Genomic DNA, 57671 nt, shown 5'->3' with positions numbered 1-57671 from the left:
CAGGTCCCAGTTGCGCCATGTGACCTCGTACTACCACTCCATATTTTGCACGCAGCCATTTTTTTGCTATGGCCGCGGCCGCCACTCGTACAGCAGTTTCGCGTGCGGATGAACGCCCCCCACCCCGGTAATCGCGTATGCCGTATTTTTGCCAATAGACATAGTCCGCGTGCCCGGGGCGGAAGGTGTCCATGATTTTGCTGTAGTCCTTGCTGCGCTGGTCTTCATTGCGAATCAACAGCGCAATGGGAGTACCCGTAGTTTTCCCCTCGAACACACCTGAGAGAATTTCTACAGTGTCCGACTCGCGCCGCTGGGTCACGTAACGGGAGGTACCGGGCTTGCGCCGGTCCAGATCCTGCTGAATATCCTCAGCGGACAGCTCCATTCCGGGGGGACAACCATCCACTACGCACCCTATGGCAGGGCCATGGGATTCCCCGAAAGACGTCACGCAAAACAGTTTGCCAAAAGTATTCCCGGACATTTCACTTTTCTAGCTAAATCAAGGCTCGAAGTTTAACATATCCCCATAGCTTACCGTCCTCCGGTACGCCTTTCATTCCTGTTCCACCAGTAGCCGGAGGATCGGCCGCGTATTATCGATCAGCAATCCAGAAAGAAGAATAAAGGGAAATCATGAAAGCCATCCTGATGAATGCTCCGGGCGCACCAGAGGTATTGACACCTGCCGATGTTCCCATGCCCGATCTTGCTGGTCCGCTCGATGTGCGGGTGAAGTTGCACGCGGCAGGCGTAAACCCGATCGATACCAAGGTGCGCAAGGCCAATATGTATTACCCGGACAGGCTTCCGTCTATCCTCGGATGTGATGGGGCAGGCGTGGTTGAAGCCGTTGGCAGTTCAGTGACTCGTGTGCGCACAGGCGATGAAGTCTTCTTTTTCAATAACGGCCTGGGCGGCGCACCTGGAAACTATGCGGAATACGCGGTCGTGCATGAAGATTATCTGGCATTGAAACCCAGGAATCTGTCAATGGTGGAAGCAGCCGCCGTTCCGTTGGCTCTGATTACCGTATGGGAAGCACTGATAAAGCGCGGCAATCTCAAGGAGGGCCAGACTGCGCTGATTCATGCGGGTGCGGGCGGCGTAGGCCATATTGCCATCCAGCTTGCCCGATACCTGAAAGCGCGGGTTGCCACGACAATTTCGAGCGAGGGAAAGGCCGCCTTCGTGCAATCCCTGGGGGCCGAGCTTGCAATCGATTATCGCCGAAATGACTTTGTGGACACTGCGCTCGAATGGACGAAAGGGCTGGGCGTGAACCTCGCTCTGGATACTGTCGGTGGAGAGACGTTCTGCAAATCCTTCTCCGCCATCCGGCTGTATGGCAGGATAGTGTCGCTGCTTTCAACGGCCTGTGATGCAAAGCAACTCAATACTGCCCGGCTGCGCAACCTGAGCATCGGCTACGTGCAAATGACCGCTCCCCTTTATTTCGGTTTACATCCCGCGCGTGTAGTCCAAACCAGCATACTTGAACAAGGTGCGAGGCTGCTCGAACAAGGCATCCTCAAGATTCACGTCAGCCGCACGCTGCCTCTGACAGAAGCCGCCGAAGCGCATCGTTTGATCGAAGCGGGACATACTCTGGGCAAGATAGTGCTGAAGATTGCCTAGCGGTTTCATTCTTCCAGGCATTCCTGCCGAGCTTGGGTTTTCAAGAAGAATCCTGGATTCCCGGGTTCCTCCTGGTTTTCAGCTTTTTCCCTCACCGATTGAAGCCCCCGCTTTCGATCCCAGATCCATCGCAAGTCGCTGGAGTGCTTCGCCTTCATCCAGACCATCGAGGAAGCGCCGGGGTATCCCCGACAAGCCGACCTGGGCTCCAACGAGAGCACCGGTCAAAGCGGCCCGCGCCTCATTTTCGCCGCCGCCATTCACTGCGTGGAGCACAGCTGATTCGAAATCATTCGGAAAACGGGCAGTGAGATGATAGGCCGCGGGAAGCTGATGATAAATGGCGCAGGTCATGCCATAAACGATGGAGACTTTCCATGCCGGTTCTATCCGGATATCCGGGTCTAGCGCAGCTGCTGCTATATATGAGGGCGTGAGCAGGGCATCCGGAGAGACAGAATATCCACTTTCGCACGGAAGGTCTTCTTGAGGCGGCTGCAAGTCAGTATGTGCCATCGTATGGAAAGGCAATGTTCCCGCCCTTGCCAATCGCATGAGCTTGCCGGAAAGACTCCTGTTGAGCTGGTGTCCCTGCACCAAAAGACTCAGCACCGACCCGTACGCGACAGTCAAGGTAACCACAGTCCCGTCGATCTGGGTAAGACGGGTATTGCTGGAGATAACGGCTGCCATCTCTTGCGGCTGAAAGGCGTAACGGACCGCCAGGGCCAGCGTGCGCCCTATCGCTTCAGTAGTATCGGCCTGACCTCCCGTTTGCCCCCATGGCAGGTTTTGCTGGACCCGCTTGCGCCAGGCATCGCGAATCGACTGCTGGGTATATCCGCCAGGACCGTTCACAGGCATACCGTTAAGAAATGGGAATATTTCCTCATCCATCCGCTGGCAGAAATCCGCTTCGTCATAGCCGCCGCGCTCGACGAGCGAGCGCAGCATGAGCCGGAGAATGATACCGGTCTGGGACAGCTGGCCTGCCTTGAGATCACTATGGTAGCGGCCGGGCTTGGGATCGGTATAAGTCGTGATCCAGTCGCCGTAGTCGCGGCGGAGCACTGCCAGGTCGTAGTACCAGTGAGGACCGAGGCCCAGGGCATCCCCGATAAAAGCGCCCATGATGGCGCCGGCAGCGCGGTTCTGTATGACAGGGTCGAACATGTTCTGATCCTCCTTTTCGCAGGAAATGCTTGCGATACAAAAGTTTCAGCTTCGAATCGTGAAGCGTAACAGCAGGCGAAAGAACTGTTTTGTTACACTGATTGCATGAAAGCTTGCAAACCCGCTCAATCAGAAAGGGGCATGTATCCGAACAATTTCGATAAGCGGGAACAGGATATGATCTGTATCCACCTGTTAAAGGTTAAAGGGAGCCTGAAAACAGGACCCTGAGCATCTCCACACCCCACGCCACACCAAACCCGGTCACCGGCCCTCCCACCGCGCCCAGCCCTTCCTTGTGATTGCTCGCGGAAAGGTCCATGTGCAGCCAGGGAACGTCATCCACGAAGCGATTGAGAAATCTGGCGGCGAGAATGTGATCCGCTTCGCTCTCCAGAGTGCACTGCCTGACGTCAGCAATCTTGCTTTCCAGTTCCACATCATAATCGGCATCGAGGGGAAATCCCCAGACCCGTTCGCCTGTTACCCTGCCTGCTGCCAGCGCCTTCTGCATCAACTCTTCGCGATTGCTGAAAATGCCGCTGTAGCGCGATCCCAGCGCCACGTGCATGCTTCCTGTCAGCGTTGCAAAATCCATCATCATATCGGGCTTCTCTCTCGCTGCCATCGTCAGGGTGTCCGCGAGCACCATTCGTCCTTCGGCATCCGTATGGACGATCTCTACAGTAGTTCCATTGAGCGTCCTGATGACATCATTCTGCTTGTAGGCATGCGGACTGATATGGTTCTGTGCGATGGCGAGCCAGCAATCGATATTCACGGAGAGGTCAGCGCGGGTTGCAGCCAACAGTATGCCCAGGGCAACAGCGGAGCCGTTCATGTCCTCGTGCATGCCATGCATGTAACGTGCCGGTTTCAGGTTATGCCCTCCAGTATCGAAGCAGATACCCTTGCCCACCAGGGCGGCTGTCTTGTCCACTTTTTTCATCCGCCGCCGCACGTGCACTATGGCTGCGTCTTCGGGATCGCTCCCCTGGGCAACCGCGACAAAAGCACCTGCGCCCATCTCGCGCAGCGCTTTGACATCGAAGTCCTGATAATCCCAACCTTCCCTTGTCGCCAGTTCCTGGATGCGCTTGCGGTAGAGTCCCGGCGTCAACTCATTGGGCGGCAACACCGTAAGCTCGCGTGTAAGCAGATTTCCTTCCGCCGTGGCTTTCAGCAAGGCAAAATTATCCGCTTCCTCGTGCCCGTGCAGCACGATTCGTTCGAGCCCACGGCAGTTCTCCTCCTTTTTGCCGGTTTTGCGCGAGGGCAGTAATGAACCGTTGATCCATGCTGCGTAGAGTGCCAGTTGCGCCGCCATTCGCCTTTCGTCGGAGTCGCCATAAACGATAACGCTTATTTCGGAAGGGTTTTCTTCCAGCAACAACTGCAAGGCTTTGCGCATCGATACTTGCTGCTCGAACACGGATTTGATCGGATCGATCCTCACCCATGCGCATAACGCGCCACTCGCGAGATTGGCTGAAACCGGCGTCTCTTTGATCTCTTCCGCCTTCATTTTGCGCCGCGACAACAAGATGCTCAGCAAATCTTTTCCAAAAAAATCGAGCTCATCCGATGGTTCGGTCCGCGCTGGCAATACCACCAGGATATGAGTGGCTTTGCCTGCGTCGTCATGGGATGCGAGGGGAGCATTTTTCTGGGTGAGTGTCGCGAGCATAATGAGCGAGCTTAATCGAAATGGAAGGAAAGACGGTTTACGAAAAAGAAGGCCTGTTTATTTGCTAGAATGTAGCCTCGTCCATTATACGCGGGACGCTTCTTTTTACTAACTTCCATTCGCTGACGTTCACGGCTTCGATGCGCCAGTACCTCGATCTCATGCAGCACGTTCTGGAACACGGGCAAAAAAAATCCGACCGCACGGGTACCGGCACGCTTTCTGTTTTCGGCTACCAGATGCGCTTCAACTTGTCGGAAGGTTTTCCCCTGCTGACGACAAAGAAACTGCATCTTAAATCAATCATTTACGAACTGCTCTGGTTTCTGAAAGGTGATACCAATATAAAGTATCTCAAGAAAAACGGTGTCTCTATCTGGGATGAATGGGCGGATGAGAATGGTGATCTGGGGCCGATATACGGTCGCCAGTGGCGCTCATGGCCGGACGGGAAGGGAGGCCATATCGATCAGATCAAGCAGGTGGTCGAGCAGATCAGGAAAACGCCCGATTCCCGTCGCATGCTCGTATCATCCTGGAATGTGGGGGAACTGCAGGAAATGAAGCTGGCTCCGTGCCACGCGCTGTTTCAGTTCTATGTGGCGGATGACAGGCTTTCCTGCCAGCTTTACCAGCGCAGCGCTGATATCTTCCTGGGTGTTCCGTTCAACATTGCCTCGTACGCTCTGCTTACGCTCATGCTGGCGCAGAGCTGCGATTTACGGGCAGGTGAATTCATCCATACCCTTGGCGATGCGCATCTTTACCTCAACCACCTGGAACAGGCACGCGAGCAATTAGGGCGGCCGCCGAAAAAACTGCCTATGATGAGATTGAACCCGGCAATCAGGAATGTTTTCGACTTCCGGTACGAGGATTTCACCCTGGAAGGGTACGATCCTCATCCGTCAATCAGGGCGCCCATTGCAGTATGACAACGCCTCGACTCTCCGTTCTGGTGGCGATGGCGCGAAATCGCGCAATCGGTAATAACAATGCAATCCCCTGGCGACTGCCGCACGACCTCAAGCATTTCAAGGAGCTTACGATGGGGCATCCCATCATCATGGGACGCAAGACGCATGAATCCATCGGCAGGCTTCTTCCCGGTCGCACCAGCATCATTATCACGAGACAACCGGATTATGAAGTTCCGGGCGCACTGGTGGTCAGATCCATAGGAGAAGCGCTCACCACCTGCAGCCAGACCAAAAGCGGAGAAGGAGAGCACCTCGATCAAGTGAATGAATGTTTCGTCATCGGGGGTGCTGACATATTCCAGCAGATGCTACCGCTATGTGATCGCATATACATGACCGAAATCCATAGGGATTTCGAAGGTGACGCGTATTTTCCGGAATTTGACAGGAATGATTGGCGGGAGGTCTCCCGCGAAGAGCACGTGGATGAGAATGGGTTGGAGTACCATTTTACCACACTTGATCGCAAGGCAGGTCAACAGGAACAAGGCGCTCAGCAACTCTGAATCCCGGAACTCTGATTCCTGACCAGCGTTCCTGCAAAAAAAGTGGCGGGCCACAGATAACTGTGACCCGCCTTTTTTATTATTCTTTATTATTATTGTCCGGTCGCGCTGCCTGATCGTTCTGGAACCGGTCTGTCCAGAATCGGCTGGCAGGCTGGGATCCTGATTTCATTGAATTACAGGACGACAACCTCTGGCAAAGGAAAACCGTTGAAGTTGCTGGCGTAGGCTGTCGTATAAGCGCCGGCATTGGGGATATAAATGAAATCACCTTCCTCAATATCCTCCGGCAGCATTTCATCCCGCATCAGGATATCGACTGAATCGCAGGTTGGCCCCGCTACAGACCAGGGGATGTTCGATCCCGTGCGATCGGAAAGAATTTCATACCGCAAGCCCTCCGTGACCTCGATTACGCCGCCAAAGACGCCTGCATCCCAATACATCCAGCGTTTGCCGTTGCGGGTTGCCGTCCCTACTACGCGGCAGACAAAATAGGCTGCATCCGAGACGAGGTAGCGCCCGGGCTCAGCCATGATGCGAATGTTCTCCGGCAGGTTAGCAATCGCTTCGTTCACGACTTCACCGATAACTTCTATCGATGGAATGGGCTTCACATGCCGCACCGGGTAGCCGCCGCCGATATTAAGCAAACGCGGTGACAGTCCCGCCTGGCGCATGTCGGCGAATACCTTGATTGCGCGTTCGATGCCGACCCGCCAGTTCTGCGGATTGCGGCATTGCGAACCGACGTGAAAGGTAACTCCGGCCAGATCAGCCTTGAGGTGGGCCGCTTCGTCAATGATTTCCTTGATCTCGGCTATATGCGTGCCGAACTTGCCGGCGAGCGGCCAGTCACTCCCGATGTTGGGCGTATCTATCCGCAAATATAGTTTCGCGTCCGGCTTCACGCTGACGATCTTGCGCAACTCCTCGACACTATCCAGCACATACCACTCCACGCCTTTGGCTGCGGCGTATTCCAGGTACGCGCGCGACTTCATCGGATTACTGTAATAAATATCCGCAGGAGGCACATCCAGGCTGAGCAGGAGGTCAAGCTCTGAAATGGAGGCAATTTCAAATCCAACGCCTTCCTCGATCAGCGTTTTCAACACGCGCGGATCAGGATTGGCCTTGACCGCATAGTGCGGCTGCACACGCGGCATGGCGGCTTTGAATCTTCGGGCTTTGTTGCGGATGATATTACTGTCAACCAGCAGAAATGGCTTGCTGTAGCCCTTTTTGAGGGCTGCCTGAACATGTTCAAAATCCAGGCTGACTTCGGGGTGGGTGTCGAATATTTCTTCTGCTTCTACGGTTTGCCGTAGAGCGGTATTGCGCATTTGCATGATCGTCCTTCCTTTTGGAGGCGCTACGTTACGGGAGTATGGATATTTACCAGATCAGCCGTGATGAAATAGTTTGCTTTGCTTGTCATGATGACCTCCTGTCGTTCCATTTAATGACGTAAAAAAAATGCGGATTATAGACTTGATTCCGCTGGAATCAAGCATTTTTTTGAATGAGGAAAAGACCCATTGCTCAGCCCAAAGTTCCGCCCCCGGAACAGGGTAATGCTCATTAATATTTAGGTGTTCAGTCCCGCTGCCCGAAGCTTGCGTAAGTAAGCGAGGTGAGCAATTTTCGCAAAGAGAAGAACGTATGACGTTCAGATTTTTGGCAGTGTAACTCCATACTGGCCCTGGTATTTCCCTCCCCTGTCCTTGTAAGAGGTTTCGCAGACCTCGTCGGATTCGAAAAAGATTACCTGGGCCACACCCTCGTTTGCGTAAATCTTTGCGGGAAGAGGCGTGGTATTGGAAAACTCCAGTGTAACGAAGCCTTCCCATTCCGGCTCGAAGGGGGTGACGTTGACGATAATGCCGCAACGGGCATAAGTGGATTTTCCGAGGCAAATGGTCAGCACATTTCTCGGGATGCGAAAGTATTCAACCGTGCGCGCAAGCGCAAAGGAATTAGGCGGAATAAGACAGACGTTGCTTTTCACGTCAATAAAGGAGTTGGAATCGAAATTTTTGGGATCCACGATGGCGGAGTTGATATTGGTGAACAACTTGAATTCATCCGAGCAGCGAATGTCGTACCCATAACTCGAAGTGCCGTATGAAACGATCTTATGCCCGTCAGGAGCATGCTTGACCTGGTTCGGCTCGAACGGTTCGATCATGCCGTGCTCCATCGCCATGCGGCGAATCCACTTATCCGACTTGATTGTCATGTTGAAAGAAGGAATGCGAGGTGAATAGAATGTACAGGCGGAAAACCGGAGAGCAGGCAGGCAAGCAAGACAATCCCGCTCCCCTTCCAGATGCCAATCCTTCCGTTTCGGGGGATCAGGTATCCTCAACCACGATCCTGGCGAACAGCGCGGAATGGTCCAGTGACAGCTCGTCGATCTTCACGGCGAGGCGCCGTGCGATACTGCGATAAATTTCCGCTATTCGCCCGTCAGGCTCTGCAACAACTGTCGGACTGCCGGAATCGGTATGTTCGCGAATTTTTATATCGAGGGGCAGCGCCCCCAACAATTCCACATCATAATCCCTGCACATTTTTTCCGCGCCGCCTGCGCCAAAAATATGCTCCTCGTGCCCGCAGTTTGAACAAATGTGCGTGCTCATATTTTCGATGATGCCAATTATGGGAATCCCTACCTTCTGGAACATCCTCAAACCCTTGCGCGCATCGAGCAACGCAATGTCCTGAGGCGTCGTAACAATGACGGCTGCCGTCACCGGCACCTTCTGCGCAAGTGTCAACTGGATATCGCCCGTTCCCGGCGGCATGTCCACAATGAGATAATCCACCTCTTCCCACCGGGTATCGGTCAGCAATTGCTGCAGTGCCTGGGTAACCATGGGGCCGCGCCATACCATCGGCGTTTCCGCATCGATCAGAAGCCCGATGGACATGGCCTGAATGCCATGTGCCCTCATCGGTTCGATGGTCTTGCCATCGGGAGAATCGGGCCTGCCCGTAATGCCCAGCATTTGCGGTTGCGAGGGACCATAGATATCCGCATCCAGTATCCCGACAGAAGCGCCTTCGGCAGCCAGCGCCAGCGCAAGATTGACTGCCGTGGCAGACTTGCCTACCCCACCCTTGCCCGAGGCCACAGCAATGATATTCTTGACCCCGGGAATGAGTTTTACGCCGCCCTGCACCGCGTGGGAAACGATCCTGCTTGAGACATTCGCATTTACGTTGCCAACTCCGGGAATGGCTTTGAGCTTCTCGATCACCTGGGCGCGAATATTCGCCATCACGCTTCTTGCCGGATAACCGAGCACAATATCCAGCGATACATTATTGCCCTCGATGACGACATTGCGCGCCTCGTTGGTGCTTACATAATCCTTGCCCGTGGTGAGATCGGTAATTTCCCCGAGTGCGGCCAATATCTGCTGTTCTGTGATAGCCATTTTTTAAACTCCTTTGATCTGGGCCCACTGATGACTCGAATATTAACAAATATCCAAGGTTCGCGAACTCTTGCCGATGAGGATGAAGTACTCGCCCCTCTCCAGAGAGGAAATTGCCGCTCCACTCTCGAACGCCATTTACCCGGTTCACTCAATTCATCTTATCAGCCGGGCGGTTCTCGGAACAATCTGTCAAGGGCCGCTGGTGAAAGGTAAACAGAAATGAATCAGGACACTGAGAAATCCTTTTCGTCAGCCCCAGAGACCGCAAGCCTCACAGTTTGTTACAATTGTCATTTTGTATCTTTTCGAATCCCTTTCTTAATCGCTTGATGAACAAACGGAAAATCCTCGTCACCTCGGCCCTGCCCTATGCTAACGGCAGCATCCATCTCGGCCATCTGGTGGAGTATATACAGACTGACATCTGGGTTCGTTTCCAGAAAATGCAGGAGCACGAGGTGCATTATGTTTGCGCGGATGACGCGCATGGCACGCCGATCATGCTTCGCGCAGAACAGGAAGGCATCACTCCACGGCAACTGATAGACCGCGTATGGCACGAGCATAAGGCGGATTTCGATGGCTTCCATATTGGTTTCGACCACTATTACACTACTGATTCGCCCGAGAATCAGGCATTTTGCGAAGATATCTACCGCCAGCTCAGGGCAAGAGATCTGATTGCCAAACGCTCAGTGGAACAGTTTTATGATCCGGTCAAGCAGATGTTTCTGCCGGATCGGTATATCAAGGGCGAATGCCCGAAATGTCATGCCGGCGACCAGTATGGAGATTCCTGTGAGATTTGCGGCGCCACTTATTCGCCCACTGACCTCATCGATCCCTACTCTGCCGTCTCGGGCGCCAAGCCGGAGCGCCGCGCTTCGAATCACTACTTTTTCAAGCTTTCGGATATACGTTGCGAAACTTTCCTCAAAAACTGGATATTTGAATTGATTCCGGCTCAGTCTGGCATTGCTTTGGAAACGAGGCCCCGACTTCAACCTGAAGCTGCCAATAAAATGAACGAGTGGCTTTCAGCCGGCCTCGTAGATTGGGATATTTCGCGTGATGCGCCTTATTTTGGCTTCCCTATTCCACATACCGGCGGAAAGAAATTTTTCTATGTGTGGCTGGATGCGCCAGTCGGCTATTTCGGCAGTTTCAAGAATTACTTCAAGCAGAACCAGCGAACCCAGGCCGAGATCGACGAATTCCTGCGTCCTGGCGGCAATACGGAAATGGTGCATTTCATAGGGAAGGATATTCTCTACTTTCACGCCCTGTTCTGGCCGGCGATGCTGGAATTCTCGGGATATCGCACCCCTACTCAGATTTATGCTCACGGGTTTCTCACCGTCAACGGCCAGAAAATGTCCAAATCCCGAGGGACTTTCATCACCGCCGAGAGCTATCTGAAGCAAGGTCTGAATCCGGAATGGTTGCGTTATTACTACGCTGCCAAACTCAACGACAGCATGGAGGATATCGATCTCAACTTCGAGGATTTTGTCGCGCGCGTGAATAGCGATCTGGTGGGGAAATATGTCAACATCGCCAGCCGATGCGCAGGGTTCATCATCAAAAAATTTGACGGCAAGCTTACGCACAACATTTCGGAAACGAGCCGGAAATGGTTCAACCAGTTTCTTTTTTGCGAACTGGGGGAGGGAGATACCTTCCTCGGCCGTCATATGTCCATTGCAAATTTCTATGAGCGCAGGGAGTTCAGCAAAGCGATCAAGGAAATCATGTCGGCGGCGGATGTGGCCAACCAATATGTGGATCGGATGAAACCCTGGGTATTGGCGAAAGACAGCAGGAATGACAGGGAACTGCATGAAGTATGCAGCGTCGCGCTGAATATGTTCCGGATGCTGACGGTGTACCTGAAACCCGTGCTGCCGAAGCTTGCGATGGAAGCGGAGCAGTTCCTTGGATTGGATCCTCTTACATGGAAGGATGCGAATTCGCAACACAGATTATTGCCGGAGGGACATCGGATCAACGATTACGAGCACCTGATGACCCGGATCGATCCGAAACAGATCGAAATGCTTATCAATGCAAACAAGGAAAGCCTGGCGCCTGCAAAGTCACAGCAGGCTGCACAGGCTGTAGAAACCATGGAAAAAAATTCTTCCACCCCGCCTGCACCTGCAAAAACAGGAGAAGCAAACCAGGCCGACGCGTCGACCATCTCCATTGAGGATTTCGGCAAAGTCGATCTCAGGATCGCAAAAATCCTCGATGCGGAGCATGTGGCGGGTGCCGACAAGCTGCTCAAGCTCACCCTGGATATCGCTTCGGAACAGCGAACAGTATTTGCAGGCATAAAATCAGCCTATGATCCCGCGCAACTCAAGGGACGCCTGACGGTCATGGTTGCCAACCTCGCGCCGCGCAAGATGAAGTTCGGCATATCCGAGGGAATGGTGCTGGCCGCGGGAGACGGTGACGGCCCTTATCTGCTTTCTCCCGACGAAGGCGCACGTCCCGGGATGAAGGTGAAATAACAAGATGGATTCCTGGACCTGATAGACTTAGCGAAGCTATCCTCTAGGTTCTTCGGCTGCCTGATCAAAGCGAAGTCGACTAAGGTGGGAGGATTTGTTCCGCGGTTCCCTAAAGGGTGAAAAGGCAAACCAAAGAAAGGATCGACGCAATGGGAAGTCAGCTAGCTAGCCGAAGCGGCAAGCGCTCGACGTCGCTGAAGGTATTCAGGTTGCGGGGCCCCCGTCTTTGGCCGCATCAACTTTTGTCCGTCGTACGGCTCAAACTGGCTTCGAAGCACCAAGTCATTTCCAACTTTCACCCAGTCAATTCGGATCGTGAGGTCGTCCTCGATCAGTAGGTGCCCCTTCTCAAATGCGCGGTCCATAAGTAGTGAGAGGCAGATCCCGTTGGAAGGATCGAGCCGAATGCTCTGGTCTTCGCTCCACGGGACTATGTGCGAGGCAACAAGAAAGTCTTTGGTCTCAATCCCGGTAATTGCACACCGGCATCCGTAATTGGATTTGACCGCATTGGCGAACGCTCTCTGTGCGCTCCCGCGCGTCTTGATCGTTGCGCTTGAGTCAGCAACGCTATAGTTCTTATCCTCAATCTGTTCCCGAAACGCTTCGACTTCGTTGGAATCAGGCTCGGCGGCTTCCGCCGCAGCATCCCCTTGTGCCATTGCAGGGTACAGTGTGTCGAGCGTATCGAGAAACACGCTAACAGATGTTGCCAATCTTTCCGAGAGAGGCGCAGGCAGTATCCACGCATTGTGATTCTGGGAGGGATCGAAAAACAGCCCGTATCCGGGACGGCGAAGATAGGCAGCGAGTCCGCGACCTAGGTCGGCGTCTAGATTATCTAGCACAGCAGCAGGGGTATCTGAAGACTCTAGCCTTGAAAGGGCGTGCTTGACTACAGCACTGGGTACTGAGCCTCCGCTGGCGAAGGTTTCCCATGCAAGTGCTGAACTCTGCGATGTTTTGGCAGCAAGTTCCTGAATAGGGAGTGGCACGATGCTAAGATCGGCCCAAGCATATGCGGCGCTTGGTCCGCGCAAGTATGCGCGCAGATGCAATGTTGTCGGCTCATCGTGGAGTTTGATTGCCATCAAGTAGGGCTGGCCGGCACCACGGCTTGCAAGCATTACCAATTCATTCTCAGCTGCGTCGAAGTCGGTGTGTGTAGGGTCGCCCGGAATTGTCTCCGCCGCAGCATCGCTCGGAGAGAGCGACATCTTCCACGCTTTTGGGGCACCTAGGCTGGTTTCCCATTTAAGGTGTGGGCGATCCGCCGAGTTGAAGACGAGTGTGCCAGGCGTCGTTCCTGCTGGCCACTTATATGTAAGGGGTACGGATCCCTCTTCGCCCACAGTCACAGGGAAGAGACGCGTCACGGCATCAAGGAACTCCGTTTTCCTCGAAAGCTGAATGTAGTCCTTCGTATACTTTGTGTTGTCTAACCGCCCGTAGGTCGCGCGATGTGCTGACGGACCATAATAGATAACAAGTACCCATTCGACAGGTTGCGCGACCATCAGACTCTCCCGATGATGAGCGCTTCTGGTGACTGGTGTGCCTCAACCTCCCGTCGACTCTGTGCAGCTAACGAGCGGTGGGCCGTAAACCGGATGATTTCGGCCTCCGGAAAAAGGGAGCGAACCGATACAGTGTCACGATTGGACATCACCCATCGTACACCTCGCCGAGACAGCTCAGCACATGTTTCTGCAAGCTCAATAAGATCTGACATCTCAAAAGTCTTCGCCGTGTATTTGTTGAATTTCGCGGTAGGTTCTTTCTCGACGTCCGGGCGTGTGAATACAGGCAAGTACGGTGGATCGAGGTAGACGAAATCTCCCCGCGTAGCGCTGTCAAGTACTACACGGAAGTCAGCGGCAACAATATCTGCTCTGGCCAAGATATCACCGATGGACTTCATAGTGATGTCATCAATGGCCTTGAAACGACGGTTTCCCCAAGGCACATTCATGGCTCCGGTTCGAGAGTTTTCCCGCCACAGGTGATTCCAGGAAACCCCATTCAAGTAGAGAAAGCGCGCAGCCTTCTCCACTGAGCAAGAGGGTGTTGTAGTTGAGCGGACTTCGTAGTAGAACTCCTTCGAGTCGTTTTTCAAGTACCAGTCCAACAATGGTCGAAGTTCCAATTGGCGGTCTCTTATCGCAACCCAAGCTGCGACAAGGTGTTCATTGAGATCTGCAAGATGCGAGTGGCCGGATACGCGGGTAGCGCAAGCGAGGAAGACGGCTCCCCCACCAAGAAATGGCTCATAGTAGTTTTTGATGCTAACGGGTACGTGCGGAAGGATGCGGGGGAGCAGTCGCGACTTGCCACCTGCCCACCTAATGAAAGGCTTGATTGGCTTCGGATCAGTCGTAGTCGCATACTGTGCGTCCGGGGGCATGTCCAAAGCGGCCAGCGTCATGATCTTTTACTCTTTCAATTTACATGCCAGTAGCGCATAATACAACGTTGTTCGTGACTTTCCCAGCCTCGGGGTTCATATGTCTAACATTCAACTCATTTGGCCGAACAAAGATCTACTGTTAAAAGCATCGGGGGAGACGAGCTACGAGTGGGTACAACCGACTGATCACCGATTGCTTAAGCCACTCAAATTTGAACCGCTCACCACACATCCGCTGAACGCCCAAACAAATGTGCTTGCTATCGGCGATGGTTTGGACGTTCTTGAGGCACTAACGGCACAAACGACCGTCCTGGATGGTGGGATTCGCCTCGTGTACATTGACCCGCCGTTCAACACTCGGGTGAATTTACGTCAGTACAACGACACCATGCAACGGTCGATGTGGCTAAGCATGATGCGTGACCGTCTCGCGACGCTGCGCCCGCTTCTCGCAGAGGATGCGAGCATTTGGGTACACCTTGACGATAGCGAAGTACACCGTGCTCGTGTCGTGATGGATGAAGTCTTCGGTGAGGGTGCATTTGTTGCCTCAGTTGTGTGGCAAAAGAAGACAACCCGCGATTCCCGCGCAGCCTTCTCGTCAAACCACGACACAATTTTGGTGTATGCCCCAAGCGGCCCAAAGAAGTGGAAGACCTCGCGGAATCTGCTAGTCAAAGACGATACTCAGTTGCAGAACCGCGACGATGACCCGCGTGGACCTTGGGCCGATGCGCCCTTCACCGCGCCCGGCTATCGCAAAGCACAACAGTACGATATCGTTACGCCGACCGGGCAAATGCTTCGTCCCCCACGTGGCCGCTCTTGGTATGCTACCGAACAAACCTATCTCGGCTTGCTTGCCGACGATCGAATTTGGTTTCCTAAAGGCGGGGATGGTTCACCACGCTTGAAGCTGTTCGCACATCAGCTCAGAGGACTCGTGCCGTTCACGGTGTGGGGCGCGACAGACACGGGAACTAATGACGACGCAAAGCGACACCTGATGACGATGTTCCCACAGAATGAAGTGTTCGACACCCCCAAGCCTGAATCACTACTGGAGCGGATCATTCACATTGCAACCAATCCGGACGAACTAGTGGTCGATATATTCGGCGGCAGCGGAACGACCGCTGCAGTCGCACATAAGATGCGTCGCCGATGGGTGGTCGCCGAGCGTAGTACACAGACTGTCCTTGATTTTTTACTGCCGAGGTTGCAACGGGTAGTTGACGGCAACGACCCGGGGGGTGTCACCGAGACCACAAACTGGGTCGGTGGGGGCGACTTCGAGATCGTCCATGTATCACCACGATTAGGGACGCTAACAAGGAAGTTCCGGCCAGAAGCTCTCAAACAGCGTCTTGCAACGCTAGAGGAAATTCGAGCTCTGTTGTTTCCCAAAGAAAAGCGTTCGGTCGCAGCCTGATAACGAGGAAAGCCACTTCTTCTTCTGGAAGAGGAAGGAGGTAGCTTACGTTCTTGTCTCAGGGGCATGGTGCTTACACGACGCCGTACAGCTCGCTTAGTCTAAAGCTAGGGCAGCAAAAGAGTCCTGTCAAAGGCTATGTCGAGGGTCATAAGGCTCGTTCATCTGCAGATGATTTGCCTTAGTTTTTGAGTGCTTGATGTCCTTGAATGCCAGATAGAGCTGGTAATCGTGATCTCCGAAGGGCATGAAGACAGGCGTCCTTGCCGTGAAAAGGTTATTTGGCGAGATACTCGTCCGTCGTCACGATCGTGGCGTAGGCGAACGCCAGTGCAGACATGAGAGCGGCATGGACCTGCGCCGCCGACACCGTCTGCCCACGGAACTCAAGATCCCGGGTGGCGCATGCATCGTGAATGACAGTTGTCTTGTAACCGAAGTCCGAAGCGGCACGGGTGGTTGCGTCGATGCACATATGGCTCATCGCACCGACGATGACCAGTTCCTCGATGCCTTTTTCGTCGAGCACCTGCTTCAATTCGGATTTAAGGAACGAATTGGGGTAGTTCTTCACGATGACCGGCTCGCCCTCCTGCGGGGCAACGGAAGAGTGGATCCGGACACCGTCGGTCCCTGGAACGAAGAAGGGGGCATCCGGGTCCGTGAATTCATGCCTGATATGGATGACGGGGTCGCCATTAGAGCGAGTATCAGCAATGATGCGGGCAGCGTTTGCCAGTGTTTGTTCGATCCCGGACAGCGCCAGTTTGCCGGTGGGAAGGTATTCATTCTGAAGATCGACGACAACGGTCGCACGTTTGCTCATGATGTTCTCCTTATGAAAGATGCAATCTCAAGGCTTTTCCGCCTCGAACAGTATGGCTTGCATCGGATAGCGCGTGGGGTTGGAGCCATATTCTCTTGTCAACGCTTCCGCCAGCGCTTCGACTATCTTCTCCGGCTCCACTCCGCCGCGCTCCCTGATTTCCTCGATGACCGGACTGAACACTAGCCCTCGCGCAAAGGCCGGCACATCCAGAATATCGTATTCCCGTTTCTGGACTGAGATGATCATCCGCTCAAAGCCGGAACAAATAAGCGTCTCCTTGACAGGATCGATTTCGAAGGAGGAAACGGGGTCCTCAAGGAACCGGGGCGGGTTCGATGGAAAGAACTGCTTCAGCACCTCGAAAGTCAGGCTGGCGAAGGGATTGTAGCGTCGCGAATCCCAAACGCTGAACAGGTATCGCCCTCCACACTTCAATGTCCGGTACGCTTCGCGAAACGCCGCCTCTTTATCGAAGAACATCACTCCGAACTGGCAGACCACTACATCGAACGCCTCATCGTCGAAAGGCAGCGCCGTAGCGTCGGCGATCTGGAACGTGACCTGCTCGTGGGGAAGAAACTTTGCGCGTGCGACGTCCATCATGGAATCGCTGATGTCGATCGCACTCAATAGCGCATCCTTGGGGAGCACGTTACGCAATTGCCGGGTGACTATTCCCGTCCCTGCCGCGATTTCCAGCACACTGTGGACTGACCTTTCGGTTGCGCGTCTCGCGATGTCGATAGCATAGTGCTCGAAAAGCACGTGTCCAAGATCACGGTCGTAAGCGATGGCGACATCGCCAACATAACCTGCCATTTGACAACTCTCCAGTAAATAAAGCTAATAAAGAACAAGAAATGCAATCTGGTTTAATCGCATTGCAGCGGATTGTTAACGCCAAGCTGCATGTAGATGGGTTGCAGGCGCTCACTGCTTACTTCTGCGCCTGCTCCCTGCCTGCTTCTTTGGAATCCGTCAGCATGGGATCGACCAGAAATTTTTTTCCGCATATCCGATAATGATCGTTGCATTTCGTAGCTGTTGAAATTTCATGAGAAATAGCTCCTTTGCTTCATTAGTCAGAGTTTTCTAAAAACTTGATAAAAAATTGCTGCGACGACCAGAAGAAGCATGGGCCAGAATTGAACGATGCCTTCGTACCATGGCGTTCCCACCGTAATGGGGATTTCCAGCGTGAAATCGGCCTGATTCCCATCTTTTCCGGATAAATAAAGCCTGTATTCCCCCAATTCGGCAATACGCAATACCTGGGTAATGGTCCCGGACTCGTAAGTTCTCGGAGAAATCGTCAGCAGCGTGCTCGATGGGGCACTGCCTTCCATTTTTGCGAGTCTCATGGTCAGCGGCCGTTCACGCGCCGATTCGGGGTAAAGAAGATCAATCGTGACATCCAGTATTCCGGGGCCGGGTATTTTTCCGCACAGGACAGGGACGGACATCGCGCCTGTTGCGTCCTCAGGGATTTCATAGTCCCCAGGAATGAAATAACCCGAATAGCCAATCACAAGTGAGCCGGACTCCATGGTGCATGTGCCCCCGCGAAAGCCCTTCGGATAGGTGCCCGATACATCCCCCTGAGAGCTCACGTGAAACTGCAGGCCGACTGCCACGATAACCGCGAGGAAGCCGCTCAGGATCAGAAAACGCCGCATGCCTGTCGATAAATTTGCCCCGATGCTGTCCATATTTTCTCCTGTAAAAATTCCGGCCTAAGTCGATTCCAAGGCAGCAGCCGTGGGCGGCGCAACATCCTTCGCCTGGGAAGCGGAACCCTCCATGCAACGCAGTACATCCTCGGCGGCAAGCCGTGCAATATAAGCCGCCTTGCTGTTTTGGGTGACCATGGCGGTCACGATCGCGCCTTCTATGATCAGGCCCAGTTTCTGGGTGAGCATATCCGGATCCTTGGCCCCACTTTCCACAACCAGTGTCCTCAGCCGGTTAATTATTTGATCCCGGTACGCACCCGCCACATCCTTTACCCAGGCACTGTCCTTTTCGTGCTCCGCTACGGCGTTGATGAATACGCAACCGAAGAAGTCTTCTTTCGCGAACCATTCCTCCAGCAGATCGAACAGAGCCAGGATGCGCTCCGTGGGGGAACACCTGAGATGCGGTAGGTCCAGGTTGAACCAGTGAAACCACATGTTCGCTTCCGTATCGAACACCGCCTTGAGCAGATTTTCCTTTGAGCCGTAGTGCGCATAAAGGCTGGCGCGAGCCACACCAGCTTCCTCAAGAATCCGTGTAATGCCCGTCGCATGTATGCCGGCGCGGCAGAACAGCCGGCGCGCGGCAAGAAGCAATTTTTCCTCAGTCGATTTGCGTTCTTTCTTCATCAACCTATCCTCCACGATCTGCATGGATTGATGCGGCCTGCCCGGCCGGGGACGCTCCGCTTCATGCACACTGATTATCTCCATTCCTCCTCAGTGGTTATGAAAGCTCAACTAGTTCGGCCTGCTTGCAGCTGATCTCGACATCGAGCGGCACTGGCCGGCTGATCGTATCCGGAATGGGCGCGGTTTTCAGCAGGTTGTCCATGATTTCCTTCACTTTGCCGGGTGAGGAATCAGGCTGGATGTCCACCGCTACCCGGATGCTTTCAAAGCCGGGATTAGTCGCTTCAAGGCTAAAGACGGCACGGAAATTCACCCGGCCGGAAACGTCGAGGCACAGTGATTCCACCGTAATGCCGGCAGCGGACAATCCGCCAATATAGGTGGCGACAAGGCAACCGCCGATTGCGCTGAGCAGCATATCCTCCGGGGTCATGCCGCTTCCCTTGCCGCCGTATTGCTCAGGTTCGTCCCCGATGACTTCCTGGCCATCCATGGCACAGGATATGGTGCGATATCCGTTTTTCCAGACAACAGTCGACTCATATCGGGGGTTGGGGAAAGGTCCGTCTGCATCCACCTCGATACGATCCCGAGTTGCCCCCAACTTGCCGATGTCAATTCCATTCACGCATTTCATCGTCCATCTCATCATCGCCGCGGCCCAGGGAATGGGAATGATGGAATATATGATGCCATCAGACTGACTGGTCTAGACCGATCAGTCTGATTTCATTCTACGCCCTGAATAAAGACATTACAAGAGAAATGGATATGACTTTCTTTGAAGGCTGGACAATCCCTCATACGAAGGCTAACTGCAGCAATCTATATTTATATTTCGAAATAGCCCTCTTGCAGCAAGATAAACCATTCAATCTGGCAAGCAGTTCTTGAAACGGTCTATATTGAAAAAGCGGCTGGAAATCTCATGCAGTGAAAATACTGCTCTCATAAACGGTCCGCTCTACCAGCACCGCATGCATAGCGCTTCGTGCGGTTCACACTGCAAGTCTCACGGCAATTTTTGAAGGAATTCAGCATGAACACGCAACCCACGAGCTCTCTTGGAAAGGTACTAGCGGGACTGCAGAGCCTGCTGCCGGATCTGGAGGCGTTATATACCGATGTGCATGCCCATCCGGAGCTGTCGATGCAGGAGTTGCGGACTGCAAGCTTGGTCGCGAAGCGACTTGACACGGCTGGGTATGACGTGACGACGAAAGTCGGGAAGACAGGGGTCGTGGGACTGCTGCGCAACGGCGAGGGCCCAACGGTGATGCTGCGCGCCGACATGGATGCGCTACCCATCGAGGAAATGACCGGGCTTCCCTATGCCAGCAAGGTCAAGACCAAGAATCGCGAGAGCAAAACCGTCCCGGTCATGCACGCTTGCGGCCACGACATGCACGTTGCCTGGCTCGTCGGCGCGACCACGCTGCTCGCAGAGGCGCGTGACGCATGGCGGGGCACGTTGATGGCTGTCTTCCAGCCGGCCGAAGAGACTGCAGAAGGCGCGCGGGCCATGATTGACGATGGATTGCTCCACCGTTTTCCCAAGCCGGATGTCGTGCTCGGCCAACACGTCATGGTCGGACCGGCTGGCTATATCGGTGGCCGTGGCGGAACCATTACTTCCGCTGCCGACAGTCTGCAGATCCGCCTGTTTGGGCGTGGCGCGCATGGATCGATGCCGCAGGCAAGCATCGATCCCGTCGTCATGGCTGCGGCGACGGTAATGCGCCTGCAGACCATCGTCTCACGCGAACTTGCTGCTGCCGAGGCCGCTGTCGTTACCATCGGCGCGCTGCAGGCGGGCACCAAGGAAAATGTGATACCCGACGATGCTGTCATCAAGCTGAACGTACGCACCTTTGATGCAGATGTGCGCAAGCGTGTGCTTGCCGCCATCGAGCGTATCGCCAGTGCAGAGGCAGCAGCTTCGGGAGCTCCCAGGCCACCCGAGATTACGACGCTGGAGCACTACCCTCTGGGAGTCAACGATGCCGATGCAAGCGCGCGCGTTGCCGATGCTTTCCGCCGGCATTTCTCGGGTGACCGTGTGCGCCAAGTCGATGCGGCGTCGGCGAGCGAGGATTTCGGGTCGTTTGGAACCAAATGGGGCGCCCCTTCCGTATTCTGGTTCGTCGGCGGCACCGATCCCGACGTTTACGCGAAAGCCCAAGCCGCGGGCGAAATCAACAAGATTCCAACCAACCACAGCCCCTACTTTGCACCAGTGATGCATCCGACCCTTGAGACCGGTGTGGAAACGATGGTCGTTGGCGCGCTGGCCTGGCTTCAACATGAGCCGCAGCACCAGGAACTGAGACCGTAAGGTGTTTGCTTCCGCTGCTTTTGACGTCGATGCTGCAATGAAGGCGCTTGTGCTGGTGCTCGATCTTGTCGGCACCTTCGTTTTCGCGCTGAGCGGAGCAGCAGCCGGTGTCGAGCGCCAGCTTGATCTTTTCGGGGTTCTGGTGCTGTCCTTCGCTGCAGCCAGTTCCGGAGGGATCTTCCGCGATCTGCTGATCGGCGCAGTCCCCCCCGCGGCAATCAGCGACTGGCGCTATCTCGCGGTCTCGCTTTTTGCAGGCGTATCCACTTTTTTCTGGTATCCCACCATCAATCGGCTGCGCAGCGCTGTACTTATATTCGATGGCGCCGGTCTAGCAGTGTTCTGCGTTTCCGGCTCGCAGAAAGCCATCGTCTTCGGTCTCGACCCGGTCATGGCGGCACTGCTGGGCATGCTGACCGGAATCGGCGGCGGCATAGCGCGCGATGTGCTTCTGTCTGATGTGCCTATTGTCTTGCGATCCGATATCTATGCCGTCGCCGCCCTTGCTGGGGCGGCCGTGGTGGTGATTGGCGATGCGCTACGATTTCCGTCCGCTGCAACGACATGCACCGGCGCGGCTCTCTGCTTTGGCCTGCGCCTGGCTTCCATCCGACACGGCTGGCATCTGCCGATCGCTCGCGCGCCCGAACACCCAGAGGCGAAAATAGACGCCACAAAAAATGGCAGGGATCATTAGTACTTCAGTCGTAGAAAAGACTACCGCTACAAGTGCGCTTCCCCTGAAGGGACGCCAGTGTAAATCAACAGAGGATATTCAGGCCTTTTTGGTAGTTTTGTGGGACAGCAGTGACTCTGACCCCGTTGATTCCTGATCTGACCGCTATTGAATCAGGAAAGATGGAGCGCTCTACGCTCGCTGTCCCGCCAGGTCCCTCGTCTCGAGCTTCAATGGTCCCTTGCCGGAATATCTGTCCAGATAGAGATAGATTACCGGTGTAATGAACAGGGTGATCACCTGAGAAAACAGTAGCCCCCCTACCACGGCCAGGCCCAGCGGCTGGCGCAATTCCGCGCCCGCTCCCAGCCCCAGGGCGATGGGAAGCGCGCCCATCAGGGCTGCCAGGGTGGTCATCATGATTGGCCGGAAACGCAGCAGGCACGCAGTCCTGATCGCCTCCTGCGGCAGCATCCCTTCATTGCGCTGGGCATCGAGCGCGAAATCGATCATCATGATGGCGTTCTTTTTGACTATGCCGATCAGCATAAGGATGCCGATCATGGCGATGATCGAGAGTTCCATATTGAACAGCCATAGCATTCCCAATGCTCCAACCGCAGCCGATGGCAATCCTGAAAGTATCGTAAGGGGATGGATATAGCTTTCATACAACACGCCCAGCAAAACATAGATGACCAGCAACGCCCCGATGATGAGTATCACCTGGCTTGCCTGTGAAGACTGGAATGCCGCCGCATCGCCCGCATAGCTCGTGAGAATGCTGGCGGGCACATTCAGTTCGCGCTTGAACTTCTCTATTCGGGCAGAGGCTTCCCCCAGCGCGGCCCCGGGCGCGAGATTGAATGAGATGGTCAACGACTCGAGCTGGCCGGAGTGGTTGATCGCAAGGGGTCCCACCTGGCGTTCAACCGATGCGACGCTGGAGAGTGGCACCAGCATACCGTTCTTGCCGCGCAGGTAGATTTTATCGAACGCACTCTCGTCAGCGCGGTCCTCCGGGGCTACCTGCAGGATAACCGCATAACTGTCGCTGGAAGTATAGATCGTCGACACCTGGCGTTCACCAAACGCGCTGTACAGCAGAGAACGGATATCGGACATCTGCACGCCCAGGAGATTGACCTTGTCGCGATTGATATTGAGTTGCGCCTGCAGGCCCTTCAACTGGGAATCGCTGGTGACATCGCGGAATATCGGATCTACGCGCATGCGCGCCATCAGACCCTCCGCCGCACCGCGCAGCTCCTCCGCACGCACACTGCGCATGACGTACTGATAACGGCTCTTGCTGGTGCGTCCTCCCAGCCTGAGATTCTGCATGGGATTGATGAAAACGTTGACGCCGGGAATGGTACTCACCTCGCGCCGCAAATCTTCCATTACCTTGTTGAGAGGGGGACGTTCGCTCCGCGGCTTCAAGGTCATGAACAGGCGGGCGCTATTGCTTTCTGTCGCATTGACGATGAGTGTGTCAACAGCCGGATTGGCACGCATGATTTCCCCCGTTCGCTGCAACAATTCCGTCATGGCCGGGAAGGAAATATCTTCAACCGCATCCACCGTGATCAGCGCCTGGCCGATATCCTCCGTGGGGAAAAAACCTTTGGGCAAGACCACGAACAAGCCTGCCGTGGCAATGAAGGTGCCCATGGCAATGCCCAGCACGGTACGGCGATGAAGCAACGCGAGATCAAGGACGCGTTCATAGACCCCCAGGATACGGATGAACCCACGCTCGAACCAAGCAGTCCACCTCAGGCTTCTGCTCTCGGACTCGTGCTGGACGATATACCGGCTTGTCATCACCGGCACCAGCGTGAGCGAGACAAGCGCCGACATCATGACGGCAATTCCCACTACCCCTGCAAACTCGTGAAAAAGCAGGCCGATTACCCCCGGCATGAAGAAAATCGGAATGAAAACGGCCACCAGCGAGAGAGAAATCGACATGATGGTAAAACTAACCTCCTTCGACCCCACCAGAGCCGCCTGCAAGGGCGGCATACCCCTCTCGATATGGCGAACGATATTTTCCAGCATTACAATGGCATCATCCACCACCAGGCCGACCGCGAGCGTGATTGCCAGCAGCGAAATATTGTCCAGGCTGTAATCGAGCAGATACATCATCGCTACGGTTCCGAGCAGCGAGATCGGCAGCGACAGCGCCGGAATCAGCGTAGCGGAAGCCTTGCGCAGGAACAGGAAAATCACAAGCAGAACGAGTACGATCGTTACTGCCAGCGTCACCTGCACATCATGAATCGAGTCGCGGATCGAAACTGAGCGGTCGCTGATTAGCTTGAGCTGCACCGATGAAGGCATTTGCGCGACCAACGCCGGCAGGATGGCTTTTATGGCATCCACGGTCGCCACCGTATTCGCACCCGGCTGACGCTGCACCGACAAGGTTATTGCCCGCTCGCCATTGACCCAGCTCGCGGTCTTGACCGACTGCACGCTGTCTTCAACCTGCGCCACTTCCGAAAGACGTACGGGATTGCCTGCATCAGAGGTCGCCACGATCAGATCCGCGAAGGCAGCCGCATTTCCGAGCTGGCGGTTGGCCTGAATGGTAAGCGTCTGGCGCGGACCCTCGAGAGTGCCTATCGGCGTGTTGGCGTTGGCGGTGCCCAGCGCAGTGGCGATATCGTCCAGAGTCAGATTGCGGACAGCAAGTGCTTCCGCATTGACATGGATACGTACGGCATATTTTTTCTGGCCGTTGATCTGGACCTGCGCAACGCCCGACAGCGTTGACAAGGTGGGAGCAATCAGGTCTTCGGCAAGACTGTTCAGTTCCGACAGCGACATTGAAGGCGATGTCAGCGCAAGAAAGATAATGGGCGAATCCGCAGGATTGATCTTGCGATACGAGGGTGGCGACGTCATCTCGATCGGGAGCGCGCGCTCGGCTCGCAGCAATGCCGCCTGTACGTCAATTGCCGCGCTGTCGATATCCCGTCTCTGGTCGAATTCCAGCGTAATCGCGGTATTGCCAAGCGTGCTTGTGGAACTGATTACCGAAAGACCGGAGATCATCGAGAATTGCCGCTCCAGTTGCGTGGCTACAGACGAGGCCATTGTCTCGGGACTGGCGCCCGGCAATACCGCTGTCACCGAAATGGTGGGCGAGTCATAACTGGGAAGAGCAGCAATAGGCAAATTACCGTAAGCCACAATGCCGGCGAAAATAGCCGAGGCTGACAGCAGCACCGTCATGATCGGGCGGCGAATGCACAGTTCCGAGAGATTCATCGCGCTGACTTAATGCGGGTTGCAGACTTGTCCTGCCAAAAGAATTTGCTCATCCGGGGTTTCTACCCGCTGGCCCGGCACCGGTCTTGATGGAACTCGCCTCCGTTACGGCGCTGCCCGGACGGAGATTCTGCGCCCCCTCCGCGACCACATGCATCCCGGAAATAATGGCCTTTCCCTCTACTACCGCAAACCCTTCCTGTACCAGGCGCACATCGACCGGGAAAGGCTTTACCTTTCCAGTTTCGTCCAGTACATACAGGAATTTCCCTTCCGGTCCGTTCTGCACGGCCTGCACCGGCACCGTCAGGACATGGGCCAGAGTCTGCGGCGCGAGCGACACCATGACAAACATGCCTGGCCACAGGTGCCTGTCCGCATTCGGAAACTCTGCCTTGAGACGAATTGTACCGCTTGCCGTATCGACGGCATTATCGATAAATATCAGATGGCCGGTTCTCGTCTGTTTTTGTGGCCCATTCAACTCCACCATTACCGGCACCTCGCCTTTCGCAAAAGCCTGCTGCAAAGGTATGAACTCGCGTTCCGGCAAAGTGAAGCTGACGTTGATCGGATCGATCTGGGTAATGCTCACCAAAGCATCATTGGGCTGCACCAGGCTGCCCTGGTATACCGAAATGGCGCCGGAACGGCCAGAAATCGGGGCAGTGATTTCACTGAAACCGCGCGCGATCCGATTCGCCTGAGCCGTAGCTTCATCGACTGTAAGCTGGGCGCGCAGCGCATCCACCTGATTCTCCGCCACATCCAGGGCCGCCTGCGAAATAAAATTCTGCCGGAACAGTTCCCGCTGGCGTTCAAGATTACGTTCCGCATTTCTCAGGTCGGCGCGTGACTTTGCCAGTTGCCCCTCGGTTCTGCGTACATTGGCATCCTCGGTGCGCGCGTCAAGCGTGAAAAGCGGCTCACCCCTTCGAACGAATTGGCCTTCCCTGATATGCACTGCGCTGATCATTGCGCTCAGCTGGGGCCGTACGGCCACCGTCTGCTGCGCAGATACGGTACCGTTGGCAGCAAGTTGCACCGGTACATTCCGTTGGCTGATGACCGCCGTTATTACCGGCGTGGGTTCAGAAGTCTTCTTCTTCGCATCGATCGCTCCACTCGGGCTACGCCACACCCAGGCACCTGCTATCAGGAGTGCGAGTATAAGACCAAGGATTGTGACTCTGAGGCGCCGGACAGGTGCAGCTGTTTTTATTTCAGAAATAGCTTCCATCAGTGAGACTTAACCGAATGCGATCGAATTATGATCCAGAAAGGGAGAGGAGCATACCAAGAAGTACAGCGGGAGGCACCGTCTTATCAATTGCACGCACGGGGAGATACTTCTCGCTTCTTCAATCCACGATTTTTCCTCCGGCAAGCCGTATTCTCCCTGCACAGCGGCTGGAAATGGCTTCATCATGTGTTACCAGAATGAGCGTTGTCCCCCGCTCGCGGTTCAATTCAAACATGAGCTCTATGATTTGAGCGCCTGTCGCGGAATCAAGGTTGCCTGTCGGTTCATCCGCCAATACCAGTTGAGGCTGGGTAACAAAGGCGCGCGCAATGGCGACGCGTTGCTGCTCTCCTCCTGAGAGTTGACGCGGATAATGCCTTAGACGTTGTCCAAGCCCCACTCGTTCAAGCAATTCGCGCGATGCGCTGCCTGCATCCGGCATATTTGCAAGCTCCAGGGGCAACATCACGTTTTCGATCGCAGTGAGCGCCGGCAACAGTTGAAATGACTGGAAGACAAATCCCAGCATGCGTCCGCGAAGTGCCGCACGCGCATCCTCGTCCAACAGAAAAATATCCTCGCCATCAAGGTGAACCTTACCGCTCGAAGGCGTATCTAATCCTGCTAACAGCCCCAGCAATGTCGACTTTCCTGAACCCGACGCTCCTACTACGGCGACGGAATCGCCAGCATTAACGCTTAAATTGATGTTCTCCAGAATGGTGAGTTGTTCGTCGCCAGTATTCACTTGCTTGGTCAATCCAATCGCCTGCACGATGGGCCGTACTACAACATTATCTGTCATGAAAAATTTCCTGGTTATTCTCTATCTGCTATCTGCTTTCTTTGCCACCACCTCGGGCGCAACCGTAACCACGGCGCCCGAGCCTGCGTCCACGTCTGGAACCACGACCATTATGGTATTCGGCGACAGTTTATCCGCCGGCTATGGCTTGCCCTCGGACGCGGGCTGGGTCAATCTGCTCAAGAACCGCCTGCAAACACAATCACAGACATATCTGATCAATAACAGCATCAGTGGCGAAACTGCCTGGGGAGGACGCAACCGGATCGAGAAAGCGCTCAAGACCCATCGTCCTGACATCGTCATTGTCGAGTTGGGAGGTAATGACGGGCTGAGAGGAGCGTCCATCGGATCCATCCGGGACAATCTCGAAGCCATCATTGAAGCCTGCAAGCGGAACAATGCCACTGTACTGTTGGCCGGAATGCAATTGCCGCCAAATTATGGCATAACATATACTCAAAAGTTTCAGGATATTTACCCTCAGCTCGCCAAACGCCACGACATCAAACTCGTGCCGTTCCTCCTGGATGGCTTTGGTAACAAACGCGAATTTTTCCAGGCAGATGGGATACATCCCACCGCTCGTGCCCAGGAAAAAATCGTGGAAAATGTCTGGAAAGTGTTGAAAACGATGCTCGAGGCTCCCCAGAAATCTTCACCACCGCTTGCTTATGACTCTCCGAGGGCGCGGTGAAGCCGCAGGCTGGAATCAGCTTGCCTGCGGAGTTTGCCCCTGTTCAGAAATTGAGGTAATGTAACCTCGGCCTCGGGCCTTATCAGGAATAGCATCATCGGAGATGACTCGGAGATCAATATTTGGTAAGTTCGGCCTGCGAATATGAATAAAGAAAATGATCGGTAGCTACAGACATATTCTCCTGGCAGTGGACTTTTCGGAGCACGGAAATCACGTTATCCGAAAAGCAAGGTATCTGGCGGAAACATTTCAGGCAAAGCTCAGCATCATTCATGTGCTGGATAACATTCCCATGCCTGATATGGCTTATGGAACCATTGTCCCCCTCGAGGAATATTCAGCTTACGAGTTGCTGGAAGCGGAAAAAAAGAAGCTGCAACAGGTGGCTGACCGTTTGGGAGTGGACGTCCGCCAGCGCTGGCTGGTATGGGGCGTGCCCGCACAGGAAATAGTTCGCGTAGCAGAGCAGGAACACGTCGACCTCATTGTTGTCGGCTCGCACGGACGCCACGGCCTTGCACTACTGCTGGGATCGACAGCAAACAGCGTTCTCCATCATGCGAAATGCGATGTCATTGCCATTCGCCTGCAGGATGAGGTAACGAGCGAGGAATCGATACTGGAGAGATCAGCGCTCGATCCCCTGGCGTCCTAGTCTAAATAATTTCGAATTGTTCTCTTGTGCTCCGGGTATGAGGTGCTATACCTAAAAAAGCCCTGGAAGTCGCATCCCTGGCTATGATTTTTGAATAGCTAAGAAATCTTTATATATAAGAGAGGGAAAAGGAGATTTATCATGAAGACTGTAAAAACGGTATTAGCAGGAATCAGCGCAGCGGTACTGTTCAGTATGGGGCCAAGTACAATTGCTCAAGCGCAATCTGGCTTGATCAGTGTGGACATCAGAAACGTCGCGAACAATATTGCGAAAAACATCAATGTTGATGTCAGTCAGATCCCAGTCACTGTACAGGCACCTGTTTCCGTAGCTGCCACCGTATGTAACATTGCCGCAGATGTTCTAGGCACCCAAGCCGCCAGCGGAACTGGAAGCTGTACGGCAAAGAGCACTTTTAGTGCGCTGGATCAGATCGTGCTCGAACAAATAAAAGGAACGACACAAAGGTAAGTTGTTGCACTACATCAAGGAAACGCTGAACAAGCACTCGCAGAGTGCGCAGCCATCAAAATCAGGATGATGACTGCGATTCCATCTCCAGCTTGGTTGCCGGCAATCTCCACCTTGATTGCCGGCATTCCGCTGGCAAGTCGGATCATTCGCGTCGTTGCCTTTAGCGCATTCCATCCTGCAAAGTTCCATCACACCTCAGGTGAACTTGCTCAGACGTTCCTAGCCCCAGTTTTGCAAATCAGTTGTTCAACCGCCCAGTAATATTGCGGCACTGCCGGCATCACCAGAATTTCCACCAGGGCTCGCCGTTTGCCCCTGTCGAGTCGGACAGGAAACGGCTGTTTGGAAAGTTTTTTCTCATGACCCGATCCGCATCATCGCGCAAATCAGTCATGCCCAAGGCATCGTAGGCCTTCACCATGATGAACAAGGCCTCTTCCGTGGCCGGTGTCTGCGGATATTCCTTCACTGCATATTGGGCGCGGTTGGCTGCGGCAACATACCCTCCCCGTTTCATATAATAGCGGGCCACCTGTATTTCATTCAGCGCTACGACGTTGACCAGATGCTTCATGCGTTGCACTGCATCCGGCGCGTACTTGCTCTTGGGAAAACGGTTCACCAGCTCCTTGAAATTTTCAAATGATTCGTGCGATGCCTTGGGATCGCGCTCGCTCATGTCCTGGTTGAGAATTTTTTCCGTGACGATGCCCATCAACCCCAGGTCATCGTTGAAATTCGCCAGACCCTTCAGGTAATACGCATAATCCACATTGGGATGGTTTGGATGAAGTTTGATGAAACGATCGGCAGCCGCAATCGCCAGCGCCTGCTCGCCATCCTTGTAATGCGCATAGCCGATTTCCAGCTGTGCCTGCTGCGCATAGCGCCCGTAAGGGTAGCGCGCTTCCAGCGCTTCGAACAGTTTGATGGCGGAAGCGTAATTGCCGTCGTTCAATTCCGACTTTGCCTCGGTATAGTATTTACTCGCCGACCAGGCCTTGGTGTCCTGCGCTTCCTTGGGGAGCAGACTGCATGCCGATAGCAGCAATACGAAAAATAAAGCTACACTACGTAACATGATGAGTTCGGCGCCAGGAAAAAGGAATAACCATTATAGCGCAAAGCCTATAGTGCCCGAACCAGCCCATCCGACGCCCGAGCCGCCCGGGAGGGTTGTGGAACTGATCATTCCCGACCATTGCGCCGGCCTCCGGCTGGATCAGGCCCTGGCGCAACTATTGTCCGAGTGGTCTCGCAGTCGGCTGCAATCATGGATTCTGGAAAAGAGGGTAAGCGTAGATGGCGCATGCAGCATCCCCCGTCAGAAAGTGTGGGGTGGGGAAAAGATCGAGCTCTATCCCGCACGTGATTCTGCTGAAACGGCGCACGCGCCGGAAGCCATTGCACTGGATATTGTCCATGAAGATAACGCTATCATTATTATCAATAAGCCCGCAGGGCTCGTGGTCCATCCCGGCAGCGGAAACTGGCAGGGCACCCTGCTCAATGCATTGCTGCACCATTCCCCGCCATTAAGCGGCATACCGCGCTCCGGTATCGTTCATCGGCTGGACAAGGAAACCAGCGGTCTCCTGGTAGTGGCAAAAACCCTGGAAGCTCAAACCAGCCTGGTGCGCCAGTTGCAAAAGCGCACGGTCAAGCGGGATTATCTGGCGCTGGTCTGGGGCAGTATTTCCTCCCATGGATGGGTTGATGCACCGGTTGGCCGCCATCCGGTACAGCGGACCAGAATGGCAGTAGTCGCGAGTGGCAAGGAAGCACGCACACGTTACGAGGTATTGGAGCAATTCACCGATTGCACGTTGCTCCGGTGCAGCCTGGAGACAGGGCGCACCCATCAGATACGGGTGCACATGCAGTCTCTCGGCCATCCCCTGGTGGGAGATCCGTTGTATGGCGGCAAAGCAAAAAAGGGCAGCAGTGCGACGATGCAGTTGGCTGCTTTTTCCCGACAGGCGTTGCATGCCCACAGGCTGGAATTGACGCATCCGCAGAACGGCCAGAGAATGGGATGGGAAGCGCCATTGCCGGAAGACATGAGCAACCTGCTGCTGATGCTTCAGAAAGCGCGTGATAAAGAATCTCATACAATTCCAACCATGACCAAATGAACGACTGGATCACTCCCGACTGGCCTGCCCCGTCCAATGTAAAGGCGTTGTTCACTACACGTAACGGTGGAGTGAGTCATGCCCCTTATGCCAGCCTTAACCTGGGTGGCCATGTGGGCGATGACACGGGAACGGTCGAACAAAACCGCGCCCTGCTACGGCGATTTTTACCCGCCGAACCTCGGTGGCTGAACCAGGTGCACGGCACGAGCACAATCGGTATCGACCGCAATGATTGTACGTCCCCCTCCTGCGGCGACGCTGCGTTCAGCCAGCGCTCCGGTCACGTCTGCGCGATTCTTGTAGCCGACTGTCTGCCCATACTGTTATGCGACCAGGAAGGAACCACAGTGGGCGCGCTTCATGGCGGGTGGCGCGGATTGGCCGGAGGAATCGTGGAACAGGCCATCTCTGCAATAGGAACAGACCCAGCTTCTCTTATGGCCTGGCTCGGTCCGGCAATCGGTCCAGGACATTTCGAGGTCGGGGAGGAAGTGCGCCTGGCTTTTACCCGGCGCGATGAAGAAGCTGCCCTCGCCTTCCGCCCGGGTCCCCATAAGGGAAAATGGTATGCCGACCTTTTCCTGCTGGCGCGGCAGCAGTTGAAGAATGCCGGTATTACCGAGGTATACGGCGGAGGGGAATGTACTTTCAGCGATCCCGCAAGATATTTCTCTTATCGGCGCGATGGCAGCACAGGGCGCATGGCCGCCCTGATCTGGCTGGTATGAATCGGCCGGTACAGCAACAGCAGCAATAACGGCGACAATATGCCGAATGGAATGACTGCGGGCGGCTCCACTTGCGCCGTCACCGTAATTTGAGCGCAACAGCGTATAATCGCGCCTTTTCCCGCGAGTGTCTCAATAGTATCGATGTCGACCTTTGCCTGGATCATCGTCACCAGCCTGTTCGGGGGCATCCTCAGCGTATTGTTCGCTGCCGTGCTGACGCTCAACACGCGCGCCTCCTGGGTTCAGATGTTGATCTCGTATGCCATCGGGGCGCTATTGGGAGCCGCTTTTCTCAACGCACTACCAGAGGCGCTTGAACTTTCGAAAAACCCGGGACAAATGACAGCCACGGTGCTGTTCGGCATCCTGCTATTCTTCATTCTGGAAAAACTGGTATTGTGGCGTCACTGCCATTCGGAAGAATGTGAAGTTCATGATCCTGCCCGCAGCGTAATCGCTGCCGGAACACCTCAGCACGATCACGGCCGCAGCGGCATGATGATCATGCTGGGCGACACATTTCACAATTTCGTCGATGGCATACTGATTGCTGCCGCCTTCATGGCCGACATACAGTTGGGCATTGTCACCGCCATTGCCATCATCGCCCATGAAATTCCCCAGGAAGCCAGCGATTTTCTGATACTGCTCAATTCAGGCTATACCCGGAAACAGGCACTGCTTTTCAATCTGTTGTCCAGCGGGGCCACCCTGGTTGGGAGCATGGCGGCCTACTTCATGCTGCAGGATATGAGGCACCTGATTCCGTCGCTGCTGGGTCTTGCAGCCGCCGCCATGATTTACGTGGCGATGTCGGATCTCATACCCGGCCTGCACAAGCGCCCGGAAATCGACGCGACCATCAAGCAGGTCGCCCTCATCACGCTCGGCATCAGTTCGATCTGGTTAGCCGGAAATCTGTTTGCTCATCATGCGTGAGTTTCATTTGCTCAAGCCCTTCTCCTCCTCAAAAATCCTGAAGAGCATTCCCAACCTTCCGGGGAATCCTGAGCCAGATATTTTGTCTCTGCAAAAATACATTATTCTTATCACTCTGACTTTCCCTTGAGTAAAGCAATATTACAAATCAAATGGTATCTCTGAAACAGCAGGCTCCCCGTATCGGCTTTGTCTCCCTCGGTTGTCCGAAAGCCTTGGTGGACTCCGAGCAGATCCTCACCCAGCTGCGTGCCGAAGGCTATGAAACGTCCTCTACCTATGAGGATGCGGACCTTGTAGTCGTCAATACCTGCGGTTTTATCGATAGCGCGGTGGAAGAGTCACTCGACGCAATCGGCGAGGCGCTGGCGGAAAACGGCAAGGTGATCGTCACTGGCTGTCTGGGAGCAAAAGAAGGCGGGGATGTAGTCAAACAAGCTCATCCGCAAGTGCTGGCGGTGACAGGACCTCACGCCCTGCCCGAAGTCATGGCAGCGGTTCACATGCATCTGCCACAGCCGCACGATCCCTATACCAGTCTCATTCCTCCACAGGGCATAAAGCTGACACCCAGGCATTACGCCTATCTGAAGATTTCCGAAGGCTGCAATCACCGTTGTACCTTCTGCATTATCCCTTCGATGCGCGGCGACCTCGTCAGCCGCCCCATCCATCAGGTCATGGAGGAGGCGGAAAACCTGGTAAATGCAGGGGTCAGGGAATTGCTCGTCATTTCGCAGGATACCAGCGCCTATGGAGTAGACGTCAAATATCGCATCGGTTTCTGGCAAGGCAGGCCGCTGAAAACGCGGATGACCGAACTGGCGCGCGCTCTGGGTGAGTTAGGGGTATGGGTTCGCCTCCATTATGTTTACCCTTACCCTCATGTCGATGAAGTGATTCCGCTCATGGCCGAGGGAAAAATTCTTCCGTATCTCGATGTGCCGTTTCAGCATGCCAGCCCGCGTATTTTGAAGGCGATGAAACGTCCGGCCAACTCCGAAGACAATCTTTCCCGCATTCGGCGATGGCGCGAAGTCTGCCTGGATATCACACTGCGCAGTACCTTCATTGTCGGCTTTCCGGGAGAGACGGAGGCAGAGTTCGAACAACTCCTGGAGTTCCTTGAGGAAGCGCAACTTGACCGAGTTGGATGCTTTGCCTATTCGCCTGTCGAGGGCGCAGCGGCAAATACGCTCCCCGACCCTGTGCCGGAAGAGGTGAAAGAAGAGCGACGGGCGCGCTTCATGGCAACACAGGAAAAAATCAGTGCTGAACGCCTCACTCGCAAAATCGGCAAGCGGGTGATCGTACTGATAGACGATGTAAGCAAAAACAAGGCTATCGCCCGCAGTACTGCCGACGCACCGGAAATCGATGGCCTGGTTTATATCAACAAAGCAAAAAACGTAAAGCCGGGTGACTTTATTGAGGTTGAAGTTACCCGCTCCGATGCACACGATCTGTACGCGCGACAGGTCAGCGACAACTTGACGTAAGGAATCTCGGGTGGCTATCGGTTGACAAGCTCAGCATTAGAGCGATAATCCCGGTAAAAGCTGATTGCAGGAATCATGGCCAATAACAGGTGAGTGAGTAGAAACCGAACCGGACGGGAGATCAAGTTGAAAAAGATTTTTGCTGTTTTTACTGTTCTACTGGCTTTTATAGCCGCTACTGCAACCGCCAGTGAAATCGATAAGCGTCAGGTTCTCGCTCTGAATGAGCTTCAGCGCGATCACATATTGACGGAAATGCGCGTCCTGCTATCAGGAACTCAACGTATTCTCGAGGCCCTCTCCAAGGAAGACATGGTGGCGGTAGCAGAGCATGCCCGCGCGCTGGGTATGGGCATGGCGTATAAGGGAGAAAATCATCTCCAGTCAGTACTGCCAAAGGAATTCATGCAGCTCGGCATGTCCGTGCACAAGGCGTTCGACGAAATCGCCGCTGATGCCGAGTCCCGGAAAGACCCGCGACATACGTTGCGGCAATTAAGCGAATCGATGATGAAGTGTTCCACTTGCCATGTCACTTACCAGATTCGCGTCACAGAGCAGCCAGATGTCCCATCAGGGGGTCCAGCGGCAGAACATTTCCACGGCCACCATTAGATCAAGTTATTTGGCGATATCGCTGCGGCACATGGAAGTGAAGAGATATCGAATGATGATCCGCGCTTTGCTCCACCCTATCCTTCATGAACAGGGTAAACCCACCGTTCGGCGGCAAGAAAATGGTTGCGTACGAATCTATCTAACCGGGGAGATAAGTAAAAAATAATCAGAATCAGAGCCGTATTTCATTGTCAGAAGATACTGCTCCGATCCTGATTTGCTATTTATTATTATTGTCGTAGTTATTGTTATTACTGCTCCCCTCCTCTGTATTTATCCATCGCTCAGCTTCGGGAAATCTGCCGAGGAGGAGGCGCTACTGCCCATTTTGCTTCTTGCGCTTCTTGTCGCCCATCCCCCGAAGTTGATCAGGGACTTGGGAAGCCATGGGATACGTTAATACACCTGTTATTAAAAGGGAGTCAACAATATAATAAGCAAATTCCGTGCCAGTTATGACATCATTTCTAAAACAAAGGGTTATCTGTCCATCCCTGTTTTTCAGATGTAAGAGTGTAAGAAATTTCGGCAAATAGTGGGTCGATCTGGCCATGCCGTCTGGCAAAAACGGAAAAAACCGCAGCTTCCCTTCAAGCTTTCGCTGGGCGCGCATTCATTCATTTTTTCTTCCATGAGCTTAACCATTTCTCTTTCTGTTTCTGCTCGCTCCTCGCTTGCCTCAAAAGCCTTAATGCGTTTTACTAGGAGAATGGATGGCATTGCAGTGGAACTGTTCAGCTATACTTTATAGGGACAATGACTGCGCCACGAGAGGAATAAAGTAACCGACACCGGGAAAGGCTGATATCAGGAAGAGCGGAAAAGCTTATCCTGACAAGTGTTTCCTGAGGATAATCATGATGCCGGAGATTCAGGGCAGCAATTCACCGTTGGTATTGCGCCGCGTTGCCGGAGCCGAGGGAATTCCGTGCGTGATGGTTGAAGGGAATTGCACCCTCACTGCTATCGGCGAACGAATTCAACAGATTGCTACGGAGCTTTCCCAGTTCGCAACCGAACCGGAACTGCGGTGGGATCTTACACAGGTAGCCCGGATGGATGACGCAGGGGCTGTTCTCCTGTGGCGAGGCTGGGGTAATCAGCGGCCCCGATATCTGTTTGTAAGACCTGAGCATGAAAGGCTTTTCGATCGCCTGGAAGAAACGTGGACCCCTCCTTCTGAAGCAACACCGGATCGGCTGTGGCCAATTATGGTGTTGGGAAAGGCAGTTTTCCTGTTGTGGGAGCATCTGGTCGGCCTCGTGATTCTGATGGGCCAGCTGGTACTGGAAATAAAGTATCTGGCAGGCCGCCCCTCGCGAATACCGTGGCGCGAAATTTCCGCGAATCTGTACCGGACGGGGGCGCAGGCGCTGGGTATTACCGCGCTGGTGGGATTTCTCATCGGTGTGGTGTTGAGCTATCTCTCTTCCCGGCAGCTGCAAATATTTGGGGCAGATATCTTCATCGTCAACATTCTGGGCGTCAGCGTTATCCGGGAGCTTGGACCCATGCTTGCCGCCATCCTGGTTGCCGGCCGTTCCGGTTCATCGATGACTGCGCAATTGGGTGTGATGCGGGTAACCGAGGAGCTGGATGCACTGACGGTCATGGGTATTCCCCACAGTCTTCGGCTGATCCTGCCGAAAGTGATCGCCCTTGGTCTTGCGATGCCACTCGTTGTGCTATGGACAAGTGCTGTTGCATTGATAGGAGGAATGGTCGTTGCCGAGTTCCAGCTCGGGTTGGGCTACAAGTTTTTTTTGAGCAAGCTTCCGGATGTGGTCGCCGTCTCCAACTTATGGCTGGGCCTGGGCAAAGGGATTGTGTGCGGGATGGCAATCGCCTTGATTTCATGTCACTTCGGTTTGAGAATCAAATCCAATACGGAAAGCCTGGGCGAAGGTACAACGAACTCGGTCGTCACATCCATTACCGTGGTAATTATTATCGATGCAATTTTTGCCGTGATCTTTTCCGATGTGGGATTAAGGTAAAGCGGGGGTCACATGCCGGAAGATAACTGCATTATCGAGGTGGAGGGGTTGTATACCCGATTCGGCAACCACGTCGTGCATGAAGATATCGGGCTTTGCGTGCAGTATGGAGAAGTATTGACGCTGGTCGGAGGCTCCGGTAGCGGAAAGACCGCCCTCATGCGCCAGATGCTCGGCCTCGAGACCCCTGCGGAAGGCACGGTGCGGGTTTTCGGAGAACCGTTGCGCGGCCGGAATCGCCAGCAGATACAGAACATGCGAAACCGCTGTGGTGTATTGTTCCAGAAAGGCGCGCTATTCAGCGCGTTGTCGGTCTATGACAATATCGCCCTGCCCATGCGCGAACTGCGCACGCTGGACGAAGACATGATTCGCGATCTCGTGATGCTCAAGCTCGAAATGGTGGAAATCGCGCCTGTCCATGCAAACAAGATGCCTGCCGAGCTTTCCGGCGGCATGATCAAACGTATTGCGTTGGCGCGTGCGATGGCGCTTGATCCGGAGCTCCTGTTTCTGGACGAGCCAACGGCCGGACTCGATCCAGAGCTGAGCGAGGGATTCGTCAAGCTCATCAAGACGATGCAATCCGAACTGACATTTACGATTGTCATGGCGACTCACGATCTCGACACGCTGGTTGCGCTTTCCGATCGTGTCGCGGTGCTGGCCGACAAGCGCCTGGTGGCGTTGGGAACCCTGCGAGAGGTAATAAACACTGATCATGCTTTCATTTCAAATTTTTTCTGTGGCGTGCGCGGCAGGAAAACATTGAGAAACAACAGCAGCATCTTATAAGGGGGCGATTATGGAAAACCGTGCCCATGCCTTGGCAGCGGGTTTATTCGTAATTATTCTGAGTACGGCACTGGCGGCTGCCGTCCTGTGGTTCGGGGGCGACACCATGATGCGCGCCAAATACATGCTCGTGTCGGAGGTTCCGGTCTCAGGCCTGAATTCTCAGGCAACAGTGCGTTACCGGGGAGTAACAGTCGGTAAAGTCGAGAACATCAAGCTGGATAAAAAGGACCCGCATAAGATTCTGGTTCAGATCGCAGTGGACAAGAACGTGCCTTTGACCCGGAATGCATTTGCCCAACTGGGTTACCAGGGTTTGACGGGTCTGGCATACGTGCAGCTGAATGATGAGGACGGCGAGGCCGAACAACTGGAAACTGATTCGGATGAACCCGCACAAATTCCCCTGCGCCCCTCGTTATTCGACAGCATCACCAGTTCGGGCCAGCACCTGCTCGGTACTGCCAACGTATTGATCGAAAGAATGAATCTCCTCCTCGAAGACGAGAATCGGACGCGATTCATGCATATACTGGAAAATACGGAAAAGGCGACAGGCCGTTTGTCCAGGGTTCTCAACCAGTTGGAGCCGGGGCTCAAGGCAATCCCGGGGCTCGCTGCAGATGCAAGTTCCGTGATGAAAAATGCCGATCAGCTTGTAGTCGACCTCAACCAGATCACATCGAGGCTGAACCGGCAGGGAGGAGCCATCGATGGCCTTTCCGTAGCCACGGTAGAGCTGGGTGAAACCATGCGGTCATTGCGGGAAGCAACGGAAGGTATCAAAAATACCACCCGCAGTGTCGACCGGGTGCTACTCCAACTGGAAGATCAACCGGCAAGCCTGCTGTTTGGCCGTCCTCCCCCGCCGCCGGGTCCCGGTGAGACAGGTTTTGTACCGCCAGGAAGTAGATGAGATGAAAAAATACTTGGTTCTTGCAGTGGCAATTGCAGCGCTGGCAGCATGCGCCGCTATTCGTAATCCAGCACCGGTAGCGGTATATGATTTTGGATTACAGCCCTTCCCTATCCAGCCCAGCACGGCCGATGCGGGGGCAAACAAGCAACTGCGGACAAGTCTGCTGGTCGCTGAGACCATTGCACCTGCCTGGCTCGATAGTACGGCGATCCATTACCGGCTCGCCTACGATGACCCCACGCGGTTTTTAGCTTACCGCAGCAGCCGCTGGGCCTCGACACCTGCAAAGTTACTTACTCAACTCGTCAGAACACGCATTGCCGCCATTAATGAACGGGGAGTGATGAACCCTGGCGAAGGTACACGCGCAGATTATATATTGCGGCTCGACCTCGAAGAATTTGCCCAGGTGTTCGATACGCCATCCCGGAGCAGCGCCATTGTGCAACTTCGCGCCAGCCTTGTCGATCGCGCTACGCGTTACGCGGTTTCCCAGCGCAGCTTTGGGGTAGAACTGCCCGCGCCAACGGCGAATGCCGCAGGCGCCGTAAAAGCCCTTACGGAGGCGAGTGACCAATTGATTGAAAGCCTGATCGGATGGCTTGAGCAGGAACTTCGAGATAAAGGAAAGGAAGGTTTTTCGGAAGGATGATATTTTTCACGAGCCTGGAACTAATGGCTAAATGGCCATAGAGCATCCGCTTCCGGCATCTGCTGCTTCCCGGCGCGATTCGCGTAAGCACGGAGCTCCAGCCACACCGCTCCCCTCGCTGCAAAATCCCCAATGCCCTTACCACAATGAGCGGCTGGCATGACAGCGCGAGTACGGGAATCAGACACAAAGCCGGGTTAAACTGCTAACCATGTCAGCATGGACGCTTTTAAGCCTCAAACGTCGTCTTTCAGGTACCACATTTGCATTTGTATGAGGAAATATTTATGAAACGTTCGCTTACCCTGGCCGCGAGCTTGGTTGCGCTGTCACTGCTCACCGCTTGCGCAGGCAAGGTTTCCCTGCTGAAAAGCGGCTCATCCGCAAAATCCGCTGAATCGGACTATCCAACCGTGGAGCGCCCGGTCGCAGGATGCACAGAGGGTGAAAAGCCGTTCGATTGCGACCGGCGCGCCATACTCGCCATGCAGGGTGGATATGAGGTTCAGTTTAAATTCGACGAAACTGTCGTGCTGCAACCAGGCTACAAGCGCCGGGAGCCGAAGCGCAGCATGGGATTCGAGTTCGTGCTCCTGGTGGAAGATACTGGCCGCAAGATTTCACTGCAACATATTTTGGTGATGGGTGATGGGACAGTCACCAAGCACTGGCGCCAGGACTGGGTCTATGAAGCACCGACGCGCTGGGTCTACACCGGGAGCCAGCGGTTCGAGCAACAAAAGCGCGATCCTGCTGAAATACCGGGAACATGGACACAACTGGTTTACGAAGTAAACGATGCGCCGCGCTACTCGGGCAATGGCAAATGGAACCATCGATACGATGTATCGACCTGGACTTCGGAGCGCAACTGGCGGCCATTACCGCGCCGTGAATACACCAAGCGCAGCGACTACCAGATCATCAATACGGAGAATCGCCATACTATTGCACCCCAGGGGTGGACTCATGAGCAGGACAATACCAAGGTCATCCAGACGCCAGATGAGAAGGATGCGGTATTAGTGCGCGAGTTCGGTTTCAATGAATACCGGCGCATCAAAGGCTACGACTTTCAACCTGCGGTAAACTACTGGAATGGTACTTCCGCCTTCTGGGCAGATGTGCGCAAACGGTGGGAAAACGAGTTCGCCACCCATGGTTCGATTACGCTATCGGTTGTCCCTGGTGATGAGTCCTTTAACATGGCGGTCCTCGATCTCGCCGATGCGTACAGGAAAAACCCGCAGGCCGATATCTACCAGAAAAAGCTCGAAGATATCTTTAGCAAATACGTCAACGTCAGGAAGACACAAACCAGCTTCAGGTAGCAGCTCCAGATCCATCTACTTGAGCGTGCCAAACACCCTGCGGACCAGTTCGCTATCCTGATCCGCAGGGTTGTCGCGTATGGCCTGTTCCTTCTCTGCCATTAACAGATAAATTCCGTCCAGGGTTTTTTCGGTGACATGGTTTTCTATATTTGCGTGCTTTTCCGAAATCAATCCGAGCTTCGCGCCCTTTCCGGCAAAGTCATTGTATTTTTTCAGCACGCCTGCCTGCTCAGTCGCTTTTTTTACGATCGGCAAAAGTTGATCGGAGAGCGAGTCGGATGAGGTGTTACGGAAGTACTGCGTCGCTCCGCCGTCTCCGCCTGCAAGTATCGCTTTCGCATCATTAACAGGCATATCCTGCACCGCATCTATCAGCAATGCTCTTCCTTCCGCCGCCGCCGTTTCAGCCGCGTGATTCATGACCGCGATCAACCCATCAGCATGTTTGTTCATACCCACGGAGCGCATCAAGCCCTCCGCTTTCTGCAGAGAGACGGGTAACGCGATTTTTGCTTTGGGATGATGGAGAAAACCGTTTGGAACCCCAAGTGTGTCTATGGCCGCATTCACACTCAGTGTAAGTGCTTGCTTCAGACCATCGGCCGCCTCTTCATCTGCAAGAGTATCACTTGCTGCAGCGGAAACAGGGATGGAAACGAAAAAGCAGGTAACAATAGCAGGAATGATGCGCATTGGAGTAACTCCTGTCGGGTTTGCGTAACCGGCCTTGAAATTCCTCTCTTGGCTGATTCACTTCGCTAAAACCGCTACCTCTGTATGATGCCTGCCTCATGAGCCTGCTGATCCGCATGATAGCTGGAGCGGACCATGGGCCCGCAAGCGGCGTTGCTGAAACCCATTTCGATTGCGGCACGTTCAAATTCCTTGAATGCCCCCGGGGTGACATAACGCATGACAGGAAGATGTCCGATGCCTGGCTGCAGATACTGGCCAATGGTAAGCATCTCGACATCATGCTCGCGCAAGTCGCGCATCACACCGAGGATCTCCTCGTCAGTTTCTCCCAGTCCCAGCATCAACCCGGATTTGGTGGGGATATCCGGGAAACGTGCCTTGAAGTCCTTCAATAACCGGAGCGAATGGGTGTAGTCCGCGCCCGGACGGCACTGCCGGTAGAGGCGGGGTACCGTTTCGAGATTATGGTTCATAACATCGGGGGGGCAAGCGAATAATTTTTCCAGCGCAATATCCAGTCTCCCGCGAAAATCCGGCACCAGGATCTCTATCTTTGTCTGCGGCGAATGAGCTCGAACCTCGCGGATGCAATCCACGAAATGCTGGGCTCCGCCGTCTCTGAGGTCATCACGATCAACGCTCGTGATAACCACATATTTCAACTTCATGGCGGCAATGGACTGTGCAAGGTGCAGAGGTTCTTCAGGGTCCGGAGGACGCGGCCGGCCATGCGCTACATCGCAGAAAGGGCAGCGGCGGGTACAAAGATCGCCCAGTATCATGAAGGTGGCAGTGCCTTTGCCGAAGCATTCCCCGATATTGGGACAGGAAGCTTCCTCACATACCGTGTGCAGCTTCTGCTCCCGCAAAATCCGCTTGACCTCATAAAACTCCTGGCTGTTGGAGGATCGCACTCTGATCCAGGAAGGTTTACGCAGCAACTGATCGGGAGATTGCGGCGCGATTTTTACCGGATTGCGTGCGGTTTTTGCAACGCCTTTCTGGCGACTTTCAATTGTCATGATAAGGAAGAAACGTCTTCTTGATATTGATCCATATCAATCCGGAATATCCGGATCGGTTGATATCCATCTTTAAAACACTCTCGAAATCATTGTTCCAGCCTGCTGCTCAGTTTTTCGGCAAGCTTTCCTTGCAGCGCTTCCAGCTCGTCCGTTATACCGAGATCGCTGGTTTGCGTAACCCTTAACCCTGCATAGCCACAAGGGTTGATAGCCATAAACGGAGTGAGATCCATGCTGACATTCAGAGCCAGGCCATGGTAGCAGCATCCATTTTTTATCTTCAACCCCAGTGCCGCGATTTTTGCTCCGCCAACGTATACCCCCGGCGCATCCTCGTTGCCGCAGGCATCGACACGATACTCACCCAGCAAGTCTACCACGGCACCCTCCATTTTTCTGACCAGGTCACGCACGCCTAACTTGAGACGTCGCATATCCAGCAACAGATACGCAATAATCTGACCCGGGCCGTGATAGGTGATTTGACCACCACGATCCGTGTGTACTACGGGAATGCCTGGATTGTAGAGCAAATGCTCGGGTTTGCCGGCCACACCCTGGGTATAGACCGGCCAATGTTGCAGCAGCCAGATTTCGTCAGGGGTATTTTGCGTCCGACCTGCCGTGAACGCCTTCATCGCCTGCCAGATGGAAAGATAATCCATCACACCAGCATATCTGATTTCAAGTCCTGAAGTAGTCCTGTGCACAGGAGAGGGCGCAGACTCCAGGCTAACGGGCTGTATCACGGATAGAAGCTTCCGGAATTTGGAACAGGAATCGGAAGCTCGCTAAAGTACCATTACCACGGTGGGATGATCGCACAGTTCCTGATATAGCGCATCCAGTTGTTTGCGAGAAACAGCGCGAATCGTACACGTGAGGCTGAGATAATTGCTTTTTCTGCTGATTCTTACCTCCATGGTCGCCTCGTCAAAATCCGGAGCGTGGCGCTTCACAATCGCCAGTACGTTCTGTGAAAAATCCTGCCGCCGGTATTCCAGTGTTGCGGCACTGGGTGGAATGCCGGACGGAGATCCGACACGTCCCATAATTTTAATCGGAAAATCGCAGGGATATTCGATCAGGGTGCTGTCGTCAGACGAAGTCACAGGTTTCACGACCTTCAGGATATCGAAGAGTTGCCTCGCATGGTGGTTTGTTTATAACTCTGGTAGAGCTGGTAAAACAATGCAAATATTTTGCCGGGTTTTCCCTCCCCCACCGGTTGGTTATCGAGATGGGTAATCGGCATGATTTCTTTGGTCGAGGATGTCAGCAAAAGTTCCTCGGCAGTGCGCACTTCATGTTCCGTAATCGCACGAACTTCATGGGGAATGCCATTCGCCTGTGCCAGTTCCAGCACTATGTCATAGGTGATGCCCGGCAGCATCAGGTGATTCTTGGGCGGAGCCAGCAGAATTCCACTTCTTACGACAAAGATATTGCTTGCCGCCCCCTCAGTCATGAAACCGTCGCGAAACAACACCGTTTCCAGGGCGCCTTCATCGATCGCCATCTGCCGCAGCAGTACGTTGGGCAAGAGCGAGATTGCCTTGATATCGCAGCGCAACCATCGGTTATCATTGGCGGAAATCGCCACCACGCCGGTATGCAGCAGCCCGGGGGGCGGCGTCAGCAACGGATTGCTCATAATGAAGACAGTGGGCGCGACACCTTGTGGAAAGGCATGGTCGCGCCGGGCGACACCACGTGTAATATGCAGGTAGATATACTGATCCTCACCTTCATTCAAGGCGACGATTTGTTGCAGCAAATGTGTCCATTCGCTGTCCGAATGCGGATTTTGCAGGCGAATGCCATCGAGGCTGTGCTGGAGCCGGCGCAGATGCTCAGCCAGGCGAAAAGGTTTGCGGGAATAGACAGGAATAACCTCATATACCCCGTCACCAAAAATAAAACCCCTATCCAGCACAGAGATACGTGCTTCTTCGATTCTGAGGAAATCACCGTTGAGATAGATCATGATCAGCCTGGATAGCTCGGGATTTTTGCTTCTAGTTAAGCAGAAGCCGCATGCTATCCCATGCCCGGCCAAAAATATTCGCGGCACTGACGGTTTCAAGCGCTACCAGCGGATGTTCAACCACCTGCTTCCCTTCAAGCATAAACTTCACTGTGCCAACTTTTTGACCCGCAGTGACAGGAGCGAGAAGTGGCTGCTTATATTCCATCCTCGCTTTGAGCTTGTCAGTCTGATGGCGGGGCAGCGAAAAATAAACATCATTTCCGAATCCCGTCCTGAGCTTGTCCTGGGCACCTTTCCATAATGGGATAGCAATCACCTCCTGCGCTCCCGGATAGAGACGAACAGTGTCGTAGAACTGAAAACCATAATTCAGCAGGCGCTGGCTTTCCATCGCACGTGCGCTCTCCGAGGCGGTTCCCATCACCACCGCAACCAACCGGCGCTGTCCCCGGCTGGCTGAAGTAATGAGGCAGTAACCGGCTGCTTCAGTGTGTCCTGTCTTCATTCCGTCGACGTTCGGGTCAAGCCAGAGCAGGCGATTCCGGTTCGCCTGAGTGATTTTGTTATAGGTATATTCCTTGAGGGAATAGAGCGGATAATATTCCGGAAAATCGCGGATGATGGCGGTCGCGAGCAAGGCGAGATCGTACGCTGTGCTGTAATGATCCGGGTCCGGAAGTCCGGTTGAATTGGCAAAACGCGTGTTCTTCATGCCCAGGCGCACCGCCTCCTTGTTCATCGCTTGAGCGAAGGCCTCCTCTGATCCTGAAACGGCCTCCGCCAGTGCAATGGACGCATCGTTTCCTGACTGCACGATCATGCCGCGTATCAATTCATCGACCGTTACCGGCTTCTTCGGCTCGATGAACATGCGCGAACCTTGCGCTCGCCATGCACGTGCCGAGACCGGCACAGCTTGCGTCAAGGTAACACGTTTCTGATACAGGGCTGCAAAAACCACGTAAGCCGTCATCAGCTTCGTCAGGGACGCCGGTTCGACGCGTTCATGGGCATTTTTGCTCACAAGCACCTGTCCGCTCTGAAGATCAGCAAGCATGTAAGACTTGGCGGCGACGGAGAGAGTTTGCGGCGGCGTGTGAAACTGGGATTGCTGGGCGGCCAGTGGCAGGGCAAGCAGACACAGTGATAAAGGAAGCAAGCGTCTCATGGCAATCTGCAAAAAAACATTATTATATCCCAGCCATACCGAAGGCGTTATCCGCCGGGATCCTGAATCATTGACGCCCTCCCCCGCCTAAAGTCAGGGGATTCCTGCGGCGCTCAGACATTTATCCCGTGCTGTCGCAGGCCGCCCACGGTGTCTTCAGCAAGAGGAGCGAATTTAAAAGTACCACGCTCCGAATGACTTTCCCGGCTCTACTTTTCGGCGCGGTTACGCCCGCACAAGCTGAACCCGTCGTTCCATCCCAGCCGGTACTGCTTGTCTCCTGCAAACCTCTGCTCATCCTTCGCTCCATTTGCAGTCTTCTTCGCAGTTTCACAACCGTCGATATAGCCGTCCTTGAAGCTGGGCGAATAACCAGTAAGGTTGTAAACCGGCCGGGTAGGCTGTGGCGCGGGTGAAGGTGAAGGCGCCGTCGAAGTCGGAGGTGGCGTCGAAGTCGAAGGTGGCGGCGAAGGTGGAGATGCGGGTTGCGATTCCTTCTGACTTGTAGTGGTAGGGGTGCAACCCAGAATCGTGGTGACCAAAAGAATTGCCGCGATTGCTCGCATTGTGCTTTCCTCGTTCAGAATGAGATATTTTGCAGGCATTTGAGTTCGTTGCGCATTCTGTTTTTTCAACGCCTGCGGTTACCGCCGAACATGCCTCCCAGAATGCCGCGGAAGATTTCACGGCCGGCACGCGAGCCGATGGAGCGAGCCGCGCTCCGTGCGGCAGTATCAAGAATGCCGGGTTTATATCCACCGCGCGGGCCGGTTTTGCCGAGCAGCATATCACCCAGCACATCCATCATACCCTCTTCGGATTCGGCCTTTTTTGCCTTGCCACGAGCAGGAGCTTCCTCATTTCCGGCATTCTGGATATTCTGAGCCCGGCCTTTGAGTACTTCGTATGCGGACTCACGGTCCACCTGTTGCTCGTAATGGCCGAAAATTATCGAGGATTTGATGATGCCTGCGCGTTCCGCATCGGTGATCGGTCCTATCCTCGATTCAGGCGGCAGGATAAACGCCCGCTCAACCATAGCGGGACGGCCTTTCTCGTCCAGCAACGAAACGAGCGCCTCACCCACCGAAAGTTCACTGATCACCTTTTCGGTATCCAGACCGGGATTCGCACGCATGGTTTGGGCAGCCGCCCGCACCGCCTTCTGATCGCGCGGCGTAAACGCGCGTAAGGCATGCTGCACGCGATTGCCAAGCTGTCCCAGAACGGTTTCAGGAACATCGAGAGGATTTTGTGTTACAAAATACACGCCCACCCCCTTGGATCTTATCAACCTCACGACCTGTTCTATTTTCTCCAGGAGAGGACGGGGCGCATCATTGAACAGCAGATGGGCTTCATCAAAGAAAAATATCAGTTTCGGTTTCTCGGGATCGCCTACTTCAGGAAGATGCTCGAACAATTCTGACAGTATCCACAGCAAAAAGGTGGAATACAATTTGGGAGCATTCAGCAATTTGTCGGCTGCGAGGATGTTTATCATCCCCCGCCCCCTGCTGTCTATCTGCATCAGGTCATGAATATCGAGCATCGGCTCGCCGAACAGGATATCGCCGCCCTGCTGCTCGATCCCCAGAAGCGAACGCTGGATGGCACCGATCGAGGCGGCGGAAATATTACCGTACTGCACCGTGAAGTCCTTCGCGTTGTCGCCAACAAACTGCAGCAGTGCGCGCAGATCCTTCGTGTCGAGCAGCAGAAGCCCGTTATCATCCGCAATCTTGAACACCAGTGTCAGTACGCCCTGCTGCGTTTCGTTCAGATTGAATAATCGACCCAACAGCAGGGGTCCCATGTCGGATATGGTGGTTCGCACGGGATGTCCGGCTTTTCCGTAAATATCCCAAAACGTAACCGGATATGCAGTCCATTCAGGTTCTGGAAGGTGGAGTTGCGCAAGCCGCTCCTTCATTTTGACCGAAGCGGTGCCGGGAAAGGAGAGCCCCGCCAGATCACCCTTTATATCCGCCATGAATACGGGCACGCCGCTCGACGAGAAGCGTTCTGCCAGTACCTGAAGCGTAACGGTCTTACCTGTGCCGGTCGCGCCCGTGATCAGGCCATGCCGATTGGCGAAGCCAGGCAATAGACCAAGGAGATGGTCAGATTGCGCGATCAGCAACGGTTGTGCCATAGTGCCCTCATAAATGCGGCTTACAAACTCTGTATATCGGCTGTATGCGAACTGTATCAGTTTTTCCTTGCTTGCTCACCCCGCCCAGCCAGCGATCTCGAGCAACAGCATCAGAATGAGCCATAGCACCAGGGTGCGCCAGATGAGACCGACGGTACCCTGCAGAAAATCCATGTCAGCTTCTTCACCCACGCCTACCTCGGGGCGGTGATATGCGCCGGTCTCTTCTCGCAGCGGATCTCCCAGGCGCACGCCCAGCGCACCTGCGCCACTGGCAAGAATGATTCCCTGGTTCTGATCCCCCCATGATGCCGCCTGCGCGCGCCAGCAATAAACCGCATCCTCGAAGTTGCCCGCAATGGCAAAACTCAGGGCTGTTACCCTCGCGGGCAGCCAATCGATGACGTAAAACGCCTTTACCGCAAAAACACCAAAGCCATCCGGGCGCTTCCCCCAGGCATCATTCAACAATTCCGCAAGACGGTAGAGCATGGGCCCGAGCGGCCCGGGCAGCAAGGTGAACCAGACGATGACGCCAAGCATGCTACGATGAGCATGGATCAACCCCTGTTCGATGGCAATCCGCGAAATATCCTCACTGCTGGCACCCTCCGCCTCCATCCCGTAGTATTCCTTCAAGAAATCGCGTGCAAGCGGCAAATCTTCGTTCCTGAGCGCCTCCTTTATTTCGGTCAGGGAATAGCTGAACTGGCGAAAGCCCGTGGTGAGATACAGTATCCCCACATTCCACGCCCACGCCAGCAGCGGACTGACTCCATATAGTAAATAATAAACCAGGAGGGAGAGTATCAGGAAAGGTCCTGCCGCGGCTACCCAGGCAATGATGCCATGCCGATGGATGCCGGTGTTGAAATGACGCTCCAGCAAATCGGCATAGGAGAGGAAAGAGGAAATGATATGCTTGCGCGCGCTGCCGGAGCGCCATTGATCCAGCAGAAGAGCGAAAATCAACGAAAGAAAATTCATTGCGGAAAAATCATGCTGTTTTCCTTCATGCAGTTTCAGGGATAAGCATTATTCAACCTAGTGCGGACTTGAGAACCTTGCCCATCTCGGCGGGATTTCGCGCGACTTTAATTCCGCACTCCTCCAGTACCGCAAGCTTTTCCTGAGCGGTTCCCCGGCCCCCCGAAATAACGGCGCCGGCGTGACCCATGCGTCTGCCCGGAGGTGCTGTCAAACCCGCGATATATCCTACCACTGGTTTACGCATATTCTCCTTGACCCAGCGCGCGCAATCCTCCTCATCGGTACCGCCGATTTCCCCCACCATTAAAACAGCATCGGTTTCATCATCTTCGTCGAACAGCTGCATCACATCCAGGTGCCTCAAGCCATTCACCGGGTCGCCGCCGGTACCGATGCATGTGGATTGGCCTAATCCCTGTTCCATCAGTTGCGCCACCGCTTCGTAGGTGAGCGTTCCGGAACGGGAGACTACGCCGAGGCGTCCCTTTCGATGAATGTAACCCGGCATGATGCCAATCTTGATCTCGTCGGGCGTAATGATGCCGGGACAGTTCGGTCCTACCAGCCGCGTTTTTCGTCCTTTCATCCTGTGACAGGTACGTATCATATCGCGCACAGGGATACCCTCGGTGATACAAATTACCAGATCCAGTTCCGCATCCACCGCTTCATCGATTGCGGCTGCGGCAAATGGCGGCGGTACATAGATTACAGAAACGGTGGCCCCTGTTGCCTGCTTTGCTTCCTCTACCGTGGCGAAAATCGGGATTCCCTCAAAGTCCTCGCCCCCTTTCTTCGGATTGACTCCGGCAACAAAGCATTCTTTTCCATATGCATAATCGCGGCACATCCGTGTGTGGAATTGCCCGGTCTTGCCGGTAATCCCCTGCGTCATGACACGAGTGTTACGGTCGATCAGGATCGCCATACTGATTTCCCTCGTTTGCCGATTCTGTTCACGACCCTGTGACCGGGATGGCGGCCGAGGCGGCTGATGCAGCCGCGGTAACGGCCTTTTCCGCGGCATCCGCCATATTCCCGGCTGAAATGATGGCAAGACCTGATTCGGCCAGGATTTTTTTCCCAATATCCGCATTCGTGCCTTCGAGACGGACCACCAGGGGAACATGCAGCCTCGCTTCACGCGCCGCTGTCACTACTCCCTCCGCAATGACGTCGCATCTCATGATGCCGCCGAATATATTGATCAGTATGGCTTGCAGCCTCGGATTGCGCAGCATCAGCTTGAATGCTTCCGTGACTTTTTCAGCGGTTGCGCCTCCCCCTACGTCGAGAAAGTTGGCCGGGTTTCCTCCGTAGAGTTTGATGATATCCATGGTAGCCATCGCAAGACCGGCGCCATTTACCAGACAACCTATATTGCCATCGAGCGAAATGTAGGAAAGACCATATCTGGACGCCTCGATCTCTGCCGCATCTTCCTCGTCAAGATCGCGCAAGTCGGCGATATCGGGGTGCCGGAACAGCGCATTATCGTCAAAATTCATCTTCGCATCGAGTGCTGCAATGCGGTTTTCGCCGGTGAGTATCAGCGGGTTGATTTCGACGAGCGATGCATCCGTGCTGTCGTAAGCGCGGTATAAATTCTGCAACAGCGCAGCTGTTTCCGCCACTGCCGCACCGGAGAAACCGATCCTGTTCGTGATGTCTTCCGCTTCTGCAGCGGTCAGTCCCGCCCCCGGATCGATATACACTTTGTGGATCTTTTCCGGATGCTCGGCAGCAACCTGCTCGATATCCATCCCACCTTCGGCACTCGCCATTAGGCAGACACGGCGGCGGCCACGATCCACCACCAGCCCGATGTAAAACTCCTTCCTGATATCGAGGCCCTGTTCGATCAGCAGCCGTCGTACAACCTGGCCCTGGGGACCCGTCTGCGGCGTGACGAGTGTCATGCCGAGTATTTTCCCGGCAAATTGTTTCACCTCATCGAGCGATCGGGCGATCTTCACCCCGCCACCCTTCCCGCGCCCCCCTGCATGGATCTGGGCCTTGACCACCCATGTGCTTCCACCCACCTTTTCAGCGGCTGCTACTGCTTCATCCACGCTGAAGCAGGGGTATCCGCGAGGTATGGGGATACCAAACTGATGCAGGATATGTTTGGCCTGGTATTCATGGATTTTCATGATACCTCCAACGACGTGAATAGGGAGTATAGCTCAATAGCTGTGCCCGCGTACGAGGATAGGAACAGAGGTCGAACATCCTGCTTCCCCGCGGTCGAGCGACAGCCGTCCCTCTGGATTACGGATAACAACCGGCAATCGCTAATTGCCAGCAATTGCCGATACTGCGATATTGGCGCCTGCAACCGCAATCTACACATCCTCTACTTCACAGAGAATCACGGTGACATTATCTTTTCCCCCAGCTTCCAAAGCTGCCGAGATCAGTCTCTCCAATTTTTGCTCAAGAGATTCCGCGGAAGCGAGCACAATTTCGATGTCTGCATTCTCCACCATGTCGGTCAATCCATCCGAACACAATAAAAAAATATCGTTGCCGAGCACGGCCCCTTGCACGATATCGCATGTCATCGACGAATCGGCTCCCACGACGCGCAGGAGAATGTTTTTTCGGGGGTGATGCTTTGCCTCCTCGGGCGTGAGCATGCCCCTATCCACCTGTGACTGTACCAGCGAATGGTCTTTAGTCAACTGCCGCAGCGTTCCGGCGCGCAGCAGATACACTCTGCTATCGCCCACGTGACCGATAACATATCGCCCGTCGTCGAACACGAGAAGATCTGCTGTGCATCCCATTCCTGCATCCGCAGGGTGCTGGATGATGTGTTCGAGCATGCGCCCCTTTGCCGACTCGAATACGTGCTGAATGCGATCAGGAACAGCATCTTTCGGAAACAAAGCCGGTTCGGAAAATGCGCTTCGCACCATATCGACAAAATATTGACTGGCAACCTCACCTGCCGCCGCACCACCCATTCCGTCTGCAAGTGCCAGGACCTGGGCTTGTGGTATGATCAGGTAACTATCCTCATTATTATCCCGCCACAGGCCCACGTCGGTTGCACCGGCCGAATGTAAGCTGATCAAGTATACCCTCCTGTGGCTTGCGGCCGCTTGATGTGCTCGATGTATGTATTTGCCGGCCTTGATCGCGCGTCTTCGGCCTGGAGCAGCGCATATGACTGCGGATATCGGGGAGCATTGCATTGCAGGAAGAACGTCCTTCCTGCCCGTACGAGCTTAGCGGTCTTTGTATCCGCAGACTTTGTATCCGTTTACCTGGGAGAAAAGCATGCAAAAAACCTTTTTACTGCTTACGACCGTTTGCGCAATGTTCGGTTCCTTGTCCGCCGTCGCTGCCGAACAAGGCAGCAATAGAGGGGTTACCTACCGGCCCGATGTTACCTTTACCCTTCGCACAGACATCGGCGAGGGTAAACTGGTATTTATCGGTGAGGCGGGTGCCATCGCGGGCAAAATTAACCCCGACCTGGAGGTAAGCCCCGGCGCAGTGGTACAGATCAACCTGATCAACGGCGACGGTGCGACGCATGACGTCGCCATTCCCGAACTGGGCGCCAAATCGGATAATATCACGGCGAAAGGCGCTGCAACCTCGATGGTATTTCGCGCGACCCGTACCGGCACCTTTGAATACCTCTGCACACTACCCGGGCACCAGGCTGCCGGCATGTTCGGTCGTCTCATTGTCGGCAAGCTGCGCGAGGAGGCGAAAGGGTATGTAATCAACGTGGCCCAGGACCCACGCTCGGTTGGGGAACCGGTAGGAACCCGTGCTTCAAAGCATTTGACCCTCGATCTCGAAGCGACCGAAATCGAAGGACAGTTCTCGGACAAGAGCATCTATAAATACTGGACCTTCAATAACAGGGTGCCTGGACCACTCCTGCGCGTGAAGGTAGGGGATACCATCACCGTCAATCTGCATAACAGCGCAAGCAGCACCAACATCCATTCGATAGATTTCCACGCCGTAACGGGGCCGGGCGGAGGAGCCGCTGTCACACAGGCGGCGCCGGGCGAGAGGAAGAGCTTCACCTTCAAGGCGCTTCACCCTGGACTGTTCGTCTACCATTGCGCAACTCCCATGGTTGCGCACCATATTGCGAACGGCATGTATGGCATGATTCTGGTCGAGCCCGAGGGAGGTCTGCCCAAGGTTGACAGGGAATTTTACGTAATGCAGGGTGAGCTCTACACCACCCACTCCCACCATGCCAATGCGCGAGGTCTGCAGGAGTTTTCGCTGGAAAATCTGCTCGCGGAGAATCCCCAGCACCTGATGTTCAATGGCACCATGGATGCGCTTACGAAAAGGTACACCATGGAGGCGAACACGGGCGATAACGTGCGTATCTATTTTGGTGTGGGCGGTCCCAACCTCACCTCCAGCTTCCACATCATCGGGGAAGTCTTCGATAAGGTGTACGACCAGGCTTCATTGACCAGTCCGCCATTGGCAGATGTGCAAACGACGCTCGTCCCTCCAGGGGGCGCCACCATTGTGGAATTCAAGGTCGATTATCCAGGCCGCTATATTCTGGTTGATCACGCGCTGTCGCGTATGGAGAAAGGATTGGCGGGTTATCTCACGGTGCGTGGCGAGGCAAACCCGGAGATATTCAAGCCATAAAGAAAGAATTGAAAAAATCAGAGGCGATTTCTCGGGAAACGATCGCCTCTGATCCTTTATATCATTGGTGCGGCTGCTTATACGGTTTCTTGTTCATTACTTCCTGATCTCTGTATTCCTGCTTCACTCCCTCCGATAAATCCTTGGGCATCTTCTCCCGCGTGACCTCATAGGTTGAGCTGGGCGCGTTTTTGTCGACGTCCTTCTTGTCCTTCTTGCCCATGTCTTGATAAGATTTGTCCATTCCTCCCTTGTCCGAATCATGCGATCCAGCGAGCGCGCTGAAGCTGCAAACCGCCGTGAAGGACGCCAGAACAACTATCGATGTGAGTTTATTCATGTCAAGCTCCTGTAAGTAAATGGATGGCAGATGAAATAACACAAGTTCCGGTGACGAATACAGGTAATGCTTTCTAACATTGAATCCTCCAAGCGGGAAGCTGGCAAATTTTCACCGGCCTGCAATACGCTTGCAGGGACAATATATATACTCCTTTCTCTGAAATTATCGGTGCGCTAACGCACCCTCCGTTACAGACCCCTTCAGAAGACCGCGAGCGAGGACAGGCCATCGCCAACAGACAGGTATACGAAAACTGGAAGGAGCGCGCTCATCCATCCTCCGTATACCCCATGCCTTCAACAGGAAGATGTTGTACTTCCGTACGATGTACTGCAGGCAAATGGTAATTGGCCTTGAACTCTATAAGATGAAGGCGTGTTAACAAAGCAGGGAAAAAATGAAACTGGGTGATGGGGAAAAACTGATTCTATTAATGCTGAGCGAGGTCTTCGAAAAACTTAAGGTGGAGGGCAGTATTGACCCGGCGCTTGTAAAAAATGCCATTTCCCACGATCACCCCTGGGCATTGAAATGGGAATACGAACGGGTTGCAGCGTTATCCGGCCCGCTCTCGCTGGATCTTTGCCTGGATTGAACTCACATTTTTTACGAAAACATTATAGAAATATGGGAACTTTTTACTTTGAGGCCGCATCAAATATCATGCCGGCAAGCGTTTTTTGTCCGCTTGTGAAGGCATTGGTGACCTGACATCATTTAGCTGGTCATCAAGTTGATCGTATTTTTTAGCATGTCATCTTGATTCTGAAAGGGGGTTATCATGGAAATGGCAATTCTCGTAGTAGGTATAGGTGCTGTTGCTCTCTGGTATTTCAAATCCAAGGAAGGACGGAGAGAAAAATAATACTGATCCACAATAGTAGAACTCAAAGTTCACTCAAATCAATCAGCCGATGCCCAAGCTCAAGAAGCAAGGGCATCGGCTTCTTGTATCGAAGTTTTACAGGAAAAAGAGAAACTGTCTTTGGAAAAGGGAGAGAAGAGGACCTGCAGCCAGGACAGAAGCCTATGAAGAAAAACTTTCCATTCCGAAAACTTCACACGCAGGCTGACGCATGCTGCAATTCAGGGAAGTGCACGCTGACATGACAGCACTTGTCCGCAGACCGTAGTTCCGGGTGCGGTACGTTTCATCGCACCCTTCAGCCAACATCGAGGAAACCAATCTCAAACCCGAGGTGGAAGATAGCGGACAGAACAAGACTATCCCCTCGCGGAAAAGCGTCAATATCAATATTGAAATGCCCTCATCAAACAAGCAGCGAACGAGGGTAAAAGAGTGACAGTACCTGAAAATGAGAAATAACCACCACCTGCTTCGGCAGGTTTTTTATTGCCTCCCCATTCTTCAATCAAGTTTTTTCAGCTTGCGTTAACTATTTAACGGTAATGTTTTATTCGCACGGTTAAACTTCCTACTCGTTTCCCTCCTCCCAAAAACAGGGAAACGAATTCAATGTAGCTCCCCTAGGCCCGGTTCACGCCGGGCTTTTTTTTGCAGCCTTAAAAGAGAATCAATCCATGGAATAGCGCCAGTGAAGCGGCTTTTATTCGCCATCAAGATGAATTGGCAAAAGGATAGTATTGTCACGTGGGACGATAACGTGACGCCATTATCTGACCCACCCCAAGCCCTTTGTCCTATAGGGCTTGGGTTCTTCCATGCCCCGCCTCGCTCAATCTCCTCAATGGTTGTCTGTATAACTATATATCCAAGATATACTTTTTTTAATAAAAGCGCCAAACGGAGGTGGGAAATTTTCGCAATTATTGCGAAAATCTCTCGTTAATCCATTTAATTGGTTCTTTGACCAAGCTAATTAACTGTGTAAGCTGTCGAGAATTTAAAAACCTATCCTCCCTCTGCCGCAACCTTGCTTCTTTTCCCCTACGTCATCCTGGACCTGGAAACCACGGGTGACCACCCCCTCCATGACCGCATTATCGAGATTGCCCTCGTCCGTTTCGAGGAAGGAATGGAAAGCGCGCGCTGGGAAACGCTGGTCAATCCAGGCGTCTCCATTCCGCCTTTCATCACGCATTTGACTGGCATCAGCAATGGGATGGTAAAGGATGCTCCTTCCTTTGGAGACATCGCCCACCGGCTCTACAGTTTTCTTGATGGAGCGGTGCTGGCAGCGCATAACGTCCGCTTCGACTACGGATTCCTGAAGAACGAGTACCGGCGCATGGGCGCGCTGCTCCAGCACAAGGTGCTGTGCACGGCGAGGCTCTCGCGCAAGCTCTATCCTCAGCACAAGGGTCATGGGCTCGATGTCATCATGCAGCGTCACGGGCTAAAGACCGAAGCACGTCACCGGGCGATGGGAGACGTGGAGCTCCTCGCCGCCTATCTGGAGATGGCAAGGCGCGAGCTGGGCGCCCGACAGGTGCAGGAGGCGGCAACCGTCTTGCTGAAAGACCCAAGTCTGCCTGCAGGCCTGGATGCCTCAATTTTGAACCAGATTCCGGACAGGCCAGGTGTCTATTTCTTCTACGGCAAAAACAGCCTGCCGCTCTATATCGGCAAGAGCGTGACACTGCGCTCGCGGGTCATGTCCCATTTCAGCGGCGACCATGCCTCGTTCAGCGACATGCGCATTGCCCAGGAGGTCGAGCGGGTCGAATGGATGGAAACAGCCGGGGAACTGGGCGCGCTGCTGCTGGAATCGAGATTGATCAAGGAGTACCAGCCCATCCACAACAAGCGACTGCGCCGCTCCCGCACGCTCTTTTCCCTGAGCCTGGCCGAGGGCGCGCACGCGCCCCCACTGGTGAATATCGTCACGGAAGAGGATATCCGACCCGAGGTGTTCGGGCATCTGTACGGGTTGTTCCGCTCGAAGACAAAGGCAGTCGACGCGCTGCGCGAGGTTGTCCGGGAGAACAGGTTGTGTCCTCGGGCAGTTGGCTTTGAGAATGGGAAAGGTGCGTGTTTCGCGCACCAGTTGAAACGCTGCAATGGCGTCTGCGCGGGCAAGGAAGCGCCGCAACTGCATTACCTGCGCCTGAAACAGGCGCTGCTCCCGCTTAAGCTCAAATCGTGGCCCTACTCCGGCAGGATCGGCATACGGGAATACAATGCGTCATCCGGCCGATCGGAAGTACATGTCTTCGACTACTGGTGCCACCTGGGAACAGCGGACAATGAAGCCGGCTTGGACGATGTGCCTGGGATACGCTCATCCATGAAGTTTGATCTCGATACCTACAAGCTGCTGCTAAAGACCCTGGGAAAGCAAACAGAGGTGATTACGTTTGGATAGCTGATCCAGGTGCTGGCGGTCGCCAAGGTACTTGATACTGGGGATAATGGAGTATTCAAGTTCTTGCGTCAGGAAGGCTTACTGATGCCAATAATGTGCCGTATCGGCAGCATTATCGGTGTTGACCATTTCGGGCGTTGGAAAGGCAGCCCAACGATCAACTGAGTAAAAACGTTTCTATACTTTAAACTAAGGACGGAAAGGGACTGGCGTTGACGCAGAGGATGTTAAGGGAAAGGTATGAGACGTTGAGATATCTAATTATTTTTCAGGTCCGACTGTTTTTAAATCGGCGAGACCCACCGCTTGTGAAAATTGCTTACCCCACGCTGTTCTTCGCATAAACCCTTTTCTAAAAGCTACGGTACCCTTAGCTGTTACTTTATTTGTAGTAGTCGCGATCCCATCAGACAGTTCCCGATTTGACTGGTGCAGTTGTCAGATCAGATTCAGCTGTTCAGTAATGTGATTTTATCGTTCCACACCTCCTTTCCGTCAATTAATGTTTGCATGGGTGTTCGCCCGCAGCACATCTTGCCCTGATGAGTGCGGTCGTGATTGTAGTAGTGCAGCCAGTCATCCAGGT

At 54.1% G+C, this 57671-nt stretch carries 54 protein-coding genes and 1 pseudogene (1 of these 55 running past the window's edge); 23 read left to right on the top strand and 32 right to left on the bottom strand.

Features of this window, described 5'->3' with window-relative positions:
• Window positions 1–487 carry the start of a chorismate synthase gene (aroC, locus tag AC52W5_RS06710; protein ID WP_495670442.1) on the bottom strand. 695 nt of this gene lie to the left of the window's left edge, so only the first 487 of its 1182 coding nucleotides appear in the window; the start codon lies at window positions 485–487; its stop codon lies beyond the left edge, outside the window.
• Window positions 488–639: 152 nt separating this feature from the next.
• On the opposite strand from aroC, the gene AC52W5_RS06705 reads away from it, so the two are divergent.
• Window positions 640–1641, top strand: coding sequence for a zinc-dependent alcohol dehydrogenase family protein (locus tag AC52W5_RS06705; protein WP_495670441.1), 1002 nt, complete (start codon window positions 640–642; stop codon window positions 1639–1641).
• Window positions 1642–1719: 78 nt separating this feature from the next.
• On the opposite strand, the gene AC52W5_RS06700 is transcribed toward AC52W5_RS06705, so the two are convergent.
• Window positions 1720–2814 carry an ADP-ribosylglycohydrolase family protein gene (locus tag AC52W5_RS06700; RefSeq protein ID WP_495670440.1) on the bottom strand — a complete coding sequence of 365 codons (1095 nt, stop codon included), beginning with the start codon at window positions 2812–2814 and terminating at the stop codon, window positions 1720–1722.
• A gap of 202 nt (window positions 2815–3016) precedes the next feature.
• Entirely contained in the window at window positions 3017–4501 is a 1485-nt protein-coding gene (locus AC52W5_RS06695) for a M17 family metallopeptidase (RefSeq protein ID WP_495670439.1), read from the bottom strand.
• 140 nt (window positions 4502–4641) lie between these two features.
• On the opposite strand from AC52W5_RS06695, the gene AC52W5_RS06690 reads away from it, so the two are divergent.
• Window positions 4642–5436 carry a thymidylate synthase gene (locus tag AC52W5_RS06690; protein ID WP_495670438.1) on the top strand — a complete coding sequence of 265 codons (795 nt, stop codon included), beginning with the start codon at window positions 4642–4644 and terminating at the stop codon, window positions 5434–5436.
• Window positions 5433–5987, top strand: a complete 555-nt coding sequence (locus tag AC52W5_RS06685) for a dihydrofolate reductase (protein ID WP_495670437.1) — start codon at window positions 5433–5435, stop codon at window positions 5985–5987. The genes AC52W5_RS06690 and AC52W5_RS06685 overlap by 4 nt, the downstream gene beginning before the upstream one ends.
• 176 nt (window positions 5988–6163) lie before the next feature.
• Here AC52W5_RS06685 and AC52W5_RS06680 read toward each other — a convergent pair whose 3' ends face one another.
• From AC52W5_RS06680 to apbC, 3 genes are all read right to left on the bottom strand, one after another.
• The gene (locus AC52W5_RS06680; RefSeq protein WP_074973127.1) at window positions 6164–7339 is read right to left on the bottom strand and encodes a type III PLP-dependent enzyme; all 1176 of its coding nucleotides are present in this window, start codon (window positions 7337–7339) and stop codon (window positions 6164–6166) included.
• Window positions 7340–7659: 320 nt separating this feature from the next.
• Window positions 7660–8229, bottom strand: coding sequence for a dCTP deaminase (gene dcd, locus AC52W5_RS06675; protein ID WP_074973256.1), 570 nt, complete (start codon window positions 8227–8229; stop codon window positions 7660–7662).
• A gap of 115 nt (window positions 8230–8344) precedes the next feature.
• Entirely contained in the window at window positions 8345–9433 is a 1089-nt protein-coding gene (gene apbC, locus AC52W5_RS06670; protein ID WP_495670436.1) for an iron-sulfur cluster carrier protein ApbC, read from the bottom strand.
• 332 nt (window positions 9434–9765) lie between these two features.
• On the opposite strand from apbC, the gene metG reads away from it, so the two are divergent.
• A complete protein-coding gene (metG, locus tag AC52W5_RS06665; RefSeq protein ID WP_495670435.1) occupies window positions 9766–11952 on the top strand; it encodes a methionine--tRNA ligase in 2187 nt (728 codons plus the stop codon).
• 161 nt (window positions 11953–12113) lie between these two features.
• On the opposite strand, the gene AC52W5_RS06660 is transcribed toward metG, so the two are convergent.
• Together AC52W5_RS06660 and AC52W5_RS06655 are read right to left on the bottom strand one after the other, a co-directional pair.
• Window positions 12114–13169, bottom strand: coding sequence for an HNH endonuclease (locus AC52W5_RS06660; RefSeq protein WP_495670434.1), 1056 nt, complete (start codon window positions 13167–13169; stop codon window positions 12114–12116).
• Between the two features lie 299 nt (window positions 13170–13468).
• Complete coding sequence (locus AC52W5_RS06655; protein ID WP_495670433.1) at window positions 13469–14377, bottom strand: DNA adenine methylase; 909 nt, start codon at window positions 14375–14377, stop codon at window positions 13469–13471.
• 79 nt (window positions 14378–14456) lie between these two features.
• On the opposite strand from AC52W5_RS06655, the gene AC52W5_RS06650 reads away from it, so the two are divergent.
• Window positions 14457–15794, top strand: coding sequence for a site-specific DNA-methyltransferase (locus AC52W5_RS06650; protein WP_495670432.1), 1338 nt, complete (start codon window positions 14457–14459; stop codon window positions 15792–15794).
• 277 nt (window positions 15795–16071) lie between these two features.
• Here AC52W5_RS06650 and AC52W5_RS06645 read toward each other — a convergent pair whose 3' ends face one another.
• From AC52W5_RS06645 to AC52W5_RS06625, 5 genes are all read right to left on the bottom strand, one after another.
• Window positions 16072–16620, bottom strand: coding sequence for a cysteine hydrolase family protein (locus tag AC52W5_RS06645; protein ID WP_495670431.1), 549 nt, complete (start codon window positions 16618–16620; stop codon window positions 16072–16074).
• Window positions 16621–16647: 27 nt separating this feature from the next.
• Window positions 16648–17442 (bottom strand): class I SAM-dependent methyltransferase, encoded by a 795-nt coding sequence (locus AC52W5_RS06640; protein ID WP_074973135.1) that lies wholly within the window; start codon window positions 17440–17442, stop codon window positions 16648–16650.
• 263 nt (window positions 17443–17705) lie between these two features.
• Window positions 17706–18332: a hypothetical protein gene (locus AC52W5_RS06635; RefSeq protein ID WP_495670430.1), complete on the bottom strand. Its 627-nt coding sequence runs from the start codon at window positions 18330–18332 to the stop codon at window positions 17706–17708.
• 24 nt (window positions 18333–18356) lie between these two features.
• Window positions 18357–19070, bottom strand: a complete 714-nt coding sequence (locus tag AC52W5_RS06630; protein WP_495670429.1) for a TetR/AcrR family transcriptional regulator — start codon at window positions 19068–19070, stop codon at window positions 18357–18359.
• 13 nt (window positions 19071–19083) lie between these two features.
• Window positions 19084–19626, bottom strand: coding sequence for an OsmC family protein (locus AC52W5_RS06625; protein ID WP_495670428.1), 543 nt, complete (start codon window positions 19624–19626; stop codon window positions 19084–19086).
• Window positions 19627–20028: 402 nt separating this feature from the next.
• Here AC52W5_RS06625 and AC52W5_RS06620 point away from each other — a divergent pair, with 402 nt between their 5' ends.
• The gene (locus AC52W5_RS06620; protein WP_495670427.1) at window positions 20029–21324 is read left to right on the top strand and encodes a M20 family metallopeptidase; all 1296 of its coding nucleotides are present in this window, start codon (window positions 20029–20031) and stop codon (window positions 21322–21324) included.
• A 37-nt stretch (window positions 21325–21361) separates the two neighbouring features.
• A complete protein-coding gene (locus tag AC52W5_RS06615) occupies window positions 21362–22021 on the top strand; it encodes a trimeric intracellular cation channel family protein (RefSeq protein ID WP_495670426.1) in 660 nt (219 codons plus the stop codon).
• A 171-nt stretch (window positions 22022–22192) separates the two neighbouring features.
• Here AC52W5_RS06615 and AC52W5_RS06610 read toward each other — a convergent pair whose 3' ends face one another.
• The 3 genes from AC52W5_RS06610 to AC52W5_RS06600 all read right to left on the bottom strand — a co-directional run bounded on the left by AC52W5_RS06610 (window position 22193) and on the right by AC52W5_RS06600 (window position 27330).
• Entirely contained in the window at window positions 22193–25282 is a 3090-nt protein-coding gene (locus tag AC52W5_RS06610) for an efflux RND transporter permease subunit (RefSeq protein WP_495670425.1), read from the bottom strand.
• A gap of 49 nt (window positions 25283–25331) precedes the next feature.
• Window positions 25332–26522 carry an efflux RND transporter periplasmic adaptor subunit gene (locus tag AC52W5_RS06605; RefSeq protein WP_495670424.1) on the bottom strand — a complete coding sequence of 397 codons (1191 nt, stop codon included), beginning with the start codon at window positions 26520–26522 and terminating at the stop codon, window positions 25332–25334.
• Between the two features lie 121 nt (window positions 26523–26643).
• The gene (locus AC52W5_RS06600; protein ID WP_495670423.1) at window positions 26644–27330 is read right to left on the bottom strand and encodes an ABC transporter ATP-binding protein; all 687 of its coding nucleotides are present in this window, start codon (window positions 27328–27330) and stop codon (window positions 26644–26646) included.
• Between AC52W5_RS06600 and AC52W5_RS06595 the strand changes: the two genes are divergently transcribed.
• The 3 genes from AC52W5_RS06595 (at window position 27329) to AC52W5_RS06585 (ending at window position 29159) form a co-directional block, all read left to right on the top strand.
• Entirely contained in the window at window positions 27329–28027 is a 699-nt protein-coding gene (locus AC52W5_RS06595) for an arylesterase (RefSeq protein ID WP_495670422.1), read from the top strand. The two genes, AC52W5_RS06600 and AC52W5_RS06595, sit on opposite strands and share 2 nt — an antisense overlap.
• A gap of 157 nt (window positions 28028–28184) precedes the next feature.
• Window positions 28185–28685 carry a universal stress protein gene (locus tag AC52W5_RS06590; protein ID WP_495670421.1) on the top strand — a complete coding sequence of 167 codons (501 nt, stop codon included), beginning with the start codon at window positions 28185–28187 and terminating at the stop codon, window positions 28683–28685.
• Between the two features lie 141 nt (window positions 28686–28826).
• Window positions 28827–29159 (top strand): hypothetical protein, encoded by a 333-nt coding sequence (locus AC52W5_RS06585; protein WP_495670420.1) that lies wholly within the window; start codon window positions 28827–28829, stop codon window positions 29157–29159.
• A 283-nt stretch (window positions 29160–29442) separates the two neighbouring features.
• On the opposite strand, the gene AC52W5_RS06580 is transcribed toward AC52W5_RS06585, so the two are convergent.
• Window positions 29443–30243: an outer membrane protein assembly factor BamD gene (locus AC52W5_RS06580; RefSeq protein WP_074973149.1), complete on the bottom strand. Its 801-nt coding sequence runs from the start codon at window positions 30241–30243 to the stop codon at window positions 29443–29445.
• 97 nt (window positions 30244–30340) lie between these two features.
• On the opposite strand from AC52W5_RS06580, the gene rluD reads away from it, so the two are divergent.
• From rluD to AC52W5_RS06555, 5 genes are all read left to right on the top strand, one after another.
• Window positions 30341–31297, top strand: coding sequence for a 23S rRNA pseudouridine(1911/1915/1917) synthase RluD (gene rluD, locus AC52W5_RS06575; protein WP_495670472.1), 957 nt, complete (start codon window positions 30341–30343; stop codon window positions 31295–31297).
• Complete coding sequence (pgeF, locus tag AC52W5_RS06570; RefSeq protein ID WP_495670419.1) at window positions 31294–32028, top strand: peptidoglycan editing factor PgeF; 735 nt, start codon at window positions 31294–31296, stop codon at window positions 32026–32028. The genes rluD and pgeF overlap by 4 nt, the downstream gene beginning before the upstream one ends.
• A 144-nt stretch (window positions 32029–32172) precedes the next feature.
• Window positions 32173–32970, top strand: coding sequence for a ZIP family metal transporter (locus AC52W5_RS06565; RefSeq protein WP_074973152.1), 798 nt, complete (start codon window positions 32173–32175; stop codon window positions 32968–32970).
• Between the two features lie 152 nt (window positions 32971–33122).
• Entirely contained in the window at window positions 33123–34469 is a 1347-nt protein-coding gene (rimO, locus tag AC52W5_RS06560; RefSeq protein WP_495670418.1) for a 30S ribosomal protein S12 methylthiotransferase RimO, read from the top strand.
• Window positions 34470–34595: 126 nt separating this feature from the next.
• The gene (locus tag AC52W5_RS06555) at window positions 34596–35084 is read left to right on the top strand and encodes a hypothetical protein (protein ID WP_495670417.1); all 489 of its coding nucleotides are present in this window, start codon (window positions 34596–34598) and stop codon (window positions 35082–35084) included.
• 319 nt (window positions 35085–35403) lie between these two features.
• Here AC52W5_RS06555 and AC52W5_RS06550 read toward each other — a convergent pair whose 3' ends face one another.
• The gene (locus tag AC52W5_RS06550; protein WP_495670416.1) at window positions 35404–35700 is read right to left on the bottom strand and encodes a hypothetical protein; all 297 of its coding nucleotides are present in this window, start codon (window positions 35698–35700) and stop codon (window positions 35404–35406) included.
• A 247-nt stretch (window positions 35701–35947) separates the two neighbouring features.
• Here AC52W5_RS06550 and AC52W5_RS06545 point away from each other — a divergent pair, with 247 nt between their 5' ends.
• The 5 genes from AC52W5_RS06545 to AC52W5_RS06525 all read left to right on the top strand — a co-directional run bounded on the left by AC52W5_RS06545 (window position 35948) and on the right by AC52W5_RS06525 (window position 40781).
• A complete protein-coding gene (locus AC52W5_RS06545; protein ID WP_074973267.1) occupies window positions 35948–37084 on the top strand; it encodes an MlaE family ABC transporter permease in 1137 nt (378 codons plus the stop codon).
• A gap of 12 nt (window positions 37085–37096) precedes the next feature.
• Entirely contained in the window at window positions 37097–37879 is a 783-nt protein-coding gene (locus tag AC52W5_RS06540; RefSeq protein WP_495670415.1) for an ABC transporter ATP-binding protein, read from the top strand.
• A gap of 10 nt (window positions 37880–37889) precedes the next feature.
• Window positions 37890–38795, top strand: coding sequence for an MlaD family protein (locus AC52W5_RS06535; protein ID WP_495670414.1), 906 nt, complete (start codon window positions 37890–37892; stop codon window positions 38793–38795).
• 1 nt (window position 38796) lies between these two features.
• The gene (locus AC52W5_RS06530; RefSeq protein ID WP_495670413.1) at window positions 38797–39450 is read left to right on the top strand and encodes an ABC-type transport auxiliary lipoprotein family protein; all 654 of its coding nucleotides are present in this window, start codon (window positions 38797–38799) and stop codon (window positions 39448–39450) included.
• Between the two features lie 287 nt (window positions 39451–39737).
• A complete protein-coding gene (locus AC52W5_RS06525) occupies window positions 39738–40781 on the top strand; it encodes a DUF6607 family protein (RefSeq protein ID WP_495670412.1) in 1044 nt (347 codons plus the stop codon).
• Between the two features lie 15 nt (window positions 40782–40796).
• On the opposite strand, the gene AC52W5_RS06520 is transcribed toward AC52W5_RS06525, so the two are convergent.
• From AC52W5_RS06520 to AC52W5_RS06465, 12 genes are all read right to left on the bottom strand, one after another.
• Complete coding sequence (locus AC52W5_RS06520; protein ID WP_495670411.1) at window positions 40797–41477, bottom strand: DUF4197 domain-containing protein; 681 nt, start codon at window positions 41475–41477, stop codon at window positions 40797–40799.
• A 74-nt stretch (window positions 41478–41551) separates the two neighbouring features.
• A complete protein-coding gene (lipA, locus tag AC52W5_RS06515; protein WP_074973168.1) occupies window positions 41552–42502 on the bottom strand; it encodes a lipoyl synthase in 951 nt (316 codons plus the stop codon).
• 89 nt (window positions 42503–42591) lie between these two features.
• Window positions 42592–43215: a lipoyl(octanoyl) transferase LipB gene (lipB, locus tag AC52W5_RS06510; protein ID WP_495670471.1), complete on the bottom strand. Its 624-nt coding sequence runs from the start codon at window positions 43213–43215 to the stop codon at window positions 42592–42594.
• Between the two features lie 81 nt (window positions 43216–43296).
• The gene (locus tag AC52W5_RS06505; protein ID WP_074973172.1) at window positions 43297–43626 is read right to left on the bottom strand and encodes a YbeD family protein; all 330 of its coding nucleotides are present in this window, start codon (window positions 43624–43626) and stop codon (window positions 43297–43299) included.
• A 5-nt stretch (window positions 43627–43631) separates the two neighbouring features.
• On the bottom strand, window positions 43632–44492 hold the full coding sequence (locus AC52W5_RS06500; RefSeq protein WP_495670410.1) for a D-amino acid aminotransferase: 861 nt from the start codon (window positions 44490–44492) through the stop codon (window positions 43632–43634).
• A 31-nt stretch (window positions 44493–44523) separates the two neighbouring features.
• A complete protein-coding gene (locus AC52W5_RS06495; RefSeq protein ID WP_495670409.1) occupies window positions 44524–45663 on the bottom strand; it encodes a D-alanyl-D-alanine carboxypeptidase family protein in 1140 nt (379 codons plus the stop codon).
• Between the two features lie 209 nt (window positions 45664–45872).
• Window positions 45873–46229 (bottom strand): hypothetical protein, encoded by a 357-nt coding sequence (locus AC52W5_RS06490; protein ID WP_495670408.1) that lies wholly within the window; start codon window positions 46227–46229, stop codon window positions 45873–45875.
• A 65-nt stretch (window positions 46230–46294) separates the two neighbouring features.
• Complete coding sequence (locus AC52W5_RS06485) at window positions 46295–47818, bottom strand: helicase HerA-like C-terminal domain-containing protein (RefSeq protein WP_495670407.1); 1524 nt, start codon at window positions 47816–47818, stop codon at window positions 46295–46297.
• 75 nt (window positions 47819–47893) lie between these two features.
• Entirely contained in the window at window positions 47894–48805 is a 912-nt protein-coding gene (locus AC52W5_RS06480; protein WP_495670406.1) for a CobD/CbiB family protein, read from the bottom strand.
• A gap of 52 nt (window positions 48806–48857) precedes the next feature.
• Window positions 48858–49736 (bottom strand): succinate--CoA ligase subunit alpha, encoded by an 879-nt coding sequence (gene sucD, locus AC52W5_RS06475; protein WP_495670405.1) that lies wholly within the window; start codon window positions 49734–49736, stop codon window positions 48858–48860.
• 28 nt (window positions 49737–49764) lie between these two features.
• Window positions 49765–50961, bottom strand: coding sequence for an ADP-forming succinate--CoA ligase subunit beta (gene sucC, locus AC52W5_RS06470; protein WP_495670404.1), 1197 nt, complete (start codon window positions 50959–50961; stop codon window positions 49765–49767).
• Window positions 50962–51153: 192 nt separating this feature from the next.
• Window positions 51154–51888, bottom strand: a complete 735-nt coding sequence (locus tag AC52W5_RS06465) for a Stp1/IreP family PP2C-type Ser/Thr phosphatase (RefSeq protein WP_495670403.1) — start codon at window positions 51886–51888, stop codon at window positions 51154–51156.
• Window positions 51889–52093: 205 nt separating this feature from the next.
• Here AC52W5_RS06465 and nirK point away from each other — a divergent pair, with 205 nt between their 5' ends.
• Window positions 52094–53455 (top strand): copper-containing nitrite reductase, encoded by a 1362-nt coding sequence (gene nirK, locus AC52W5_RS06460; RefSeq protein ID WP_495670402.1) that lies wholly within the window; start codon window positions 52094–52096, stop codon window positions 53453–53455.
• Between the two features lie 61 nt (window positions 53456–53516).
• Here the strand turns inward: nirK and AC52W5_RS06455 are convergent, their stop codons facing one another.
• The gene (locus AC52W5_RS06455; RefSeq protein WP_074973190.1) at window positions 53517–53795 is read right to left on the bottom strand and encodes a hypothetical protein; all 279 of its coding nucleotides are present in this window, start codon (window positions 53793–53795) and stop codon (window positions 53517–53519) included.
• A 400-nt stretch (window positions 53796–54195) separates the two neighbouring features.
• On the opposite strand from AC52W5_RS06455, the gene AC52W5_RS06450 reads away from it, so the two are divergent.
• Window positions 54196–54393: a YfbU family protein gene (locus tag AC52W5_RS06450; RefSeq protein ID WP_495670401.1), complete on the top strand. Its 198-nt coding sequence runs from the start codon at window positions 54196–54198 to the stop codon at window positions 54391–54393.
• Window positions 54394–55693: 1300 nt separating this feature from the next.
• Window positions 55694–57085 carry an exonuclease domain-containing protein gene (locus tag AC52W5_RS06445; protein WP_495670400.1) on the top strand — a complete coding sequence of 464 codons (1392 nt, stop codon included), beginning with the start codon at window positions 55694–55696 and terminating at the stop codon, window positions 57083–57085.
• Window positions 57086–57534: 449 nt separating this feature from the next.
• On the opposite strand, the pseudogene AC52W5_RS06440 reads toward AC52W5_RS06445, so the two are convergent.
• Window positions 57535–57671 (bottom strand): annotated as a pseudogene (locus AC52W5_RS06440) (IS481 family transposase); the annotation flags it as partial.

The sequence above is a fragment of the Nitrosospira sp. CT genome, from assembly GCF_059489795.1.
The sequence above is the reverse complement of the archived record's forward strand: the minus strand, read 5'-3'. Positions and strand labels throughout refer to the sequence as shown.

Excerpts from the sequence above, each read along its gene's own strand:
- nirK (WP_495670402.1), top strand. The coding sequence starts at position 52,094 with ATGCAAAAAACCTTTTTACTGCTTACGACCGTTTGCGCAATGTTCGGT.
- AC52W5_RS06640 (WP_074973135.1), bottom strand. The coding sequence starts at position 17,442 with ATGGCAGGTTATGTTGGCGATGTCGCCATCGCTTACGACCGTGATCTT.
- AC52W5_RS06655 (WP_495670433.1), bottom strand. The coding sequence starts at position 14,377 with ATGACGCTGGCCGCTTTGGACATGCCCCCGGACGCACAGTATGCGACT.
- AC52W5_RS06645 (WP_495670431.1), bottom strand. The coding sequence starts at position 16,620 with ATGAGCAAACGTGCGACCGTTGTCGTCGATCTTCAGAATGAATACCTT.
- AC52W5_RS06550 (WP_495670416.1), bottom strand. The coding sequence starts at position 35,700 with ATGCGCGCCCAGCGAAAGCTTGAAGGGAAGCTGCGGTTTTTTCCGTTT.
- AC52W5_RS06635 (WP_495670430.1), bottom strand. The coding sequence starts at position 18,332 with ATGGACAGCATCGGGGCAAATTTATCGACAGGCATGCGGCGTTTTCTG.
- AC52W5_RS06630 (WP_495670429.1), bottom strand. The coding sequence starts at position 19,070 with ATGGAGATAATCAGTGTGCATGAAGCGGAGCGTCCCCGGCCGGGCAGG.
- metG (WP_495670435.1), top strand. The coding sequence starts at position 9,766 with ATGAACAAACGGAAAATCCTCGTCACCTCGGCCCTGCCCTATGCTAAC.
- dcd (WP_074973256.1), bottom strand. The coding sequence starts at position 8,229 with ATGACAATCAAGTCGGATAAGTGGATTCGCCGCATGGCGATGGAGCAC.
- AC52W5_RS06610 (WP_495670425.1), bottom strand. The coding sequence starts at position 25,282 with ATGAATCTCTCGGAACTGTGCATTCGCCGCCCGATCATGACGGTGCTG.
- AC52W5_RS06620 (WP_495670427.1), top strand. The coding sequence starts at position 20,029 with ATGAACACGCAACCCACGAGCTCTCTTGGAAAGGTACTAGCGGGACTG.
- AC52W5_RS06530 (WP_495670413.1), top strand. The coding sequence starts at position 38,797 with ATGAAAAAATACTTGGTTCTTGCAGTGGCAATTGCAGCGCTGGCAGCA.
- AC52W5_RS06695 (WP_495670439.1), bottom strand. The coding sequence starts at position 4,501 with ATGCTCGCGACACTCACCCAGAAAAATGCTCCCCTCGCATCCCATGAC.
- AC52W5_RS06540 (WP_495670415.1), top strand. The coding sequence starts at position 37,097 with ATGCCGGAAGATAACTGCATTATCGAGGTGGAGGGGTTGTATACCCGA.
- lipA (WP_074973168.1), bottom strand. The coding sequence starts at position 42,502 with ATGACAATTGAAAGTCGCCAGAAAGGCGTTGCAAAAACCGCACGCAAT.
- pgeF (WP_495670419.1), top strand. The coding sequence starts at position 31,294 with ATGAACGACTGGATCACTCCCGACTGGCCTGCCCCGTCCAATGTAAAG.
- AC52W5_RS06500 (WP_495670410.1), bottom strand. The coding sequence starts at position 44,492 with ATGATCTATCTCAACGGTGATTTCCTCAGAATCGAAGAAGCACGTATC.
- sucD (WP_495670405.1), bottom strand. The coding sequence starts at position 49,736 with ATGGCGATCCTGATCGACCGTAACACTCGTGTCATGACGCAGGGGATT.
- AC52W5_RS06525 (WP_495670412.1), top strand. The coding sequence starts at position 39,738 with ATGAAACGTTCGCTTACCCTGGCCGCGAGCTTGGTTGCGCTGTCACTG.
- AC52W5_RS06660 (WP_495670434.1), bottom strand. The coding sequence starts at position 13,169 with ATGTCGCTCTCTCCGAGCGATGCTGCGGCGGAGACAATTCCGGGCGAC.
- AC52W5_RS06520 (WP_495670411.1), bottom strand. The coding sequence starts at position 41,477 with ATGCGCATCATTCCTGCTATTGTTACCTGCTTTTTCGTTTCCATCCCT.
- AC52W5_RS06650 (WP_495670432.1), top strand. The coding sequence starts at position 14,457 with ATGTCTAACATTCAACTCATTTGGCCGAACAAAGATCTACTGTTAAAA.
- AC52W5_RS06565 (WP_074973152.1), top strand. The coding sequence starts at position 32,173 with ATGTCGACCTTTGCCTGGATCATCGTCACCAGCCTGTTCGGGGGCATC.
- AC52W5_RS06685 (WP_495670437.1), top strand. The coding sequence starts at position 5,433 with ATGACAACGCCTCGACTCTCCGTTCTGGTGGCGATGGCGCGAAATCGC.
- AC52W5_RS06580 (WP_074973149.1), bottom strand. The coding sequence starts at position 30,243 with ATGTTACGTAGTGTAGCTTTATTTTTCGTATTGCTGCTATCGGCATGC.
- AC52W5_RS06600 (WP_495670423.1), bottom strand. The coding sequence starts at position 27,330 with ATGACAGATAATGTTGTAGTACGGCCCATCGTGCAGGCGATTGGATTG.
- AC52W5_RS06485 (WP_495670407.1), bottom strand. The coding sequence starts at position 47,818 with ATGGCACAACCGTTGCTGATCGCGCAATCTGACCATCTCCTTGGTCTA.
- AC52W5_RS06705 (WP_495670441.1), top strand. The coding sequence starts at position 640 with ATGAAAGCCATCCTGATGAATGCTCCGGGCGCACCAGAGGTATTGACA.
- AC52W5_RS06605 (WP_495670424.1), bottom strand. The coding sequence starts at position 26,522 with ATGGAAGCTATTTCTGAAATAAAAACAGCTGCACCTGTCCGGCGCCTC.
- AC52W5_RS06585 (WP_495670420.1), top strand. The coding sequence starts at position 28,827 with ATGAAGACTGTAAAAACGGTATTAGCAGGAATCAGCGCAGCGGTACTG.
- sucC (WP_495670404.1), bottom strand. The coding sequence starts at position 50,961 with ATGAAAATCCATGAATACCAGGCCAAACATATCCTGCATCAGTTTGGT.
- AC52W5_RS06535 (WP_495670414.1), top strand. The coding sequence starts at position 37,890 with ATGGAAAACCGTGCCCATGCCTTGGCAGCGGGTTTATTCGTAATTATT.
- AC52W5_RS06590 (WP_495670421.1), top strand. The coding sequence starts at position 28,185 with ATGATCGGTAGCTACAGACATATTCTCCTGGCAGTGGACTTTTCGGAG.
- AC52W5_RS06595 (WP_495670422.1), top strand. The coding sequence starts at position 27,329 with ATGAAAAATTTCCTGGTTATTCTCTATCTGCTATCTGCTTTCTTTGCC.
- AC52W5_RS06700 (WP_495670440.1), bottom strand. The coding sequence starts at position 2,814 with ATGTTCGACCCTGTCATACAGAACCGCGCTGCCGGCGCCATCATGGGC.
- AC52W5_RS06615 (WP_495670426.1), top strand. The coding sequence starts at position 21,362 with ATGAAGGCGCTTGTGCTGGTGCTCGATCTTGTCGGCACCTTCGTTTTC.
- AC52W5_RS06690 (WP_495670438.1), top strand. The coding sequence starts at position 4,642 with ATGCGCCAGTACCTCGATCTCATGCAGCACGTTCTGGAACACGGGCAA.
- AC52W5_RS06480 (WP_495670406.1), bottom strand. The coding sequence starts at position 48,805 with ATGAATTTTCTTTCGTTGATTTTCGCTCTTCTGCTGGATCAATGGCGC.
- AC52W5_RS06495 (WP_495670409.1), bottom strand. The coding sequence starts at position 45,663 with ATGAGACGCTTGCTTCCTTTATCACTGTGTCTGCTTGCCCTGCCACTG.
- AC52W5_RS06625 (WP_495670428.1), bottom strand. The coding sequence starts at position 19,626 with ATGAAATGCGTGAATGGAATTGACATCGGCAAGTTGGGGGCAACTCGG.
- AC52W5_RS06450 (WP_495670401.1), top strand. The coding sequence starts at position 54,196 with ATGAAACTGGGTGATGGGGAAAAACTGATTCTATTAATGCTGAGCGAG.
- AC52W5_RS06680 (WP_074973127.1), bottom strand. The coding sequence starts at position 7,339 with ATGCAAATGCGCAATACCGCTCTACGGCAAACCGTAGAAGCAGAAGAA.
- apbC (WP_495670436.1), bottom strand. The coding sequence starts at position 9,433 with ATGGCTATCACAGAACAGCAGATATTGGCCGCACTCGGGGAAATTACC.
- AC52W5_RS06455 (WP_074973190.1), bottom strand. The coding sequence starts at position 53,795 with ATGAATAAACTCACATCGATAGTTGTTCTGGCGTCCTTCACGGCGGTT.
- AC52W5_RS06490 (WP_495670408.1), bottom strand. The coding sequence starts at position 46,229 with ATGCGAGCAATCGCGGCAATTCTTTTGGTCACCACGATTCTGGGTTGC.
- AC52W5_RS06545 (WP_074973267.1), top strand. The coding sequence starts at position 35,948 with ATGCCGGAGATTCAGGGCAGCAATTCACCGTTGGTATTGCGCCGCGTT.
- rimO (WP_495670418.1), top strand. The coding sequence starts at position 33,123 with ATGGTATCTCTGAAACAGCAGGCTCCCCGTATCGGCTTTGTCTCCCTC.